50 protein-coding genes, 1 tRNA gene and 1 pseudogene are annotated in these 49,218 nt (G+C 67.7%); 23 read left to right on the forward strand and 29 right to left on the reverse strand.

All coding sequences use genetic code 11. The features are described 5' to 3' along the window. Positions 1-208, forward strand: a pseudogene (locus OMP43_RS22150) (hypothetical protein); the annotation flags it as partial. Continuing rightward, on the forward strand, positions 205-747 hold the full coding sequence (gene rsmD, locus OMP43_RS22155) for a 16S rRNA (guanine(966)-N(2))-methyltransferase RsmD (protein WP_280281736.1): 543 nt from the start codon (positions 205-207) through the stop codon (positions 745-747). The pseudogene OMP43_RS22150 and the gene rsmD, both read left to right, overlap by 4 nt. On the opposite strand, the gene OMP43_RS22160 is transcribed toward rsmD, so the two are convergent. Then, positions 744-1,886, reverse strand: a complete 1,143-nt coding sequence (locus OMP43_RS22160) for an aspartyl protease family protein (RefSeq protein ID WP_280281737.1) — start codon at positions 1,884-1,886, stop codon at positions 744-746. The two genes, rsmD and OMP43_RS22160, sit on opposite strands and share 4 nt — an antisense overlap. 53 nt (positions 1,887-1,939) lie before the next feature. Beyond that, positions 1,940-3,196, reverse strand: coding sequence for an MFS transporter (locus OMP43_RS22165; protein ID WP_280281738.1), 1,257 nt, complete (start codon positions 3,194-3,196; stop codon positions 1,940-1,942). 124 nt (positions 3,197-3,320) lie between these two features. Between OMP43_RS22165 and OMP43_RS22170 the strand changes: the two genes are divergently transcribed. The 3 genes from OMP43_RS22170 (at position 3,321) to OMP43_RS22180 (ending at position 6,512) form a co-directional block, all read left to right on the forward strand. Beyond that, positions 3,321-3,506 carry a hypothetical protein gene (locus tag OMP43_RS22170; protein WP_280281739.1) on the forward strand — a complete coding sequence of 62 codons (186 nt, stop codon included), beginning with the start codon at positions 3,321-3,323 and terminating at the stop codon, positions 3,504-3,506. A gap of 183 nt (positions 3,507-3,689) precedes the next feature. Continuing rightward, positions 3,690-4,655 carry a peptidyl-alpha-hydroxyglycine alpha-amidating lyase family protein gene (locus tag OMP43_RS22175; RefSeq protein WP_280281740.1) on the forward strand — a complete coding sequence of 322 codons (966 nt, stop codon included), beginning with the start codon at positions 3,690-3,692 and terminating at the stop codon, positions 4,653-4,655. A gap of 132 nt (positions 4,656-4,787) precedes the next feature. Beyond that, positions 4,788-6,512 (forward strand): serine hydrolase domain-containing protein, encoded by a 1,725-nt coding sequence (locus OMP43_RS22180; RefSeq protein WP_280281741.1) that lies wholly within the window; start codon positions 4,788-4,790, stop codon positions 6,510-6,512. Positions 6,513-6,559: 47 nt separating this feature from the next. Here OMP43_RS22180 and OMP43_RS22185 read toward each other — a convergent pair whose 3' ends face one another. From OMP43_RS22185 to OMP43_RS22195, 3 genes are all read right to left on the reverse strand, one after another. Continuing rightward, on the reverse strand, positions 6,560-8,203 hold the full coding sequence (locus tag OMP43_RS22185; RefSeq protein ID WP_280281742.1) for an inorganic phosphate transporter: 1,644 nt from the start codon (positions 8,201-8,203) through the stop codon (positions 6,560-6,562). A gap of 84 nt (positions 8,204-8,287) precedes the next feature. Further along, positions 8,288-8,785, reverse strand: coding sequence for a hypothetical protein (locus OMP43_RS22190; protein ID WP_280281743.1), 498 nt, complete (start codon positions 8,783-8,785; stop codon positions 8,288-8,290). A 101-nt stretch (positions 8,786-8,886) separates the two neighbouring features. Next, entirely contained in the window at positions 8,887-9,057 is a 171-nt protein-coding gene (locus tag OMP43_RS22195) for a hypothetical protein (protein WP_280281744.1), read from the reverse strand. A gap of 99 nt (positions 9,058-9,156) precedes the next feature. On the opposite strand from OMP43_RS22195, the gene OMP43_RS22200 reads away from it, so the two are divergent. The 6 genes from OMP43_RS22200 to OMP43_RS22225 all read left to right on the forward strand — a co-directional run bounded on the left by OMP43_RS22200 (position 9,157) and on the right by OMP43_RS22225 (position 15,367). Next, entirely contained in the window at positions 9,157-11,478 is a 2,322-nt protein-coding gene (locus tag OMP43_RS22200) for a UvrD-helicase domain-containing protein (protein WP_280281745.1), read from the forward strand. 21 nt (positions 11,479-11,499) lie between these two features. Then, a complete protein-coding gene (locus tag OMP43_RS22205) occupies positions 11,500-12,540 on the forward strand; it encodes a hypothetical protein (RefSeq protein WP_280281746.1) in 1,041 nt (346 codons plus the stop codon). A 68-nt stretch (positions 12,541-12,608) separates the two neighbouring features. Then, entirely contained in the window at positions 12,609-12,848 is a 240-nt protein-coding gene (locus OMP43_RS22210; RefSeq protein WP_280281747.1) for a type II toxin-antitoxin system prevent-host-death family antitoxin, read from the forward strand. Next, positions 12,848-13,270 carry a type II toxin-antitoxin system VapC family toxin gene (locus OMP43_RS22215; RefSeq protein ID WP_280281748.1) on the forward strand — a complete coding sequence of 141 codons (423 nt, stop codon included), beginning with the start codon at positions 12,848-12,850 and terminating at the stop codon, positions 13,268-13,270. Before OMP43_RS22210 ends, OMP43_RS22215 begins: the two co-directional genes overlap by 1 nt. 41 nt (positions 13,271-13,311) lie before the next feature. Then, complete coding sequence (locus OMP43_RS22220; protein WP_280281749.1) at positions 13,312-13,752, forward strand: hypothetical protein; 441 nt, start codon at positions 13,312-13,314, stop codon at positions 13,750-13,752. 133 nt (positions 13,753-13,885) lie between these two features. Next, a complete protein-coding gene (locus OMP43_RS22225) occupies positions 13,886-15,367 on the forward strand; it encodes a serine hydrolase (RefSeq protein WP_280281751.1) in 1,482 nt (493 codons plus the stop codon). A gap of 28 nt (positions 15,368-15,395) precedes the next feature. Here the strand turns inward: OMP43_RS22225 and OMP43_RS22230 are convergent, their stop codons facing one another. After that, positions 15,396-15,680, reverse strand: a complete 285-nt coding sequence (locus tag OMP43_RS22230) for a hypothetical protein (RefSeq protein ID WP_086130093.1) — start codon at positions 15,678-15,680, stop codon at positions 15,396-15,398. Positions 15,681-16,039: 359 nt separating this feature from the next. On the opposite strand from OMP43_RS22230, the gene OMP43_RS22235 reads away from it, so the two are divergent. The 7 genes from OMP43_RS22235 (at position 16,040) to OMP43_RS22265 (ending at position 23,075) form a co-directional block, all read left to right on the forward strand. After that, the gene (locus OMP43_RS22235; RefSeq protein ID WP_280281753.1) at positions 16,040-16,579 is read left to right on the forward strand and encodes a glycine zipper 2TM domain-containing protein; all 540 of its coding nucleotides are present in this window, start codon (positions 16,040-16,042) and stop codon (positions 16,577-16,579) included. 134 nt (positions 16,580-16,713) lie between these two features. Then, complete coding sequence (locus tag OMP43_RS22240; RefSeq protein ID WP_280281754.1) at positions 16,714-17,385, forward strand: hemerythrin domain-containing protein; 672 nt, start codon at positions 16,714-16,716, stop codon at positions 17,383-17,385. Positions 17,386-17,448: 63 nt separating this feature from the next. Further along, positions 17,449-18,840 carry an MFS transporter gene (locus OMP43_RS22245; RefSeq protein ID WP_280281755.1) on the forward strand — a complete coding sequence of 464 codons (1,392 nt, stop codon included), beginning with the start codon at positions 17,449-17,451 and terminating at the stop codon, positions 18,838-18,840. A 69-nt stretch (positions 18,841-18,909) separates the two neighbouring features. Next, positions 18,910-20,241 carry an MFS transporter gene (locus OMP43_RS22250; RefSeq protein WP_280281756.1) on the forward strand — a complete coding sequence of 444 codons (1,332 nt, stop codon included), beginning with the start codon at positions 18,910-18,912 and terminating at the stop codon, positions 20,239-20,241. Then, a complete protein-coding gene (cysK, locus tag OMP43_RS22255) occupies positions 20,238-21,158 on the forward strand; it encodes a cysteine synthase A (RefSeq protein ID WP_280281757.1) in 921 nt (306 codons plus the stop codon). Before OMP43_RS22250 ends, cysK begins: the two co-directional genes overlap by 4 nt. 73 nt (positions 21,159-21,231) lie before the next feature. After that, positions 21,232-21,552: a hypothetical protein gene (locus tag OMP43_RS22260; protein ID WP_280281758.1), complete on the forward strand. Its 321-nt coding sequence runs from the start codon at positions 21,232-21,234 to the stop codon at positions 21,550-21,552. Between the two features lie 92 nt (positions 21,553-21,644). Next, positions 21,645-23,075: a cell wall hydrolase gene (locus OMP43_RS22265; protein WP_280281759.1), complete on the forward strand. Its 1,431-nt coding sequence runs from the start codon at positions 21,645-21,647 to the stop codon at positions 23,073-23,075. Here OMP43_RS22265 and OMP43_RS22270 read toward each other — a convergent pair. Both OMP43_RS22270 and OMP43_RS22275 read right to left on the reverse strand, forming a co-directional pair. Next, positions 23,072-24,514 (reverse strand): PH domain-containing protein, encoded by a 1,443-nt coding sequence (locus OMP43_RS22270; protein ID WP_280281760.1) that lies wholly within the window; start codon positions 24,512-24,514, stop codon positions 23,072-23,074. The two genes, OMP43_RS22265 and OMP43_RS22270, sit on opposite strands and share 4 nt — an antisense overlap. Then, on the reverse strand, positions 24,507-24,986 hold the full coding sequence (locus OMP43_RS22275; protein ID WP_280281762.1) for a PH domain-containing protein: 480 nt from the start codon (positions 24,984-24,986) through the stop codon (positions 24,507-24,509). The genes OMP43_RS22270 and OMP43_RS22275 overlap by 8 nt, the downstream gene beginning before the upstream one ends. 414 nt (positions 24,987-25,400) lie before the next feature. On the opposite strand from OMP43_RS22275, the gene OMP43_RS22280 reads away from it, so the two are divergent. Both OMP43_RS22280 and OMP43_RS22285 read left to right on the forward strand, forming a co-directional pair. After that, positions 25,401-27,134 (forward strand): hypothetical protein, encoded by a 1,734-nt coding sequence (locus OMP43_RS22280; RefSeq protein WP_280281763.1) that lies wholly within the window; start codon positions 25,401-25,403, stop codon positions 27,132-27,134. Between the two features lie 2 nt (positions 27,135-27,136). Then, on the forward strand, positions 27,137-28,441 hold the full coding sequence (locus OMP43_RS22285) for an MBL fold metallo-hydrolase (RefSeq protein ID WP_280281764.1): 1,305 nt from the start codon (positions 27,137-27,139) through the stop codon (positions 28,439-28,441). A gap of 51 nt (positions 28,442-28,492) precedes the next feature. Here OMP43_RS22285 and OMP43_RS22290 read toward each other — a convergent pair whose 3' ends face one another. The 4 genes from OMP43_RS22290 to metG are packed head-to-tail and all read right to left on the reverse strand — an operon-like array spanning position 28,493 to position 31,699. Next, positions 28,493-28,663 carry a hypothetical protein gene (locus OMP43_RS22290; protein WP_280281765.1) on the reverse strand — a complete coding sequence of 57 codons (171 nt, stop codon included), beginning with the start codon at positions 28,661-28,663 and terminating at the stop codon, positions 28,493-28,495. Next, positions 28,660-29,427: an MBL fold metallo-hydrolase gene (locus OMP43_RS22295; RefSeq protein WP_280281766.1), complete on the reverse strand. Its 768-nt coding sequence runs from the start codon at positions 29,425-29,427 to the stop codon at positions 28,660-28,662. The genes OMP43_RS22290 and OMP43_RS22295 overlap by 4 nt, the downstream gene beginning before the upstream one ends. Further along, on the reverse strand, positions 29,424-30,203 hold the full coding sequence (locus tag OMP43_RS22300; RefSeq protein ID WP_280281767.1) for a TatD family hydrolase: 780 nt from the start codon (positions 30,201-30,203) through the stop codon (positions 29,424-29,426). The genes OMP43_RS22295 and OMP43_RS22300 overlap by 4 nt, the downstream gene beginning before the upstream one ends. Then, positions 30,200-31,699 carry a methionine--tRNA ligase gene (gene metG, locus OMP43_RS22305; protein WP_280281768.1) on the reverse strand — a complete coding sequence of 500 codons (1,500 nt, stop codon included), beginning with the start codon at positions 31,697-31,699 and terminating at the stop codon, positions 30,200-30,202. Before metG ends, OMP43_RS22300 begins: the two co-directional genes overlap by 4 nt. Positions 31,700-31,767: 68 nt before the next feature. Here metG and OMP43_RS22310 point away from each other — a divergent pair, with 68 nt between their 5' ends. Continuing rightward, positions 31,768-32,376: a hypothetical protein gene (locus OMP43_RS22310; protein ID WP_280281769.1), complete on the forward strand. Its 609-nt coding sequence runs from the start codon at positions 31,768-31,770 to the stop codon at positions 32,374-32,376. Positions 32,377-32,379: 3 nt separating this feature from the next. On the opposite strand, the gene OMP43_RS22315 is transcribed toward OMP43_RS22310, so the two are convergent. From OMP43_RS22315 to OMP43_RS22335, 5 genes are all read right to left on the reverse strand, one after another. Beyond that, on the reverse strand, positions 32,380-32,700 hold the full coding sequence (locus tag OMP43_RS22315; protein WP_280281770.1) for a hypothetical protein: 321 nt from the start codon (positions 32,698-32,700) through the stop codon (positions 32,380-32,382). A 54-nt stretch (positions 32,701-32,754) separates the two neighbouring features. Beyond that, complete coding sequence (locus OMP43_RS22320) at positions 32,755-33,729, reverse strand: AAA family ATPase (protein WP_280281771.1); 975 nt, start codon at positions 33,727-33,729, stop codon at positions 32,755-32,757. A 139-nt stretch (positions 33,730-33,868) separates the two neighbouring features. Further along, positions 33,869-35,035, reverse strand: a complete 1,167-nt coding sequence (locus OMP43_RS22325) for a D-alanyl-D-alanine carboxypeptidase family protein (protein ID WP_280281772.1) — start codon at positions 35,033-35,035, stop codon at positions 33,869-33,871. A 17-nt stretch (positions 35,036-35,052) separates the two neighbouring features. After that, on the reverse strand, positions 35,053-36,267 hold the full coding sequence (locus OMP43_RS22330) for an SPOR domain-containing protein (protein ID WP_280281773.1): 1,215 nt from the start codon (positions 36,265-36,267) through the stop codon (positions 35,053-35,055). Continuing rightward, positions 36,251-37,276: a lytic murein transglycosylase gene (locus OMP43_RS22335; RefSeq protein WP_280281774.1), complete on the reverse strand. Its 1,026-nt coding sequence runs from the start codon at positions 37,274-37,276 to the stop codon at positions 36,251-36,253. The genes OMP43_RS22330 and OMP43_RS22335 overlap by 17 nt, the downstream gene beginning before the upstream one ends. A 128-nt stretch (positions 37,277-37,404) precedes the next feature. Here OMP43_RS22335 and OMP43_RS22340 point away from each other — a divergent pair. Next, positions 37,405-37,494: transfer RNA gene (locus tag OMP43_RS22340), tRNA-Ser, on the forward strand. A 22-nt stretch (positions 37,495-37,516) separates the two neighbouring features. Beyond that, the gene (locus OMP43_RS22345) at positions 37,517-38,248 is read left to right on the forward strand and encodes a hypothetical protein (protein ID WP_280281775.1); all 732 of its coding nucleotides are present in this window, start codon (positions 37,517-37,519) and stop codon (positions 38,246-38,248) included. A 38-nt stretch (positions 38,249-38,286) separates the two neighbouring features. Here the strand turns inward: OMP43_RS22345 and OMP43_RS22350 are convergent, their stop codons facing one another. The 12 genes from OMP43_RS22350 to pyrH form a co-directional block, all read right to left on the reverse strand. After that, positions 38,287-38,808, reverse strand: coding sequence for a hypothetical protein (locus tag OMP43_RS22350; protein WP_280281776.1), 522 nt, complete (start codon positions 38,806-38,808; stop codon positions 38,287-38,289). Between the two features lie 110 nt (positions 38,809-38,918). After that, positions 38,919-39,251, reverse strand: a complete 333-nt coding sequence (locus OMP43_RS22355) for a PilZ domain-containing protein (RefSeq protein ID WP_280281777.1) — start codon at positions 39,249-39,251, stop codon at positions 38,919-38,921. Between the two features lie 67 nt (positions 39,252-39,318). After that, entirely contained in the window at positions 39,319-39,549 is a 231-nt protein-coding gene (rpmE, locus tag OMP43_RS22360; protein WP_086130097.1) for a 50S ribosomal protein L31, read from the reverse strand. 133 nt (positions 39,550-39,682) lie between these two features. Continuing rightward, positions 39,683-40,177, reverse strand: a complete 495-nt coding sequence (gene fabZ / locus OMP43_RS22365) for a 3-hydroxyacyl-ACP dehydratase FabZ (protein WP_280281778.1) — start codon at positions 40,175-40,177, stop codon at positions 39,683-39,685. Beyond that, positions 40,174-40,929: an OmpH family outer membrane protein gene (locus tag OMP43_RS22370; protein ID WP_280281779.1), complete on the reverse strand. Its 756-nt coding sequence runs from the start codon at positions 40,927-40,929 to the stop codon at positions 40,174-40,176. Before OMP43_RS22370 ends, fabZ begins: the two co-directional genes overlap by 4 nt. Beyond that, a complete protein-coding gene (gene bamA / locus OMP43_RS22375; protein WP_280281780.1) occupies positions 40,929-43,697 on the reverse strand; it encodes an outer membrane protein assembly factor BamA in 2,769 nt (922 codons plus the stop codon). Before bamA ends, OMP43_RS22370 begins: the two co-directional genes overlap by 1 nt. 69 nt (positions 43,698-43,766) lie before the next feature. Then, positions 43,767-44,900, reverse strand: a complete 1,134-nt coding sequence (locus tag OMP43_RS22380; RefSeq protein ID WP_280281781.1) for a M50 family metallopeptidase — start codon at positions 44,898-44,900, stop codon at positions 43,767-43,769. Continuing rightward, the gene (dxr, locus tag OMP43_RS22385) at positions 44,897-46,057 is read right to left on the reverse strand and encodes a 1-deoxy-D-xylulose-5-phosphate reductoisomerase (protein ID WP_280281782.1); all 1,161 of its coding nucleotides are present in this window, start codon (positions 46,055-46,057) and stop codon (positions 44,897-44,899) included. Before dxr ends, OMP43_RS22380 begins: the two co-directional genes overlap by 4 nt. Next, positions 46,054-46,830, reverse strand: a complete 777-nt coding sequence (locus tag OMP43_RS22390; RefSeq protein WP_280281783.1) for a phosphatidate cytidylyltransferase — start codon at positions 46,828-46,830, stop codon at positions 46,054-46,056. Before OMP43_RS22390 ends, dxr begins: the two co-directional genes overlap by 4 nt. Then, a complete protein-coding gene (locus OMP43_RS22395) occupies positions 46,827-47,558 on the reverse strand; it encodes an isoprenyl transferase (RefSeq protein ID WP_280281784.1) in 732 nt (243 codons plus the stop codon). The genes OMP43_RS22390 and OMP43_RS22395 overlap by 4 nt, the downstream gene beginning before the upstream one ends. A gap of 157 nt (positions 47,559-47,715) precedes the next feature. Beyond that, positions 47,716-48,273, reverse strand: coding sequence for a ribosome recycling factor (gene frr / locus OMP43_RS22400; protein WP_280281785.1), 558 nt, complete (start codon positions 48,271-48,273; stop codon positions 47,716-47,718). 14 nt (positions 48,274-48,287) lie between these two features. Continuing rightward, positions 48,288-49,019 (reverse strand): UMP kinase, encoded by a 732-nt coding sequence (pyrH, locus tag OMP43_RS22405; protein WP_280281786.1) that lies wholly within the window; start codon positions 49,017-49,019, stop codon positions 48,288-48,290. Positions 49,020-49,218 lie beyond the last annotated feature (199 nt).

A 49,218-nucleotide genomic window follows, 5' to 3' on the forward strand; every position in this document is an offset into this window, starting at 1 on the left:
GCCCCGCGAGGAAGGCGTCGCCAAGCCCGCCCGCGCCGCCCGCGCCCGCGCCCATCGCGAGGCGCAGGAGCCGCGTCCCGGCGATTTCGTCGATCGGCCCAAGGGGCCGCGCGGCCCCGGCAGGGATGCGGGCCGCCCCGGCCCCGCCGGCGGTCGGGCAAGGCCGGGCGGCGGCAAGCCGGCCCGTCCGCCAAGGACGCGCAAATGAGGATCGTCGCCGGAGAATGGCGCGGCCGTCCGCTCGTCGCGCCCAAGGGAGACACCACCCGCCCCACCGCGGATCGCACGCGCGAGGCGCTCTTCTCGATGCTCGCCAGCCGGCTCGGCAGCTTCGAGGAACTCGCGGTGGCCGATCTGTTCGCCGGCTCCGGCGCGCTGGGGCTCGAGGCCCTGTCGCGCGGCGCGGCGTCCTGCCTGTTCGTCGAGCAGGACCGCGCCGCGCTCGACGCGCTGCGCGCCAACATCGCCAAGCTGGGCGCGCGGGCGGCGGAAGTGCGCGCCGGTTCGGTGCTCTCGCTGGGCCCCGCCCGCGCGCCGCTCGACCTGATCCTAATGGATCCGCCCTATGGCACCGGCGCCGGCAGCGTCGCGCTCGACAAGCTCGGGCGGCTCGGCTGGGCGGGCCCGGGCACCTGGATCAGCATCGAGACGTCACGCGACGAAGTGCCCGATGTGGCGGGCTTCGTCGCCGATGTCAGCCGCGTGCACGGCAAGGCGCGGCTCACGCTGTTGCGGGCAGCGGCCTAGAGATAGGCCGAAAGCGTCAGCCGCACGTCACGCTTGACGCCGCCGCTCTCCACGCTGAGCGGAATTTCGCTGCCCATGGGCCGGGTGATCGCGCGCAGCAGCTCCTTGAACCTGCCATGGAGGAGGTCGCCGCGCTTGATGCCGGCCGCCGCCGCCGGGCTGCCGGTGCCGACATCGCCTACCGTCACCTTGCCGGCCTTGTCGTCAAGCCACAGTCCGGAACCATAATAGGCCGGTTCGGGCGATGGCTTGCCGTTCCAGGCTGCCCAAAGCTTATGCTCGGACACCTGGGTCGTCAGATGCAGGCGGGAAAGCGCCTCCAGGCCGATCAGGCCGTCCGTGTCGATCCATGGCGCGCTCGGATCGCAAACGCCAACGAGCGGCCGCTCGAGATCGAATGCGCCGATGGCCAGGCGCTGGCCGCGCACCAGCCGGCTCGGCACCCCCTTGGTGCCGATGCCGCGCGACTGGGTCGGCACATAGGGCTTGCCGGCATCCCATAACCCTGAGCGCGCGGCCATCTTTCCGCCCAGCAACAGCGTGCCAGGCGAGCCGGTGTCGACGATGAATTCACCCGGCACGCCGTCGATGGTGGCGGAGGCCAATATCCATTGGCCGCCATTGGGCAAGTCGAAGAAGCGGGTAGGCAATTTGGTGAATCCGTCAAAGTCCGGCCGCCCGTCCTTGTAGAGGCGCCATTCACCCTTCACGAAATCGAGGTCGCTGTCATAGGTATTGAACATGCCGACCCCAAAGGTACCCATGGCCTTTGTGCCGAAGAGGTGCGTGCCGACAAAGAGCATGTGCGGAAAGTTGACGCCACTCTCCAGCGTTACTGTTCCAGCATCGTACCAGGCGGACGGGCGACTGCCGCCGACACCCGCGGTCACCCGCCGATTGATCACTTTCATGCCGATCTTGTCGGCGAACTCCTCGTTGATGATGCTGAGCGAGCCGCCGGTATCGATCACGAAGAGATGCGGGCCGGTGTCGCCGATCTTCGCGGCGATCCAGACGCGATCGTCTTCCAGGCGGATGCGATTGACCACCGGCGCGCCCGCGGCCCGGGCGCGCCCGATCAGCCCCGCCATTGCCGCCAGCGTCACGCCGCTGCCGATAAGTCCGCGCCTGTCGATCATCTTTGGAATCCCCCTGTCCGGGGAGCCATTATGGATCGAAGATGACGAGGTGGTTACTTATCCCTTACGAGTATCAGTCCCAACAGGCTCAGCAATCCCGCCCCGGCAAGATAGCAGCCGACCCAGGCCAGCCCGCCCTGCTTGACCAGCCACTCGGCGATCAGCGGGGTGAGCCCGCCGCCCAGGATACCGCCCAGGTTGAAGGTGACGGAGACGCCGGTATAGCGCACCCGCGCCGGGAACAGGCTGGGCAGCCAGCCGCCGAGCGGGCCATAGACGAAGCCCATCACGAACAGCGCGAAGGCCAGCCACGCCGCGACGCTCGCCAGCGATCCGGGCACCAGCAACCATGCCATCGCCATGCCGACGGGGATGGTGAAGATGCAGCCGAACATCAGCACGGCATTGGCAGTGCGCTTGTCCGCGCTGATCCCCGCCATGACGATGCCCGCGGCCATGAACAGGATCGCGAGCAGCTCCACCGCCAGGAAGGTCTCGCGGTCATAGCCGAGCGTCTTGGTGCCATGGCCCATGATGAACACGGTCGAGATGTAGAACAGCGCGAAGCAGGCGATCGTGCCCATGGTGCCGGCAAAGGTGGCGAGCGCGCTGGTGCGGAACAGCTCGCCGATCGGCACGGCGGGGGGCGCCTCCTTCTCGGTCGCGGCGACGAACTCGGGCGTCTCGGTGATCTTCAGCCGCACCCAGAGCCCCAGGAACACCAGCACCGCGCTGGCGAGGAACGGCAGGCGCCAGCCCCATTCGTGGAACTGCGCATCGTCCATCACCGCGCCCAGGATCAGGAAGAAGCCGTTGGCGAAGATGAACCCCACCGGCGCGCCCATCGGCGGGAAGCTGCCATAGCGATTGGCCCAGCCCGGCGGCGCATTCTCCACCGCGAGCAGGCTCGCCCCGCCCCATTCGCCGCCCAGCCCCAGCCCCTGGCCGAAGCGGAGCAGGCAGAGCAGCAGCGGGGCGAGCCAGCCGAGCATCGCATAGCCGGGCAGGAAGCCGATCAGCACCGTCGAGACGCCCATCAGCATCAGCGAGGCGACCAGCGTGGACTTGCGCCCCATCCGGTCGCCGAAATGGCCGAACACCAGCCCGCCCAGCGGCCGGGCGAAAAAGGCGACGGAGAAGCTGGCATAGCTGGCGAGCTGGGCGATCCAGGGCTCGCTGGCGGGAAAGAACAGGTCGGGGAAGACGATCGCCGCCGCCGTGGCGTAGATGTAGAAATCATAGAATTCGACCGAGGTGCCGACCAGGCTGGCGAACAGGATGCGGCGGTGCGATGCGGCGGCTTTGGTCATGCCCTCTCCCCTTTTGTCCCCTCCTTGGATCGATCCGGCGCAAAGGAAAAGCCCGTTCATCCGCAGGACAGTTTCGCCAGCGTACCGGTGCGCCACCTCAGCGGCCGGGCCAGGGAGACGGACGATGCGCGAATCGGCGGGAAGACGGCTGGCCTATGCCGTGCTGTTCGCGGCGATCGCGGGATTCGTCGTGGCGTTCTGGAACCCGATCGATCACCTCAAGGCCGATCTGCGCGCCGATGGCCAGGGCTTCAAGTTCAGCATCGAGCTGGCCACGCATCTGTTCGAGCTGGGCCTGAAGCGGCTCTAGGCCAAATCGACATCGGGGTGCCCGGAATGCCTGAGCCGGGCGTCCCTCCAAGGCCATCCCGACGGCCGGTTCCAGGCCGGCCGGCGTCCCGCGCGCACCCGCCCCGGTGTCGCCTCCCGCGATCGCGGCTTCCGCCGGGTCGGCGATTGAGGCTAGGCTTCCGGAGAGAGTAGCGGAGGGCACATGCGCATCACCAGATTGGCGATCCTCGCCCCGCTGCTCCTGGCCGCAACCGCCGCCGCCCGCGCGCCGCGCTACGCCGTCGTCCATGGCTGGCCGATCCTTCCCCCCGGCCGCGTGCTCGGTCCCTGCTCGGGCGTGGCGGTGAGCGGCAGGGGCGAGGTGTTCGTCCTGCATCGCGGCAATCGCGGCACCGATGCCAGGGCGATGGCAGCGGTCAAGGAGCCCGTGGTCGAAGTGTTCGATGCCGCCTCCGGCAGGCTGCTGCGCGAATGGGGCGCGGGGCTGTTCGTGGTGCCGCACGGCATCAGCATCGGCCCGGACGGCCATGTCTGGATCACCGATACCGGATCGAACCAGGTCTTCGAGTTCACCCCCGACGGCACTCTGCTCCGCACGCTGGGCGAGCGCGGCGTCGCCGGCGCGGACGCCACGCATTTCGACCGGCCCACCGATGTCGCGCCGCTCGCCGATGGCAGCTTCTACGTGGCCGATGGCTATGGCAATTCGCGGGTGATGAAGTTCGCCGCCGACGGGACGCTGCTCTTCCAATGGGGCAGCCACGGCGCCGGCCCGGGCCAGTTCGACATACCGCACGCGCTCGCGATCGATGCCGGGCACCGCGTCTATGTCGCCGACCGGGCGAACGGCCGGGTCCAGCTGTTCGACGCGAAGGGCCGCTATCTCGCCCAATGGAAATCGCCCGCGATCGGCCGCCCGTTCGGCCTGGCGCTGCTGCCCGGCAAGCGCATCGCCATCCTCGACGGCGGCGCCAACCCGGACAAGGTACCCGATCATGACGGCGTGACGATCGCCGGGCTCGACGGCCGCGAGATCGCGCATTTCGGCCGCATCGGCAACCAGGACGGCCAGTTCTGGATCGCCCATGACATCGCCGCCGACCGCGCCGGCAATCTCTACATCGTCGATATCGCCGGCCAGCGCGTGCAGAAGTTCGTGCGGCGATAACCTGTCGATATGCGGGCCTTCCCGAAGACGCCGGCCGTCGTCGTTCACCGCTCGCACGCGACGTTCACCGATTAGACGTTGGTCCGCCATCGGAACCCGGCTTGATCGGTCGCGCGTTCACCGGAGAGTTCAATGCGCCCTGCCCGATTCGTCACCTTCACCGCCTTCTCGTGCCTTCTCGCGAGCATCGTCGCGCCCGCGCACAGCGCCGCTGGGGAGGATATGGGCCTTCCGGCCAGGGCGCCGGGGCAGGATCGGCCGGCTATCGACCTCGATGCGGATTTTGCCTCGATCGCTCCGGCCGGGCCAGGATGCGCGGCGGGCGTAGCGATCGCCGGAGCGCTCCCGCTGATACGAAGCCATGGCCTGGCCGATCTGGAACATCCGGTGCCGATCACCGCGGACAGCGTTTTCGAGACCGGTTCGCTCGCCAAGCAGTTCACCGCCGCCGCGATGCTGCTGCTCGTCCAGGACGGGAAGCTGACGCTCGATGACGACATCAGGCGCTACCTGCCTGAAATGCCCGACTATGGGACGGCGATCACAGTCCGGCATCTGCTCAACCACACCAGTGGGCTGCGTGAACAATGGAGCCTGCTGGCCCTGGCCGGCAGGTCGCCCGGAACCCAGGTGCACACGCTGGGCACGATCCTCGACCTGGCCGTGCGCCAGAAGGCGCTGAACTTCCTGCCCGGCGCGGAATTCCTCTACACCAACACCAATTATGTCCTGGCGGCGATCATCGTCGAGCGGGTCAGCGGCAAGAGCCTGCAGCGCTTCACCAGCGATCGGCTTTTCCAACCCCTCGGCATGACCCATAGCCGGTGGCGGGAAGATTTCCGCACGGTGGTTCCGGGGCGGGCAATGGCCTATACCGGGAGCGATGACGGCTTCATCGCCAGCATGCCCTTCACCAATGTCTACGGAAATGGCGGGCTGCTCACCACGATCGGGGATTTGCTGCGCTGGAACGCGTTCCTCGACGATCCGTCCCGCCTCCCCGGCGGCCAGGCCCTGGCGGCTGCCCTGCAATCGCCGGGAAGCCTGCGGAACGGCACTCCGCTCGAATATGCCGCGGGCCTCGAGATCACGCGCGCGCAGGGGCTGCGCCTTGTCTCCCATAGCGGCTCGACGGGCGGCTACCGGGCCTGGCTGGGCCGCTATCCCGAAAAACGCATCTCGGTCGCGCTGCTCTGCAACAATGGCGATATCGATCCGGTCAGCCTGGGGGAGAAGGTGGCGATGCGCGCGCTCGAGGCCACCGGGTATCGCGGCGGCGTCCCAGCCACCGCATCGCAGGCGACCGCCCCGGTCGCCGAGGTCCCTCGTCGCAACCTGGCGCCGTACCAGGGCCTGTTTCGGAACCCCGTCACCGGCGAACTGGTCGAGACCAGGATCGTCGACGCGGAACTCAGGCTGCGGCAGGGAGCATCCCAGATACTGATCCCCGGCGATGGCGATCATTTTCGGCGCGCCGATGGCGATCGCGTCCACATCTTCAGGCACAAGGGGAAACCGGCCGCGCTCACGATCGAGCGAGGATCCATGCGACAGCGCTTCGATGCCGTCGCACCCGCCAAGACCGGTGACGACGTGCTGGCTGCCTATGTCGGCACCTATTACAGCACCGAACTGGACACGCGCATCTCGGTCGTACGGCAGGGGCATGGCCTGATCATGCGCCAGCCTTTCGGGACCGAATGGCCGCTGACGCCGATTTTCGCCGACGGGTTCAGCACCCGGCTGCGCGGCACCACCAGTTTCGTCTTCACCCGCGCGCCGGACGGCAAGGTCGATGGCGTTGCCGCCTGGGCGACCGGTGCCCGCAATATACGGTTCGTGCGACAGCCTCGCTGAAGCCGCCATCGGTCAGGAAGCGGCAGGCACCGAATGGAGCGCGCCGCCTACAGCCCCAGCGCCCGCACCGCGCTGAGCATCAGCCAGTAGAGCCCGCCCGAGAGCAGCATCGCCGCCGGCAGGGTGAGCAGCCAGGCCAGCGCCAGGTTGCGCACCGTGCGCGCCTGCAGGCCCGCGCCGCTCGCCACCGAGGCACCCGCCACGCCGGAGGACAGGATGTGCGTGGTCGATACCGGCAGGCCGAAGCGATCGGCCGCCAGGATGGTACCCGCCGCCACCAGCTCGGCCGAGGCGCCCATGGCATAGGTCATGTGCTGCTTGCCGATCTTCTCGCCGACGGTGACGACGATTCGCTTCCACCCGATCATGGTGCCAAGGCCGAGCGCCAGCGCGACGACGATCTTCACCCAGAGCGGAATGAAGCGCGTGCCGGCCTCCAGGCTCTTCTGATACTCGGTCAGCGCCTTGAGCTCGGCGGGCTGATAGCCATCGGGCTTCTTGGTGGCGAGCTTGGTCGTGTCGAGCACCAGATACATGTCGTTGCGGACATTGCCGGTGGCCTCCGCCGGCACCTTGCTCAGCGATCCGAAGCCCTGGACGCGCGCGGTAAGGTCCTTCGACAGGCTCTCGAGCGCGGCGAACACCTGCGGGCTCTCCGCCTTGCGCTGCTGGAGCGCAGTGGTGAGCACGGCGCGGGCCTGGACCGGCGCCATGTCGGGCAGCCCGCGGCTATGCGCGTCGAACGCGGCCGAAGCGGTGTTGGCGGTCTGGACGAAGGCCGGAGTCGCGCTCGCCGGCAGGGTGCGGTTGAGCGCATAGGCGGTCGGGGCGCAGCCGATCAGGATCAGCATGATCAGGCCCATGCCCTTCTGCCCGTCGTTCGAGCCATGGCTGAACGAGACCGCGGTACAGGTGAAGATCAGCGCGCTGCGGATGCCGAGCGGCGGCGCGGTGTGCGGCATCGGCGAGGTGTAGAGCTTCGGGTTGCGCAGCACCGCGCGCATGACGAGCAGCAGCAGCACGGCCGCGAAGAAGCCGATCAGCGGCGCCATCCACAGGCCGGTGAGCACCTTCTGCGCCTGGCTCCAGTCGACGCCGGCGGTGCCGCCGCGCGAGCCGGCCTGGATCAGCTGGTTGGCCAGGCCCACGCCCAGCACCGAGCCGATCAGCGTGTGCGACGAGGAATTGGGCAGGCCGACATACCAGGTGCCGAGGTTCCACAGCACCGCCGCGAGCAGCAGCGCAAAGATCATCGCGAAGCCGGACGCCGAGCCGACGTTGAGGATCAGGTCCACCGGCAGCAGCGTGATGATCGAATAGGCGACCGCGCCGCTCGACAGCATCACGCCCAGGAAATTCCAGAATCCCGACCAGATCACCGCGAAATGGGCGGGCATCGAATTGGTGTAGATCACCGTCGCCACGGCGTTGGCGGTATCGTGGAAGCCGTTCACGAACTCGAAGCCCAGCGCGATCAGCAGCGCCAGCGCGAGGAACAGGAACACGCCGGTGGCGAGCTCCTCCCCCACGCCGCGCGTGTCGGTCAGCACGCTCCAGCCGGCAAAGGCCAGTCCGCCCACCAGGATCGCCGCGAAGAGCAGCTTGGCGAGGGGATGGGTCTTATAGTCGAATCGGGGGCCCGGCTGCGGTTCGTCGACCGCCTGGGCTTGGTCCAGAGCGAGTGATGCCATGATGTGCGCGCCTCTGGCCGGAGGGTGTGACAGCCATATGACAAACGCATGACATGGCGAAGGATCGCGTCGAAATGAAGCGTCTCAGAAATGGACCTGCATATAGGCCTTGGGCCCGGGCTTGATGCCGCGATTGCCGCCGGGCAGGCTCATGAACCCGCGCCCGCGCAGCCGCCGCAGCCAGGCGAAGCCCAGCTCGACATGGTCCGACGCCTCGAAGCTCAACCGCGCGCCGGCATAATGCCGCGCATCGCGCACCACGCCGCGATCGGCATCGAAACGCGGTGCCTGGGCATAGGCGCTCAGGCCCAGCCAGGCATGCTCGACCACTTCCTTCTGGAGCGAGAAGCCGTAAGTGGAGCGCGTCTCGTCGGCCCGCCAGCTCTCGTTGCTGCCGCGCACGGTCGCCGAGGTGCGCAGCCACAGGCCCGATGCCCGTTCCTCGGTCTTCACGCGGATCTCGGGCTGCAGCACCAGATAGGCGGCCTGGGCCGCGGCGACGGTCTGCGCCCCCGCCGGCATCGCGGCAAGGATCATCCCCACCGCCAGTCCGGTCGCGCCGGTTCGAACGATCATCCCCATGCCAAGCCCCCACGACAGGCATTGCCGTCGCCGAATCCTCCCGGCGACGCGAGGATATTATTGCTGAAATGTTTCCATTGCCAGCGATATTGTTTCCAGGCTCAGCCCTGCTCCCGCATCAGCTCCTCGAGCACCTGGATCGCCCCGGCGATGCGCAGCTGCGTCCGCTTCAGCTCGGCGATCTGCGAGTCGAGCGTCTTCAGCCGCTCTTCGCCCGCGACATGTTCCCGCTTGAGCAGCGCGAGCCGTTCCTCGAGCAGCTTCCAGTCCATCCGTCTCTCCCCGATCGTCCGGAGGCGACGATCACAGGATCGCGCACCGCTGGCAATCCACCATTGCCTCGCCTGCCCGCGTTCCCTACCTGTTCGCGGATGACCGTGCCCGTCGAGACCGATGCCAACGCCCCCTATCTCCAGGGCCTGAACCCGCCCCAGCGCGAGGCGGTGCTGACGGCCGAGGGGCCGGTGCTCGTCCTGGCCGGCGCGGGCACGGGCAAGACCGCGGCGCTCACCGCCCGCCTCGCCCATCTACTGTGGACGCGCCGCGCCTATCCCAGCGAGATCCTGGCGGTGACCTTCACCAACAAGGCGGCGCGCGAGATGAAGGAGCGCGTCGGCCGGCTGGTCGGCGCCGCGGTGGAGGGCATGCCCTGGCTCGGCACCTTCCACGCAATCGGCGCCAAGATGCTGCGCCGCCATGCCGAGCTGGTCGGCCTGCAATCCAACTTCACCATCCTCGACACCGACGACCAGCTCCGCCTGATCAAGCAGCTGATCCTGGCGGCGGACCTCGACGAGAAGCGCTGGCCCGCGCGCCAGCTCGCCGGGCTGATCGACGAATGGAAGAACAAGGGCCTGACTCCCGCCGAGATCGGCGCGGGCGAGTCCGAGCGCTATGCGAACGGCCGCGGCGCCGCGCTCTACCACCTCTACCAGGAGCGGCTGAAGGCGCTGAACGCCTGCGACTTCGGCGACCTGCTCCTTCACATGCTGGTGATCCTCAAGACCCACCGCGACGTGCTGGAGAGCTATCAGCAGCGCTTCCGCTATATCCTGGTCGACGAGTATCAGGATACCAACGCCGTCCAGTATCTCTGGCTCCGCCTGCTCGCCCAGGAGCGCAAGAACATCTGCTGCGTCGGCGACGACGACCAGTCGATCTACAGCTGGCGCGGCGCGCTGGTGGAGAACATCCTGAAGTTCGAGAAGGACTTCCCCGGCGCCAAGGTGATCCGGCTCGAGCAGAATTACCGCTCGACGCCGCACATCCTCGCCGCAGCCTCGGGCGTGATCGCCAACAATAGCGGCCGCCTCGGCAAGACGCTGTGGACCGACAAGGCCGAGGGCGAGAAGGTCAAGGTGCTCGGCGTGTGGGACGGGCCCGAGGAGGCGCGCCGCGTCGGCGAGGAGATCGAGGGCGCCCAGCGCGGCGGCATGAGCCTGGACGACATGGCGATCCTGGTCCGCGCCCAGCACCAGACGCGCGAGTTCGAGGACCGGTTCATCGCGATCGGCCTGCCCTATCGCATCATCGGCGGCTTCCGCTTCTACGAGCGCCAGGAGATCCGCGACGCGCTCGCCTATCTCCGCGTCGTGGCGCAGCCGGCGGACGACCTCGCCTTCGAGCGCATCGTCAACGTTCCCAAGCGCGGCCTGGGCGACAAGGCGCTGGCGAAGGTCCACCAATATGCGCGGGCGGAGGGCATCCCGCTCACCGTGGCGGCGGCGCGCATCCTCGACACCGACGAGCTGACGCCCCAGGCCCGCCGCGCGCTGGGCAACCTGGTCGGCGACATGGCGCGCTGGCGCGGCATGGGCAACGACCTCCAGCACCCGGACCTTGCCCGCATCATCCTCGACGAGAGCGGCTATACCGCGATGTGGCAGGCCGACCGCACCGCCGAGGCTGCGGGGCGGCTCGAGAACCTCAACGAGCTCGTCCGCGCGATGGAGGAATATGAGACGCTCGGCGCGTTCCTCGAGCATGTCAGCCTCGTCATGGACAATGAGGGGCAGCGCGACGAGCCCAAGGTGACGATCATGACGATCCATGCCGCCAAGGGGCTGGAGTTCGACACGGTGTTCCTGGCGGGCTGGGAGGAAGGCATATTTCCCTCGCAGCGGGCGCTGGACGAGGGCGGGCTGGCCTCGCTCGAGGAGGAGCGCCGCCTGGCCTATGTCGCGATCACCCGCGCCCGGCGCCGCGCGACCATCCTCCACGCCGCCAATCGCCGCATCTATGGCCAGTGGAACTCGAGCATCCCGAGCCGCTTCGTCGCCGAGCTGCCCGAGGCGCATGTCGAGAGCGAGAGCACGATGACCGGCGGGGCATCGCTATGGCAGGCGAACTGGAGCGAGCGCAGCGATCCCTTCGCCGATGTGTCGCGGGGGACCGGGCGAGGCCCGGGCTGGCAGCGTGCCGCCGGGGTTTCGGGGGGCGTGGACGTGAAGAATCCGGGCGGCGGCTTCACTTCGCGGACGTTCAGCCGCGAGCCGGCCCGCGTGGTGGAAAGCCGCGCCTCGGCGGTGAGCTTCGGCGCCAAGCCGCGCGACGACCTGTCGCTGGGGATGCGCGTGTTCCACCAGAAGTTCGGCTATGGCGTGATCGCCGAGATCGAAGGGAACAAGCTCGAGATCGACTTCGAACAGGCCGGGCGGAAGCGGGTTATGGATTCGTTTGTTACGGTGGGGTGAGAAATATCGGGGGGAGGGCGAATGGAGAATACGAATCAGCGCTGGGTCGGCTATCTCAGAGGATCTCGTACGGCCACTTTGTTTCTTAGTTCGAGCGGTGGTGATCAGGCCATTCTCGCGTTGGGATTCACAGGCGGCGGAGACTTAAGGCTGATTTTATCAAAAGAGACTGAGTCTTCTAACGTTTTACTATCCCTAGAAGATACCAAAGCTCCTTTTGGCACCGCTATCGTCGAGCAGGAAACTGAAGACCAGATCAAAGGCGTCTGGCGATTTTTGTCCGGAGCCGAAGGGATCTTCGAACTAAATCGCGAGAAAAGCGATGTTTCAAATGCTCCACCAGCAACCGCTCTGGATCGACTCCGGAACCGTGAAATACCGCTTGGAGCGATAACGCTCTACCGAGCAGATTTGGACCGGCTCATTGCCGAGCTCGAGACACTTGTTCCAGCTCCAAATATAACGACAATACGAGCCGTTGAGAACGAGCAGATTGCCATCGAGCAAGCCGCGCAATTTTTGGCACGAAGGGACTACGTAGATGTAGTTCGCTCAATGACCATATCTACCGCCGAGGTAACTTCGGCCCCACTAAAGAAAATTGCAAATGTGATACTCAATGACGACGGATCGAGTCTTATTTCGGTTAGCTCCACTGATGAGCTTTGGACCGAAGCAGCGGCTCTCAGACTTAATAAGTACGTCAATCAGTTTTCTAGCAGATTTACCGGAATTCTGAGAAAGCATGGCCTTAATGTAAATTCATTCATATTAATTGCCATAATTATATGGATGCCCGATAGACCACTTATTGAAAGAATTATCGTTTTTGCGATTGGAATGGTGATTATTTTTGGAATCGCCAAGTCACATAGCTTGCTTCCATATAATAGAGTTTATCTAGACCCTGAACGACAGAAGAAGCCATTCTCCAAGGAGATTCCTGGAGCAACCATGGCTGCATTTGCTGGCATCGTGACTGCCGGTTTGTCTGCTGCTCCGCAACTCTTTCAGGTTGCTCGGCGCGCCATAGAGAGCATTATGGCTTGGTTGGGTTCGTGATCCAACCTGCTTCCAAGCGAGCGCTACCACTGATATAGTCACCAACCTAGTCAGGAGCCCTTGCCGCCATGGAACGCATTAACCTAGCCGACGCCAAGGCGCGCCTCAGCGAGATCGTGGATCGGGTCGAGGCAGGCGAGAGCATCGAGATCGTCCGGCGCGGCAAGCCCGCTGCGCGGCTCGTGCCGCCCCTGCCGGAGAAGAAGCCCGTCGATGTAGCGGCGCTGCGTCTGGCCGCCAGCAAGACCCCCTATCAGCATGAGAGTGGCGCCGAGGTGATCCGCAAGATGCGCGACAGCGGGTATTGATGTTCTACCTCGACGCTTCCGCCGCCGTCGCCGCGATAGCGCAAGAAGTGCATAGCGAGGCGATGTGGCAATGGCTCGACGAGCATGCCGTCGATCCGATCCTGTGCAGCGGCTGGACCGGTACCGAAGTCGCCAGCGCGCTTTCAATCAAGGTACGCACCGGCGCCTATTCGATGGAAGACCGCGTCGTCGCCTGGAACAACTGGCGCCGACTTCGGGATGCCAGCCTCGCCGATATCGCCATCATTCCCGAACATTTCGAAACCGCCACGCGCTTTCTCGATCGGCCCGATCTGGGCCTGCGCGCCGGAGATGCGCTCCATATAGCCATTGCCGAAAGCGGTGGCCTGCGCCTCGTCACCTTCGACACCCAGATGGCCGACGCCGCGCTCCAGCTCGGCGTGCCGGTCGAGGCGCTCTGAGCCCCTTCCAATGTAGGATTTCACCTGATCTACCCTGGTGGATGCCCATATTCCCCATCCCCGATCCGCCCGAAGCCGAGGAGCCCGGCGCCCTGGCCTTTACGCCCGTTCCCTTCGAACGGCGCCGCGCCGATGGATGGACCGAGCGCCGCCAGCGCGATTTCGTCACTGCGCTCGCGGCAATGGGCTCCGTGCTCCACGCCGCCCGAGCCGTCGGAATGACCAAGCGCTCGGCCTATCAACTCCGCGATCGCCCCGGCGCGGAGAGCTTCGCTGCCGCCTGGGATCTCGCGCTCGCGATCGGCTATGCCGACGTCTTCGATAAAGCGCTGGAGCGCGCCACCGGTGGCATCACCACGCCACGCTACTATAAGGGCAAGCAGGTCGGCACGCATCATCGCCTCGATTTTCGCCTGGCCATGGCCGCGCTCAACGGCGGGCCGCCCTCCTCCGCGCCACCGCGCAAGAAAATTGCGGATTGAAGCGCGTTTCCCGGAAAATAGGGAAAATAGCGCGGCCAAGCGCACGTCCAGGCCCTCCGTGTATTACACGCACATAACACCCTTGACACCCGCCACGCTACATCTGTAGCCCTTGCCGCGAAGGGATGATCACATGCAGCACTCGAACCAGCCCGCCGATCTCAACCGCCGCCGGCTCCTCGCGCTGGTGCCGGCCGCCACGGGCGTGGCGCTGCTCCCCGGCATCGCCCGCGCCGCCGCGGCCGATCCGGTCCAGGCGCTGGTCGACGATTTCGTGCGGAGCGGCAAGGCGCCCGGCGTCTCGGTCGCGGTGATCCGCGACGGCAGCACCCGCTTCTACAATGCCGGCGTGCTCTCGCGCGCCACCAACGCCCCCGTCACCGAGCATTCCGTCCATGAGATCGGCTCGATCTCCAAGACCTTCACCAGCCTGCTCCTCGCCCATGCGATCGGCGAGGGCCGCGCGCGGATCGACGACGATGTCCGCAAGCACCTGCCGCCGGGCTATGACAATCTCGTCCGCGACGGCCGCCCGATCCGCATCGCCGACCTCGTCACCACCACTTCGGCGCTGCAGGACAATCTGCCCGACTGGAGCGGCTTCCTCAGCAAGGTGCCGCCCGAACAACTCTTCGCCGAAGTGTCGAAGCTGCTCAGGGGCTATGACCCGGCGCGCTTCCTTCCCGATCTCAAGACGGTGACGCTGCTCGACGTGCCCGGCCGCGTGCCGCGCCACAGCAACACCGCCTCCCAGCTCCAGGGCGTGCTGGCCGAGCGCCTCTACGGCCAGCCCTATGACGCGCTGCTCGCCCGCTTCGTCGAGAAGCCGCTGGGCATGCGCGCCGGCGGCGGCCCCGTCCCGCCCGCCCTGCTCGCCACCGGCTACAACAGCAAGGGTGCCGAAGCACCGCCGCTCGACACGCCGGCGATCCGCGCCGCGGGCGGCCTGCGCTATTCGGCGGTGGACATGGCGCGCTATGTCGCGGCGCAGATCGCCGCGCGCGACCCCGCCATCGCCCGCACCCACCAGCCGCTGTTCGGCACGCCCGAGACGAGCGCGATCGGCTTCCACTGGGTGATCGCCAGGACCGCCGACAGCCAGACCTATCTGCACCATTCGGGCGGCACCTTCGGCCAGTCGAGCTATTGCGACTTCTATCCGGCACGGCGCTACGGCGCGGTCGTCCTCGCCAACAGCGCCAGCGCGCAGAATACCGGCCAGGCGCTCGCCGATGCGATCCACGCGGCCCTGTTCGGTCCGCCACGCGGCCTGAAGGCGCTCGAGGCGGCGCTGGAGCAAAGCGGCTATGCCGATGTCGCCGGCACGATCGCGGCGACCAGGGCGCGCTTCCCGGATCTGCACCTGACCGAGGATCGCATGATCGCCTGGGGCTATCGCCTGCTCGCCGCGTCCCCCAAGGCCGCGCGCGGCATCTTCGCCTGGGCCGCGGCGCAGTTTCCAGACAGCTGGAACGCGCATGACAGCCTGGCCGAGGCGATCGCCGCCACCGGCGACAAGCCCGGCGCCATCGCCGAATATCAGCGCTCGCTCGTGCTCAACCCGGCCAACGACAATGCGACGCGGATGATCGAGAAGCTGGAGAAGGCGCCCTAGAGATGGGACTTCGGCACGCCTTCGCGGCTCAGGCCACCGCCATCAGCGTCTCGCCGCGATATTTCTCAAGGCCAGGATCGAACAGCGCGCTCGGCACGAAGGTCTGCTCCAGCACCGCCACGTCCTTCAGCCCATCGAGCTTGAACGTGCCGATCTTCTCCTCGCGCGGCGGCAGACCTTCCTTCGAGACGACGACGGCATCGACATGGAGCGCATCGTGGCGCGTGTAGAGGATGTGCGGGGCAAGGATCATCGCGGTGCGGTTATAGGTCGCGGCCAGGCATTTCTGGCGCACGATCCCCTCCAGGACCATCGGCGTGATCGGCGCGGGAGCGGCAGGCGGATCGACTTCGTGACTCAAGAACATGCGCCCTTATGGCAATTCCTGCTGCGGTGCAGCAAGACCCTGGTTTCGGATATGGCATTCGCATTGCCAACGGATTGCCGCATCGCCCCTCTCCTCTCCTGCGGACCGCGCGCGGCCTGCCAACCCTCCAGGGGCCGACAAGTTGCATCCCCCGGCACGGCCCGCCATGCTCGCGCCGGAACGATCCGCCTCGGTTCCTTGCGGTTCCGCCGCATCGGCACCGTCCGTTCAGCACGGCTTCACGCGCATGTCCGGAACGTTTCAGCGTCCCTGGTCGTATGGGCCTTCGGGAAGGAGAATACACAATGAAGCATCTGGTAACCCTCGCCGCGGTCGCTGCGGCCAGCCTGGCGGTCGCCACGCCGGCCATGGCGCAGCGCGGCCCCGTCTACGGGCAGGACGAGGAGGCCCGTTTCGACGCCGCGCAGCAGCGCTTCGATCGGGAATATGGTCAGTTCCAGCAGGCGCTCGAGCGCTACCGCGCCTACAAGTCCCGCCCGATCGCGCCGCCGCCTCCCCCGCCCCCGCCGCGCGGCGGCTATTCGGGCTATGACCCGCGCGACGAGGAATATTATGATGCTTCCCGCGACTATCGCGCGCCGCCCCCGGGCTATCAGGAGCGCGTGCTGACCCAGGACGACCGCATCTATCGCGGCCAGGACGGCAAATATTATTGCAAGCGCTCCGACGGCACGACCGGCCTGATCGTCGGCGCGGCGGCGGGCGGCCTGTTCGGCAACGTCATTGCCGGCGGGCGCTCCAAGACGGTGGGCACGCTGCTCGGCGCGATCGCCGGCGGCGCGCTCGGCAGCTCGGTGGACCGCGACCAGGTCCGCTGCCGCTGACCCGAGCGGAGGGGCCCCGTCGCCACGGCGGCGGGGCCCCTCCGTAGCTTCCCCGATGGGGACAGCTCCTGAGCCGCGGCTTCACGCCCATGCAGGCATGATGCGCCGATATGGGGGATATGAGGAGTCGCGCCATGCCCGTGGACCGCGTGCTGCGGCAGCACGGCCATATTCTGGCCAATGCCGATGCGCTCGAGGCGCTCGTCTCGGGGCCGCGGCCGGCGAGCGTCGAGGGGCTGGGCTTCCGGCGCTGGCTGTTCACGCGCGACCTGCTGATGCATTTCGCCAGGATGGAGGGCCAGGTCTATGGCCCGCTGATGGACGAGCTGGGCGGCGAGGTGGCGCATGTGGCGAGCCAGGCGAGCGCCGAGACCGCCGCCCTGGTCGCCGATTTCCGCGAGCATGTCACCCGCTGGCACGGCTTTCCGAGCGAGGCGCAGTGGGACATCTATGCCCGCGCGACGCACTGGCTGACGGCGCGCATCCGCGAGCGGCTCGAGAGCGAGGCGACCGCCATCCTGCCGCTGCTCTCCCGGCTGCCCGTCGACGAGCACGGCGCCTGCCCCGGCAAGCCGGACCATCGCTATGTCGCCGATGCATGGGAGATACGCGAGCTGATCTTCGGCGCCGCGAAGCCGGCCGATGCGGCGGGCACCCGATCGGGCGGCGCCGCACCGGCCCGAGTCGCCTCAGTGCCAGAAGATCAGGATCAGAAGGATGATCGGAATCGGGATGCCAAGCAGCCACAACAGGATACCCTTGCCCATCTGATCTCTCCAACTATCTGGTTTCGATTGCGAAAATAACCATCGGGGCACGATGCGGGTTCCGCTGGAACCTGGCGGCGGGTTGAGGCACTGAGCATGCGGATGACCGACGGCCTTCCCTTGCCGCGCCGCACGCTTGCCATCGCCGCCGTCTCCTTCGGGACCGCGCTGGTGGTGATCGACGGCGCGATCGCCACGGTGGCGCTGCCCACCATCGCCCGGGACCTGCACGTCGACAGCTCGGCGGCGGTTTCGGTCGTCACCGTCTACCAGCTGACGCTGGTGATGCTGCTCCTGCCCCTTGCCGGACTGGGCGAGCGGATCGGCCTCAAGCGGATGTACCAGACCGGGCAGCTGGTCTTCACCGTGGCGACGATATTGTGCTTCTTCGCCGAGAGCCTGCCCTTCCTGCTCATCGTCCGGGCGGCGCAGGCGGCGGGCGCGGCGGCGGCGCTCAGCGTTTCCTCGGCGCTGATCCGCCAGATCTATCCGGCAAAGCATCTCGGCCGCGGCCTGGGCATCAACTCGGTGGTGGTGTCGAGCTCCGCCGCGCTGGCGCCCACCATCGGCGGCCTGGTGCTCGCGGTGGGCCCCTGGCCCTGGGTGTTCGCCTCGGCGGTGCCCTTCGCGATCGCCAGCCTGTTGTTCGGCCGCGCCCTGCCCGACACGCCCGCGCGCGACGAGCCGTTCGACGTGCTGGGGGCGCTGCTGTGCGCCGGCATGTTCGGGCTGGTGATCGGCGGGCTGGAGAGCAGCGTGCACGGCGACAGCCCCGTGGTCTCGGCGGCGGTGGTGGTCGCCGGCGCGGTGATCGGCCTGTTCTTCGTCCGCCGCGAGATGCGCGAGCCCAAGCCGATCCTGCCGATCGACCTGCTCACCCGGCCGGTGCTCGCCCTGTCGGTGATCGGCGCCTACACTGCCTTTATCGGCACGATGACGCTGCTGCTGTCGCTGCCCTTCCGGCTGCAGCACGGCTATGGCTTCGCCCCGTCCGAAGTGGGCGCGGTGATCGCGCCCTGGCCGCTCACCACGATGATCGTCGCGCCGCTCGCCGGCTCGCTGTCGGACCGTTACCCCGCCGGGGCGCTGGGCGGGATCGGCATGGTCGTCGCGGTGACCGGGCTGATCTTCCTCGCCTTTCTGCCCGCGCACCCGAGCTGGTTCGACATCGCCTGGCGCATGTCGCTCACCGGGGCCGGCTTCGGCATGTTCCTGTCGCCCAATGCCCGGCTGATCATCGGCTCGGCCCCGATCGATCGCGCGGCCGCGGCGGGCGGGCTCATTTCCACCACCCGGATGGTCGGGCAGACGACCGGCGCCACGCTGGTGGCCGCGCTGCTCGCGATCGGCATCGGCGGCGGCACGGTGCCGCCGCTGGTGGCGGCCGGCCTTGCCGCCATTGCCGGCCTGTGCAGCCTGGCGCGCCTGCGCCCCGCCATCCGCAACCCGCGCTTCGCCGAGACCGAGGATGTCCAGCCCGCCAAGCTGCGCTGACGGATATCTCTTCGCCCGGCTAGCAATCCTTCGTTGCGGTCACGTCGCGGAAGCGCCTAGAGGCCTTGCATGGTCGCCGAAGCAAAGCATCCATTCGCCGTTCCCAATTTCCGCCTTTATTTCCTGGCCCGGCTCTCGACGACGCTCGGGCAGATGGCGATGGTGATCGTGATCGGCTGGCAGGTGTACGACATCGCCCGCCGGACGATGACGGTGAAGGAAGCCGCCTTTCAGCTCGGGCTGATCGGCGTCGCCCAGTTCCTGCCGCTGCTGTTCCTCTCGCTGTTCGCCGGCTGGGTGGCGGACCGGCTCGACCGGCGCTGGATCGCCCGCGCCGCGGTGGCGCTCGAGGCATTCTGCGCGATCAGCCTGGGCGTGCTGACCTATACCGGCACGATCAGCCTGCCCGCGCTGTTCGGCATCGCCGCGCTGCTCGGCGTGGCGCGCGCCTTTGCCAGCCCGGCGCTGAGCGCGCTCTCGCCCAATCTGGTGCCCAAGGCGATCCTGCCCACCGCGATCGCGCTGAGCTCGCTCTCCTGGCAGATCGGCACGGTGATCGGCCCGGCGATGGGCGGCTATCTCTATGCCGCGGCCGACTGGCTCTCCTATGCCGTGGCGGGCGGGCTGTTCCTCGTCTCCTTCGTGCTGCTCATGCTGATCGGCGACGTGCCGCGGAGCGTGCGCAAGTTCAGCGGCAGCCCCTGGGCGCAGATGATCGACGGGCTCCATTATGTCCGGCGCAACCGCCTGGTGCTGGGCGCGATCTCGCTCGACCTGTTCGCCGTGCTGCTCGGCGGCGCGACCGCGATGCTGCCCGTCTATGCCCGCGACATCCTGCATGTGGGTTCGGAAGGGCTCGGCCATCTGCGCGCCGCGCCCGCGATGGGCGCCGTCGCCACGGCGGTGTTCTTCTCCTGGCGGCCGCTGAAGAGCGACGTGGGCGTGAAGATGCTCCTCGCCGTCGGCCTGTTCGGCGTGGCGACGGTGATCTTCGGCCTGTCCGCGCCGCTGCTGGTGCCGGTGCTCGGCCCGGCGGCGGTGGGGCACGACACGGCGCCGGCGGTGCTGATCGCGCTGTTCGCGCTGTTCGTGCTCGGCGCGGCGGACATGGTCTCGGTCTATGTCCGCCAGTCGCTGATCCAGCTCTACACGCCCGACGAGATGCGCGGCCGCGTCGGCGCGGTCTCCACGCTGTTCATCTCGGGCTCGAACGAGCTGGGCGAGGCCGAATCGGGCTTCCTCGCCGCGCTGATCGGTCCGGTCGCCGCAGTGGTGGGCGGCGGCATCGGCGCGATCCTTGTCACACTGGCATGGGCCAAGCTATTTCCGGAGCTCAGGCGGGCTCGCACCTTCGATCCTCCGGCCAATCTCGAGATTCCTCCCAAGGAGATGATGACATGAAGGCCAATACGATCCTCGAGACCATCGGCAACACGCCCCATGTCCGCGCGGGCAAGCTGTTCCCGGACGCCGAAGTCTGGATCAAGTCCGAGCGGACCAATCCCGGCGGCTCGATCAAGGACCGCATCGCGCTGGCGATGATCGAGGCGGCGGAGAAGGACGGCAGCCTGCAGCCGGGCGGCACGATCGTCGAGCCGACCAGCGGCAATACCGGCGTGGGCCTCGCGATGGTCGCCGCGGTGAAGGGCTACCGGCTCATCCTGGTCATGCCGGAGAGCATGAGCATCGAGCGCCGCCGCCTGATGCTCGCCTATGGCGCGACCTTCGACCTCACGCCGCGCGAGAAGGGGATGAAGGGCGCGATCGAGCGGGCGATGGAGATCGTCGAGACGACGCCGGGCGCCTGGATGCCGCAGCAGTTCGAGAATCCGGCGAACATCGACGTGCACGTGCGCACCACCGCGCAGGAGATCCTCAACGACTTCGCCGATTCGCCGATCGACGTGGTCATCACCGGCGTGGGCACCGGCGGCCACATCACCGGCGTCGCCGAGACGCTGAAGAAGCGCTGGCCGAACCTCAAGGTCTATGCGGTCGAGCCGGAGCTCTCGCCGGTCATCTGGGGCGGCCAGCCGGGCCCGCATCCGATCCAGGGCATCGGCGCCGGCTTCGTCCCGCGCAACCTGCATACCGACGCGATCGACGGCGTGATCAAGGTCGATGCGGGAGTCGCCAAGGACATGGCCCGCCGCGCCGCGCGCGAGGAAGGCATGCTCGTCGGCATTTCCTCGGGCGCGACTCTGGCCGCGATTCTGCAGAAATTGCCGGACCTGCCGGAGGGCGTCCGTATCCTGGGGTTCAATTATGATACAGGTGAGCGCTATCTGAGCGTCCCGGATTTTCTTCCGGAGAGCTGAGGCACTGGAATTAACGCCGGATTAACGCTAGGTTTCCCGAGTCGGGGAAAACGTCGTTTCCGGGGGGAACTTCGTGCGCAATGCAATGATCCTGGTGAGCGTCATGCTCGCCATTTATCTGGGGTGGCCGCTCGCTTTCGGGGGGAAGCAGCGCGGGCTGGAAACACCGGCCGAGGCGCGCAGTGTGGCGGCCACCCCAGTTTTCGCTTCGAAACCCGTGCGAACGGCCGCGCTGGCCGCCAGGCCGCCGGCACCACCCAGCCGTCCGGAGAGCTGCTACAAGCGCTATCAGCGCGAAGTGAAGCTCTGCACGGGGGCCACCGCCGCGGCCTGCAAGCTCGGCGCGGCCGATCATTGGGACATGTGCGAGGCGACCGGATTCTGGCCGAACTGAGCGCGCGCCGGATGCGCTGATCCGAGCCGTGCGGCGTTTCGGCGCCGCAATGGTTCCAACCGCGCGTCTTCTGCGTTATGGGCGGCGACCCCATGGCGACCGTCCCTTCCCTTCCCACCGCCGGAGCATTCTCCGTCCGCGTGCCGCCCATGCTGGTGGCATTGCTCGGTCTCGTCACGCTTACGGCGATCGCGCTGCCCCTGTGGCTGGTGACGCACACCCCGCGCGCGGTGGTGCACAAGCGCGCGCCGGTGAAGGTGTCGCACCGGGTGGTGCCCAAGACCGAGCTGCCGGAAGTGGAGCCGGTCGAGCTCCAGGTCGTCACCCCCGACGACGCGCGCGCCTGGAATGCGTCCATCCCCTTCTCGAACCTGCCCAATCCGGCGGCGCGGCCGTTCAGCATCTATGGCCCCGAGGACAGCCGCGCGCGCGCCGTCGATTGCCTTGCCGCGGCGGTCTATTACGAGGCGGGCGACGATGCCGTGGGCGAGCGCGCGGTCGCGCAGGTGATCATCAACCGCGCGCGCCACCCCGCTTTCCCCAAGACGATCTGCGGCGTCGTGTTCCAGGGCTCGGAGCGCTCGACCGGCTGCCAGTTCACCTTCGCCTGCGACGGCGCGATGCTGCGCTACTCGCCCAGCGCCGCCGCCTGGGAGCGGGCGCGCTACATCGCCCGCACCGCCTTGAACGGCTCGGTCTACAAGCCGGTGGGCCATGCGACGCATTATCACACCGACTGGGTCGTGCCCTATTGGAGCGCCAGCCTCGAGAAGATCACCGAGGTGCACACGCATCTCTTCTTCCGCTGGACCGGCTGGTGGGGCACGCCGCCGGCGTTCAACCGCACCTATGCCGGGATCGAGCCCAACATCGCGCTGATGGCGCGCCTGTCGCCCGGCGCCTTCCAGAACGATCCCGCGCTCGAAGCGCTGCTGCCCGGCGCGGTCGGGACCGACGGTGCCTTTGTCGATCCCGCGTCGATCCCGCAGAGCGCCGTGCCCGCGCCGATGGCGGCCGAGGGCGGCGACTCGAACAACTTCATGCTCACCTTGCCCAAGACGATGAACCCGGACGCGTTCGCGGCGCTGGCCATCCGCACCTGTGGCGAGCGGCCCTATTGCAAGTTCATGGCCTGGGCGGATGCGAAGCAGACTCCGGCCAGGCTGCCGCTGTCCAGTGCCCAGGTCTCCACCATGTCGTTCAGCTATCTGCGCGACGAGACGCAAGGCTTTGCCAAGGCGCTGTGGAATTGCGGCCAGTTCCGCCGCCCGAGCCCGGTCCAGTGCATGCGCACGCAGGTCCCGGCCCAGGCGACGCCCGCGCCGGCGACCGCCGCCGTCGCCGCGCCGCTCCCCGGCGCCACGCCCCCGGTTGTGCCCGCGCCGCTCGCCGGCGTCCGCCGCAAGATCGACGCGGTGCCGCCGCCGGCCGGCACTCCCGCCGAGGGCAAGGGCGCGGTGAGCTTCACCCTGCCCGCGCCCAAGCCTTCGCCGACGCCGCGGCCGACGCCCGAGCCGCGTTAATCGACCCGAGTGACGAGCGCCCGGGCCAGCGCCAGGGCGGAATCGAGAGGAACGTCACTCACATCGGGGCGATGCCAGCCGCTCGCGCCGGCCGTGTCCACCCGCACCGTCGCGACGCCCAGCCGGCGCTGCAGCCAGCTGCGCCGCACGGTCAGCGTCTGGATCGACTCGATGGGCACGATCCAGTCGCGCTGCGAAAGCACGCCGCGCATCACCTGCAGGCTGGTCTCGCGCAGCGCATAGCGGTGCCGGGTGCGCTGGAAGAACGCGACGATCACCGGCGCGGGCGCGAGCAGCAGCCCCCACCAGAGCGGCGACAGGAAGAAGCCGCCAATGCCCAGGACCAGCAGGATCGGCAGCCCGTCGCGGAGCGCGGAGCGCAGGATATGGGCCGGCGCCACCGGCTGCAAACCCGGGCGCTGGAAGGGGGGAAGCGGCGTGGCGGCGATCACCCGCTCCGCCTCCTCGGCTGTGGCGAACGGCGCCATTTCCTCACGGCCCGACCGATCGACGCTTCCGCCAAGCGTCTGAACTTCCACGATATTCCATCCCATCCGCCCGCTGATCGCGCCCCGGCGGATCAGGCCCAGCTGGATGCGGCGAACGGCGATGACAGTCTCGGAGCGCGTGAGCAGCCCCCGGACGCGGCGGAAACGGCCCGGCTCATGCGTCAGCGTGAAGCCATAGTCCTTGAGCAGCGTGCGCACCACGCCCGCGACCACGCACAGCATCAGGGCCGCCGCCAGCACCAGCAGCAGCGCGAAGATGCTGAACCGGGCGAAGGCAAAGCGCTCGGCCTCGCCGAACAGCCTTTCCCAGTCGAGCTGCAGCACCCGGTCGAGCGAATGGATCACGCCCAGGATCGCCGCGATCCAGATCATCGAGAAGCCGAACACGCCGCCCAGCAGCACCCGGCCGAGCGACATGGCGAAGACGATGCGGCGCTCGGGCTCCGCCGGCGCCGCGACGTCGGCGCGCGTTTCGAGGACCGGCGCATGGCCGCGCAGCAGCGCGCGCAGGCGCTCCGCCTCGGCCATGGAGACGCTGTCGAGCCTGGCTTCCTCGGCTTCCCCGCCACCGGTCTCGAGCCTGACCACCGCCAGCCCGAAGATGCGGGCAAAGGGGCTGCGCTCGATCGACACGTCCTGGATCCGGCCGCGCGGTATCGAACGGCGCCGGCGCTGGAGAATGCCGTGCTGGATCAGCACTTCCTCCGCTCCGATCCGATAGGTGAAGCTCCACCAGCCCAGCCAGGTATAGAGCATCACCGCCGCGGCGATCGCCGCAAAGGCGGCCAGCGCCAGCGCCGGATGGAACGTGCGCCCCGCAAATCCGAGAATCAGCGGCGGAACGATGACCGTGGAAGGCGCGCGCTTCACGAAGCGCATGATCACGGTGAGGATGTGGAGCCGGCGGGGCGCGGCACCGGGATCAGTCATGCCGCGCGCTGCCGATGCGCTCGCGGATCGCGTCGCGGATTTCCTCGGCGGTCGCGCGGGCGATACCGGGCAGGATTACGACATTGGCATCGGTGCCCGCCGTGTGCAGAACGAGCGTTGCCACCCCGAACAGCCGCTCGAGCACATCCTGCGCCACGTCGATATGCTGGACGCGCAGCGTCGGGACGATCGTGTGCACGCGCGTCCACAAGCCATGCGCGACATGGAGTTCGCCGCCCGTGAAGGCATAGCCCCAGCGCCGCCAGCGCCGTCCCGGCGCGAAGCCCGCGATCCACAGGGTGACCAGCAGCACGGGCGCGAGGATCGCTCCCGGCATCGGCAGCTCCGGCACGAAGAACTCGCCCGCGACCGCCGCCGCGAGCAGGAACAGCGCAGTGCGGACGGCACGCAGGCGGATCACGTGAAGCTGCCCGCGCTCGAGCGGCAGGAGCGGAACGATGGCCAAGGTCATGGAAGGACTATCACCGAGTGTCTTACTTCACTCAAGCACTAGCTGCACCGGGACGGGCAAGGTTTCCGAGATTCGCGCAAATGCGCCAGGCGGCCTTTCCCGCCGGCAGGTCGCTTGCCTTCCACAGGGCGACACTGTCGCTCCGGGGACGAATTTCGAGAGCACCCACCACATAATCGGATGCAAATGAAGTATAGATCGAAGAATCTTCACACATATGTGCAGCAATTTGCGATACCGTCCATGGTTTTACAACGACTATCGCAGAAAAAACCGGAATAATTTCCACATCGTGGAACAATCCGATACGGATGTTTTCCAGATACAGGCAATTGTATCGCTTCGCTGCCTCGCTTGGCTTTCGCCGTCGAAACGATTACCTTGCGGCATCGGGATGTCGAGGGGGAGAATCGCGTGTCCGAGCCGCCGCCAACACGCAAGCTTACCATCATCGCCAAGGATCCCGGGCTGCGCCTGGGGCCCGACGGGCCGATGGCCTTCGTGGAAGTCAGCGTCCCGGCGGAGATCCTCGCCAAGGGGCCGACCGGCTACCGGATCAAGGTCGTCGACTATAACGCGACCGAGCGCCGCACCTATCTGGACGAGCAGGAATATCAGACGCGCGACGGCACGCTGGTCGACCCGTTCGCGCCGCTCCCCGGCGAGACGCGCGAGGATCCGGCCTATCAGCGCCGCCTGCTGGCCGATCCGAATTTCCATGCGCAGAACGCCTATGCGATCGCGATGCGCACGCTGGGCGCCTTCGAGCGCGCTCTGGGGCGCCGGGTGAGCTGGAGCTCCGGCGGCCACCAGCTCCACATCGCGCCGCACGCCTTCGCCCAGGCCAATGCCTTCTATTCCGAGCCCGATCGCGCGCTGATGTTCGGCTATTTCTTCCGCCGCGACGGACAGCCGGTCTTCACCTGCCTCAGCCACGACATCGTTGCGCACGAGACCGCGCATGCCCTGCTCGACGGGCTGCGCTCGCGCTTCACCGAGCCTTCCGGCCCGGACCAGGCGGCCTTCCACGAGGGTTTCGCCGATATCGTCGCCCTGCTCTCGATCTTCTCGCTCAAGCCCGTCGTCGCCGCGGCGATCGGAGAGGACGGGCGCTTCGCCGACACCGATCGCACCATCCGGCTGGTTTCGGTCAGCAAGCTGACCGCCGAGGCGATCCGCGAATCGATCCTGCTCGGCGTGGCCCGCGAAGTTGGCGAGGCGCTCGAGACCGGCCAGCGCGGCGCGCTTCGCCGCTCGGTCGGGCTCACGCCCGAGGCTGTCCATCTGCTTCAGGGCGAAGTGGAGGAGCATGCGCGCGGCGAGATCCTCGTCGCGGCGATGATAAACGCCTTTGTCGCCTTGTGGAGCGATCGGATCGCCCAGCTCGGGCGCTTCGCGGGCGACAGCTACAATCTGGATGCGGTCGTCGAGGAGGGCGCGAAGCTGGCGGGGCACCTGCTCAACATGGCGATCCGCGCCCTTGATTACTGCCCGCCGACCGATCTCGATTTCGGCCAGTATCTCAGCGCGTTGCTCACCGCAGACCGCGAGCTCGTCCCCGAGGACGAATGGGGATATCGCGCGGCGATCCGCACCATGTTCGAGCGCTACGGCATCCACCCGCAAGGCGCCGCCTGCGATGCGGAAGGGTGCTGGCAGCGCTATCCCGCCGACGGCGCGCTGACCTATGCCCGTTCGAACTACCAGGCGATGACGCGAAGCCGCGACGAGCTGTTCCGCTTCCTGTGGGAGAATCGCGAGACGCTGGACCTGAGCGCCCGCGCCTATTCCGAAGTGATCTCGATCGACCCGGCAAGCCGGATCGGCCCCGACGGCATCGCCCTGCACGAGACGGTCTGCCAATATGTGCAGCGCGCCGACCTGTTCGGCGCCGAGTTCAAGGCCGTGCTCGGCGCCGAGCGCCCGGAGGGGATGCGGAGCAGCGATCGCTACACCGCCTATGGCGGCGGCGTGCTGATCCTCGATCAATATGGCCGGGTGAAATATCACATCGCCAACCGGCTGGAGGATGCGGAGCGCCAGCTGAGCCGCGCGCAATATATGGTCGATGCCGGGCAGATCGGCGCGCCGGCGGCGCCCGACCGGCTCCGCTTCGCGGTCCTTCACCAGCAGCGCATGGGAGCCTGAACATGTCCGCAGCTCCGGAAACCGCGACGATCTATGCCTATCAGGTCGGCTTTGGCGACTGTATCCTGGTGCGCTTCACCTATCCCGGCGGCAGCCTCCGCCACATGTTGATCGACTTCGGCACGACCGGCCTGCCCGAGCATGCCGAGAAGACGCAGATGCTCGAGATCGCCCGGGACATCGAGGCGAAGGTCCGCGAAGGCGACTCCGGCCGGCGCCTCGACGTGCTGGTCGCCACGCATCGCCATGCCGACCATATCAGCGGCTTCGCGACCAATAATGGCGCGGGATCGGGCGACGTGATCCGCGCGCTCGATCCGCGCTTCATCGTCCAGCCCTGGACCGAGGCGCCCGAAGCGCCCATCGATTGGGAGGGCCCCGAAGCCGACGTCACCGGGCAGGCATTGCGGCAGCGCCGCGCGTCGCTCCAGGCCATGGAGGATGCGGCCGGCGCGCTGGTCGCCTTTGCCGACGCCCAGGCGGGTCAGCTTCCCAAGGCACTGGCGGAGCAGCTCCGCTTCATCGGGCAGGACAATCTCTCGAACCGATCGGCGATCGACAATCTGCAGGCGATGCCCGGCGAGAAACGCTATGCCTATCATGGCTGCGACCTGGGGCTCGCCTCGGTACTGCCGGGGCTGGACGTGCACGTCCTGGGCCCGCCCACGCTGCGGCAGACGGACACGATCCGGAAGCAGCGCTCGAGCGATCCCGACGAGTTCTGGCAGCTCGCGCCGAAGCGCCTGGGCGACGCGCTGGCCCTTGGCGGCGAGGACAGGCTGCTTTTCCCCAACGCCAAGCACCGGCTTCGTTCGAAGCCGCTTCTCGAGCATCGCTGGCTTCAGGAGCGGATCGATACCGCCAATACGGAGATGCTGGTCGGGCTGGTGCGGGCGCTCGACGCGCAGATGAACAACACCAGCGTCATCCTGCTGCTCAAGGCGGGCTCCAAGACCTTGTTGTTCCCCGGCGATGCGCAGATCGAGAACTGGGCCTATGCGCTGCAATCGGACATGGCGTCGCTGCTCGACGACGTCGATCTGTACAAGGTCGGCCACCATGGCAGCCGCAACGCCACCCCGCGCAGCATGTGGCGCCGCTTCGCCAAGAAGTCGGACAGGCGCGGCCCGGGCCGGCTGACTTCAGTGCTGTCGACCAAGCACGGCAAGCATGGCAGCGAGGATCGCAAGACCGAAGTGCCGCGCCGCACCTTGGTCACCGAACTCGATTCGCAGTCGAATCTCTATTCGACCGAGGCGCTCGCGCCGGAGAAGCTCTATCAACAGGTCGTGCTGGACCTGCGCTAGGATCACGACTCAATCAGCAGAGCCCGTCATCCCGCGCCGGCGGGGCGGCTCCTAGCGCTGATACATCAGGATCGCGACCACGATCGCCACGCCGATGATCGCCCAGAGCGCCAGCGCCTGCAGGATGCCGCGCAGGTCGATGCGCTGGGCCGACAATGCCCTGAAGGCGAGGATCAGCGCCCCGAGCAACAGCAGCAGCTGGAGGATGCGCCCGTCGCTCATATCGCGATCTCCATGCCGTCGAAACCCGGCTCGACTCCGGCGGGAAGTGTCGCGACGAGCGTCGCATAGTCCATCGAATTGTCCATATGGGCTAGCAAGGTGCGCCGCGGCGCCAGCTCCTGTACCCAGCCCAGCACGGCATCGAGATGCGCATGCGTGGGATGCGGCGACCGGTGGAGGCAATCGGCCACCCAAAGGTCCAGATCCTGATACAGAAAACGCATATCCTGCGTCATCTCATTGAAATCTATGGCATATGCCATGGATTTTCCATTGCTGTCGAAGCGCAGCCCCGCGGAGCTTATCCCGCCATGCGGCTGGTCCACGACCCGGATATGGATATCGCCGATCCGGATCGCGTCGGGCAGCGGCTCCATCGCCACGGTCGGCCGGTAGAGGCTGCTGCCCCGGAAGGCATAGGAGAAGCGCTTCTCGAGCTGCGCCAGGGTGAAGGGCCGGGCCAGGCCGCGCACCGGCTCGCCCCGCCGCGCGTGCATGATCTGGCGCAGGTCGTCGATGCCATGGCAATGATCGGCATGATCGTGCGTCCAGATCACGGCGTCGAGATCGCTGAGGCCGGCCGCCAGCGCCTGCTCACGAAAATCCGGGCTGGTGTCGATCAATATCCGGGTCGTCCCGGTCCACACCAGCGCCGAGGCGCGGGTGCGCCGGTTGCGGGGCTCGGCCGGATCGCAGCTGCCCCAGTCGTTCCCGATCCGCGGCACGCCGGACGAGGTGCCGGAGCCGAGGATGCGCAGCTTCATGCCAGCGTCTTGGCGAACAGCTTGTGGAAGTTCGCGCGGGTAGCCTCGGCCAGCGCCGCGGCATCCTCGCCGCGCAGGCCGGCGAGGAAGCGGCAGGTGTCGGCGACAAAGGCCGGCTCCCCCGTCTTCCCCCGGTGCGGCACCGGGGCCAGGAACGGCGCGTCGGTCTCGATCAGCAGGCGATCCAGGGGCAGCCGCGCCGCGGTCGCCTGCAGGTCATGCGCGTTCTTGAAGGTCACGATGCCCGAGATCGAGATGTAGAAGCCCAGCTCGAGCGCGATATCGGCGAATTCCCGGCTCGCGGTGAAGCAGTGGATCACGCCGGGGAACGCTCCCTTCGCCATCTCGTCGCGCAGGATCTCGGCGGTATCCGCCTCGGCATCGCGGGTATGGACGATCAGCGGCAGCTGGGTCTCGCGGCAGGCGGCAATGTGCGCGCGGAAGCTCGCGCGCTGGCGATCGCGGTCGCTATGGTCGTAATAATAATCGAGCCCGGTCTCGCCGATGCCGACAACGCGCGGGTGGCGCGCCTTCTCGACCAGTTTCGACGCGTCGATCTCGGGATGCGCGTCCGCCTCGTGCGGATGGATGCCGACCGAGGCCCAGACGTCAGGCTCGCGCTCGGCGACGCCGATCACTTCATCCCATTCGCGCTCGCGGGTCGAGATGTTGAGCATCGCGACCACGCCGGCCGCGCGGGCGCGCGCCAGCACCTCGGGCTGCTGCTCGCCCAGGCCCTTGTAGATCAGGTGGCAATGGCTGTCGGCAAGGTTCACGCGTCTTCCTTCAGCTCCAGGCGCGGGAAGATGGGCGTCGGCGCGGCGATGCGGAAGTCCGGATCGCCCTCCGGCCCCAGCTGCGCGAGCAGCTTCGCCGCCGAACCCGGCACCACCGGCGCGATCGTGACGGCAAGACGCCGGATCGCGCGCAGCAGCGTGCCGAGCACGGCGTGCATCCGCTCCGGATCGGTCTTGCGCAGCCCCCAGGGCGCCTGGGCGTCGATATACTGGTTGCAGGCGAACACGCCGGTCATCCACAGTTCGACGCCCTGGCTGAGCGCCAGATCCTCGAAGGCGCGGGTGAAGCCGGCACAGGCGGTGTCGACCTCGGCGAGCAGCACCGCATCCGCTTCCTCGGCCCGCCCGGCCTCGACCTGCCCTTCGCAATTCTTGGCGATGAAGGCGAGCGTGCGCTGGGCCAGGTTGCCGAAGCTGTTCGACAGATCGGCATTGGCGCGCGTGACGATCGCTTCGTCGCTGAACGTGCCGTCATTGCCGAAGCTCACGTCGCGCAGCAGGAAATAGCGCAGCGCGTCGACGCCATAATATTCGGCCAGCGCCATCGGATCGACGACATTGCCGACCGACTTGGACATCTTCTCCCCGCGATTGAGCAGGAAGCCGTGCCCGAACACCTGCTTCGGGAGCGCGATCTTCGCCGACATCAGGAAGGCGGGCCAATAGACGGTGTGGAAGCGGACAATGTCCTTGCCGATCAGATGGATATCTGCCGGCCAGTAGCGCGCCAGCCGCGTGTCGTCGTCGGGATAGCCCGCGCCGGTCAGGTAATTGGTCAGCGCATCGACCCAGACGTACATGACGTGCCCGGGCGAGCCCGGCACCGGCACGCCCCAGTCGAAGCTGGTCCGCGAGACCGACAGGTCTGCCAGCCCGCCCTCGACGAAGCGGAGGATCTCGTTGCGGCGCGATTCCGGGCGGATGAAGTCGGGGTTGGCGGCATAGAGGTCGAGCAGCGGCTGCTGGTATTTGGACAGGCGGAAGAACCAGGTCTCCTCCGCGGTCCACTCCACCGGCGTGCCCTGGGGCGAGAGCTTCACGCCCCCTTCCCTCGCGACCAGCTCCTTCTCCTCGTAGAACGCCTCGTCGCGCACCGAGTACCAGCCTTCGTAGCGATCGAGATACAGGTCGCCAGCATCGGCCATCGCCTGCCAGATCGCCTGGCTCGCCTTGTAGTGATCGGCCTCGGCGGTGCGGATGAAGCGATCGCACGAGATATCAAGCTTCTCGGCCATCTCGCTGAAATATCCGGACATCTCGTCCGCCAGCTCGCGCGCGGTCATGTCGCGCTCGCGCGCCGTCTTGACCATCTTGAGGCCATGCTCGTCGGTGCCGGTCTGGAAAAAGACGTCGCGGCCCTGCTGGCGCTGGAAACGGGCGATCGCGTCGGCCGCGATCATCTCATAGGCATGCCCGATATGCGGGCGGCCATTGGGATAGTGGATCGCGGTGGTGATGTAGAAGGGCTCGGCCATCCGGCGCATCTAGAGGCTGGGCGCCGCACATGCTAGTCTCGGGTTGCACCATGCGGCGGAGGAACCCCATGCGGATCGCGGCGCTCGCGGCACTATGGATCGCCATGCCGGCCATGGCCCAGCAGGTCTCGCCGGAGATCAAGGCCCAGCTCGCACGGGGCGAGGAAGTCGAAAGCGTCACCGAGGGCGACCTGAACGGCGACGGCCGGCCCGACACCGTGCTGATCGGCCGCGGCGAGGAGACGCGGACGGCAAAGGCGATGCTGCGCGCCGGCGGCAGGCTGGTAACGGTCGGAACGCTAAAGCTAGACACCGATCCGCTCGGCGGGGCCGAAGTGAGCATTGCCAGGGGCGTGCTCAAGATCACTGACCTGGTCGGCGGCACGACCGCGGTGAACATCATCTATCGCTATCGGCTGGAGCCCGGCCCCAGCCCCCGCATGCGGCTGATCGGCCTGGACGCCACGCTCTACAGCCGCACCTATGCGCATGACGGCCATGCGATCAGCTGGAACCTGCTCACCGGCGACTATCTCACCCGCGACATGAAGCTCAGCAGGAAGGGCGGCGATGCCGCCTATGACCCGATCCTCGAGAAGAAGAGCAAAAGGCCCAGCAAGCCGCTCTACATGGAGGACACGCCCGATCCCAACGAGCTGCTGGGCTGGGGCGGCTAGGACTCAGCCCAACAGCTTCTCGGTCGACACCGGCGCATCGCCGATCGCCACGCCGGTCCGGCGTTCGTGCACCTTGCGCACCGCCGCGGCGATCTCCTTGTCGATCGCTTCCTTTTCCCTGGGCGGCAGCTTCTTGTAATCTTCCTCGGAGAGATCGTGCTTCTTGAGCACAGCGTCGCGGGCGCGCTGCTCGGGCGTCTCGCTCGCAGCCTTCTTGAAGGCCTCCAATATCGCATCGAAGCTGGTGCCGCCCGACCCGTTGGTAGCGGCCGGCTGCGCGGTCGCATTGCCGCCGATGCCCGAAATGCCCGTGATCGCGCTCATCGATATCCCCCTCTCGCTCAGGGGCGGAAATAGGGCGATCTGCCTAAGACGGCGTTAAGTGCGCCCGAGCCGCGCAAGGATGCCGCCCATCTCGAACACCGTGGCCGAGGCATCGAGCGACAACCCGGTCGCCGCGCCTCCCAGCTCGCGCGCGGCGGCATAGGCATCGAGCGCCGTGCGCAGCGCATCTCCGGAAAGGGCCTTTGCCCGCTCGGCGATGAAGCTCGGCGCACGTTCGAGAAACGCCTCGTAGCGCGGTTGCGCGGCCTTTGCGCCGAGCTGCTTGGCGAGGCGCGCGCGGATCAGGTTGGAGGGATCCCCGGTATCCGCCAGCGCCGCCATCTCGGTCTCGATCGATGCGATGTCGAGCCCCGCAAAGCCGAGCGCCCGGCCCGGCGAGCCTTCGCCCGCCCTGACCAGCGCGGCGATCTCGCCCGCGGTGGCATCGGGCAGCTGCGCGCGCAGGATCTCCGCCACGTCCCCGTCGCCCAGCGCCTCGAAGCGCAGCAGCCGGCAGCGCGAGCGAATCGTCGGCAGCAACCGGCCGGGCGCATGGCTGACCAGCAGGAAGATCGTCCCCGCCGGCGGCTCCTCCAGATTCTTGAGCAGCGCGTTAGCGCCGCCACGCTCGAGATCGTCGATCGCGTCGATCACGATGACGCGGCGGGAGGAGAAGCTCGGCTTGGTCGCGAACAGCGCCTGGAGCGAGCGGACCTGCGCGATCGTGATCGAGCGGGCCAGCGCTTCGTCGGGCTTGTCCGGATCCTTGGGCAGGCGGACGAGCTCGCGATAGTCCGGATGCGCGCCCGCCTCGATCAGATGGGCGGTCTGGCTCTCGGGCGGCACGGCCCAGCCGGGCGCGAGCGAGTCGCGCGCCGCTGCCTCCGCGAGCATGCGCAGCGCCGCCGCCCTGGCGAACATGCCCTTCCCCACCCCCTCCGGCCCGGCGATCAGCCAGGCATGATGAAGGTTGCCGTTCCGCATCGCGGCGGCCAGCGCCTCGCGGGCGGGTTCGTTGCCGATCAGCATAAGTCCCGCTCCCTTTGGGAGAGGGAGGGAGGCGCGCAGCGCCGGAAGGGTGAGGGCGGCCGGATGAAATTCACCCGCGCCCTTCCCGCTCGGCTGCGCCGGGCGGGCCCCTTCCCTCTCCCAAGGGGAGAGGGAGCGATCACATCCCGAACAGCGACCAGAAGCCGCGCCAGGCACGGCCGAAGAACCCCGCCTCGCTCACATCCTTCTCCGCCACCAGCGGCACGGTCTGCGACGGCAGGCCGGGCGAATCGACCACCAGGTCGGCGATATGGTCGCCCGCCTTGAAGCCGGCCTGGACCGGGCCGTTATAGACGATGCGCGCCTGCATCTCGGGCGCGGTGCCGGCGGGGACCGTGGCGGTCAGGTCGCGCGGGGCGACCACGCCGACGCTGCCCGACGTGCCGCCCTGCACCTGCACCTCGCCCACCTTGCGGCCCTTCTTGACCAGCGGGCGGGCCTGCCAGGCGCGGAAGCCCCAGTTCATGAACTTCACCGATTCATCGGCGCGGCCGTTATAGGTGGTGAGCCCGGCCACCACCATCACCAGGCGGCGGCCATTCTGCTCGGCCGAGCCGGTGAAGCCATAGCCGGCCTCGTCGGTATGGCCGGTCTTGAGGCCATCGGCGCCCTGCACCCGGCCGAGCAGCGGGTCGCGGTTCGCCTGGGTGATGTCGGCGCCGGCGCCCAGCGTCTTGCCCCAGGTGAAGCTCGTGAGCGAATAGAATTGCTTGTAGAGGTCCGGATGATCCTGGATCGTCGCCTTGGCGAGATGCGCCAGGTCGCGCGCGGTGACATAGGTCACGCCATTGTCGGGCCAGCCGTTCGAAGTGCCGAAATGGCTGTTGGTCAGGCCCAGGCGCTTGCCCGCCTCGTTCATGCGCTGGACAAAGGCTTCCTCGGTGCCGGAAATGCCTTCGGCGAGCACGACGCAGGCATCATTGCCCGACAGGGTGACGATGCCCTTGAGCAGATCGGAGACGGTCGGCTTCTGGCCGACGCTGAGGAACATGGTCGAGCCCTGGCTGTGCCATTTCTTCCAGGTCTCGGGCGTCACCTCGATCTGCTTGTCGAGCTTCAGCTCGCCCTTCTTGATCAGGTCGAAGGCGACATAGACCGTCATCATCTTCGCCATCGAGGCCGGCGGCATCCGCCGGTCGGCATCCTTGGCGTAGAGTACCGCGCCGGAGGACATGTCCTCCATATAGGCGATCGGCGCCGGCGTCTCGAACGGCGGCGGGCCTGCGGCATTCGTGGACTGGGCGGCGGCAAGCGCCAGGAACGATGCGGCAAGCAACTTCTTCATGTGATTCGTCCGGCCTTTCAGTTGGCTTGGACGCGCGCATCTCCATAGCCCGCGCCCGCGGCGCGCCGCCGTGCCGCTTCGGCCTCACTCGCCGTGGCGAAGGGACCGAGCTGGACGCGATGGAGCCCGCCACCCGGCTTTACGAAGCCTCCTAGGCTTTGGGCAAGCGCCTGTGCACGGCTGGCGTTAGAAAGTGCGGCGACCTGCACGATATATCTGCCGCCGGCGGCCGGGCGCGCGGGCGCCGGTGCCGGGCGCACGGGCACCGGGCGCGGCGCTGCGGTGGGTCGCGGCGGGCTATAGGCCGGCGCGGCGACGCTCGGCGCGCGCGGAACGGCGCCGGCATGGCCGGGGGCGCCGGGAAGCCGCTTGCGCAGCGCGGTGAGCAGCACCTGGGGCGCGTCGGCCCGATCGCCGGCCGGCCGGCCGGCCTGGAGCGCGGCCTTGTCCATCGCCGGCGGGTTCACCGTGCGGATTCGCACGCCGATCGAGTCGCCGCTCGCGCCGAGCAGCCGCGCCGCGCCCGCCGACAGGTCGATGGGATGATCGGCGCCGGGATCGGTGCCGGTGACCAGCACCAGGATCGTCCTGCCGGTGTCGAGCGATGTAACCTCGACATAGCTATTGGCCGGCAGCGAGCGATGCACCGCCACCACCGACTGGTCCATCGCGCCGCCGCCGCTCACCGGGCGGACGCCGGCATAGCCGATCTCGTCATAGCGCGGCGTCTCGCCCGGCGCGGGCTGGGACGAGCCGCTGGGACCCGTCACGCCGGCTGCGGGGTCGGTAAAGCCGTCGGGCATCACCGTCGCGACCTGCGGCGGGGGCGCCTGGCGCGGCCGGGGCTGCTCCTGCCGCGGCATGGGCGCGGCCTGGGTCTTGCGGACGGGCGCGCTGCCCGGAACGGCATAGGATGCGCCCGGGGTGCCCGATTGCGGCGCGGCGGGCGCGGGATCGGCCCATTGCGGCTGCGGCTCGGGCTGGGGATCGGGTTGCGCTGCCACCGGCTCGGAAGCCGGCTGCGGTTGCGGCTGCACGCGCGCGGGCCGCGTCCGAATCGTGCCGTCGGCGGCGCGCCAGGTCTCGGCGGACAGGTCGTCCGGCTGGGACTGCGGCCCGCCATAGGCCTGCGCGCCGACGGAGCCCTGCCGCTGCACGGGTTGGGCATGGCTCGGAGCTCCCCCGCCAAGGGCCAGGAGCGAGAGCGCGAAAATGCTAGCGTTCGACCTCATCGGCGAGCAGGCCTACCGACAAAGCGTAAAAATTCGAGCAATTATAGTCGAGGATCACGCGATAATTGCCGGTGAGCAGATAGCCGGTCTTGCCGGGCCCGTCGGGCTCGAGCAGCGTCGCCTGGATATTGTCGCCCGGCCAGGCGCGGGTCTGCGGCACCAGGCCGAGCGCCCGCCACTCCGCCATCGTCTTCCAGCGGCTATGCCGCTCGAACACGCGCGGGCAGCGCGGGGACCTGGTCTTGTTGACCAGCGCGGCGCGGTTCAGATTGGCCGGCACGCTCACCGCGAAGCCCCAGGGCTGGCCCTTGCGCCAGCCGGCGTTGACGAAATAATTGGCGATCGAGGCCAGCGTATCGGGCTCGCTCGTCCAGATATCGGCCATGCCGTCGCCATCGCCGTCGCGGGCGAGGCGGAGATAGACCGAGGGCAGGAATTGCGGCCCGCCGAACGCTCCTGCCCAGCTGCCGACCAGCTTCTCGCGCGGCACGCCGCGATCGATCATCTTGAGCGTGGCGATGAACTCGCCGGCGAACAGCTCGCGGCGGCGTCCCTCATAGGCCAGGCTGGCGAGCGCGCGGGGCAGGTCGAAATTGCCCATCACCCGGCCGTAATTGGTCTCATGCCCCCAGATCGCGACCATGATCGATTCGGGCACGCCGGTCTCGGCCTCGATCCGGCGCAGGCGGGGCCGCTGGCGTTGATAGGCGGCGCGACCCTGGCTGATCCGCGCCGCATCGACATGCGCGCGGCGATAGGGCTCGAAATTGGAGATGGGCGCGTTGGGCGCGGTCTCGGGCTGCTGCCGGTCCAGCTGCACCACGCGCGCATTGTAGGTGAGCGTCGGGATCACCGAATCGATCGTCCGCCGGCTCACGCCCTCGGCCGCGGCCTGGCGCGAAAGCTCGCCCAGATAGGCCTGGAACCCGCTCTCATCCTGCGCGATCGCGGGTGCGCCCACCGGCGCCGCCGCGATCACGGCCACGCCAAGCGCCAACAGGCTACGCATTACGCCACTCGATCCCCGCATGCGCTTTTTGTGCCACAGGGCAGCCGGATGCAGAACCCCCCGCCATCCGCTTTCGTCAACAAATTGTAGCGGATCGTCGCGGATCGCATTAGCGCAGGCGGCGACGCGGAGAGGTGGCCGAGTGGTTTAAGGCAGCGGTCTTGAAAACCGCCGTGCGCGCAAGCGTACCGTGGGTTCGAATCCCACCCTCTCCGCCAAGCAACCCAGGGGGACATGGGCATGCACGGAAACTGGCTCGCAACCATCGCCGCCCTCGCGCTGCTCGTGCCGGGCACCGCCCTTGCCGGCCCGTGCGAGGACAAGGCCGCCTGGGCCGCCGCCGCCCAGCCCGAGATCGAACAGGCCTTTGCGCTGATAAAGGCCCAGGACAAGCCCGGCTTCGCCGCGCTGCTCCCGGTTCTTCAGAAGCGCTACGCGTCCCTCCCCGCCGCCATGCCCGCGCCCGAGCGCTGCGGCGGCGAGGTGCGCGTCTATGACGAGCATCAGTATCTGGCCTATGCCGACGCCAGCAAGGCCGGCCGCGCGATCGACGGCTTCCCCGCCGGCGCTAATTTCGTGCTGACCAACCTCCATCATGCCGATCTCGCCTATGCCGTCGGCTGGATCCAGTATGAGATGGAGGACTTCGCGGGCGCCAAGACCAGCTACGCCAAGGGGCTGGCGATCGCGCCGAACCAGCACGACCTGATCAAGGAATATGTCGCGACGCTGCTCAGCCTCTCGGCCTATGGCGAAATACCGCCGTTCATCGACCGGTTCCTGGCCAGCGATCGCGACATGGACGGCCCCGGCCGCGCCAATCTGATCGCGGTGAAGGGCATCGCCTTCATCGCGCTGGGCGACCTGCCCGGCGCCGCCAATGCCGCGAACCAGGCCAAGGCGCTCGATCCGGGCAACGAATATGCCGCCCAGGTGCTCAATCTCGTCGCGCAGAAGCAGAAGGCCAACTGAACGCCCAGCCCCCTCGCCGGGGCGGCGCGCGCCGGGCCTCAGTTCCCCGGCATCACCTGCCACAGCGCGGAGGCGACCCCGCCGCCGCCCACGCTGAGCGGCGCGCTTCCCTCCTCGCCGTCGATGCGCAGCACCAGCATCGTGCTCAGCGCCGAGCGGCGGAAGCGCGGCTTCCGGTGATCGGAAAGTATGTCGTACACGGCCCAGCTGCCGCCCCGCGCGCTGGTCGCGTCGGCGCCGGTATCCAGCGTGGCGAAAGTCCGGAAGGGCCGGGCGCGCAGCTCGGCGATCGAGAAGGTGCTGGTGAGCCGAATCGGCTCCTGCGGCAGCAGGGTCGCGGTCGGGGCACGAATCTCGCCGCGCTCCAGCCCATGATAGGCGATCGGCACATAGGTGGTCGGCCGTGGCCGGGCCAGCCTGCGGCCGGGAGGCGTGCGCGCGGCACCATCAGAGGCGAGCAAGGCCTTGAGATTGGGAACGATCGGCAGGTCCCGATCGCCCGCCATCGCCGTCAGGGGCGCGGCACATGCCGCCGCGCAAAGCAGCAGACCCTTGATCATCACCAGTTTCCCCAGCAGGTGAATTAGGGCAAGAATGTCCTATCTCGCGGGCAAGCGCAATCCGCCCGCGCCGCCTTTCGACGCGCAACGCCATCGCTGCGTCGTGAACGCTATCGCTGCGTCGTAAGTGTCTCGAAGGCTTCGGGAGTCAGCGCGGCCTGAAATTCGAGGCCCGCCTCGAAATCGCTGGACCAGACGACGCGCGCCGCGACATGCCCGATCCCGGGCAGCGCCAGCCAGATCATCGAACCGGCCTTGATCAGCGAATAGGTCTGGATGCGAGCGCCGTGCAGCGACACGTCGACCACCTTGCACAGCGCGCGATCAAGGCCGCCCCGGCCGATCTTCGCGTCGAGCGACACCGGCGCGCGCATCGAACGCCGGCGGCCAAGCTCCTCGGCCGGTTCGAATTCCGCTGCGAATGCTCGTGCTGCGCTTGCCATGACGGGCAAGCTAGCCCCGGCTGGCTAACGGCGCGTTAACGTCGTAACGCGCCGAAAGCCCGGGAAATTACTTCTTGCCGAGGTTGAGGCCGCCGAAGCGCTTGTTGAAGCGCGCGACCTGGCCACCCTGATCGAGCAGGCGCTGCGAGCCACCGGTCCAGGCCGGGTGGGCCAGCGGATCGATGTCGAGGGTCATCGTGTCGCCTTCCTTGCCCCAGGTGGAGCGGGTCTCGTACACGGTGCCGTCGGTCATCTGCACCTTGATCATGTGATAGTCGGGGTGAGTGTCTTTCTTCACGTCGAATTCCTTGGAAAGCCGCCGGTTTCCGACCGGCAGCGGAGGCGCGCGCCTAGCAGAGACGCGAGCGCCGCGCAACCTGGGGCTGCGCGGCGCCGGCAATCGGCTGCGGGGCCCGCCCCGCGGCCATGGATCACGCCGAAGGCGGATCCGCGATCATCGCGGTGAACTCGCACTCGGTGGCGACTTCGCCATCGAGCATCGCGCGACCGGCGAACTTGCAGACGCGCGAGCGCTTCTGGACGAATTCGACCTCGAGGCGAAGCAGGCAGCCGGGTTCGACCGGCTTGCGGAACTTCACGCCGTCGATCGTCATGAAATAGACGAGCTTGCCCGAACCGGCGAGGCCGAGGCTCTCCACCGCCAGCACGCCCGCCGCCTGCGCCAGCGCCTCCACCTGGAGGACGCCGGGCATGATCGGCCTTCCCGGGAAGTGCCCCTGGAAGAACTCCTCGTTCATGCTGACCGCCTTGATCGCGACGATCCGCTGGTCGAGGACCAGTTCCTCGACGCGATCGACGAGCAGCATCGGGTAGCGATGCGGCAGCGCCGCCATCACCCGCTGAATGTTCAGCGGGCCCCCGGACTTCTCCGGAGCGGCGGCGGCTGCCGAAACGTCCTCGCTCACCGCGGCTCGGCGGGCTTGTTGCCGGCCGGCTTGGCACCCGCGGGCGCCGCCGGCGCCGGAGCGGCACCCGCCGCGCGCTGCTGCTGCGCAGCCGCCTGATAGGCGCGGATCTGCTCGATCTGGGCCAGCTGCTGCTGCATCGCCAGCGTCTCGCGCGCCGGCTGCCAATCGGCCGGCGGCTGGATGCTCACGGTCGGCACCGACTTGTCGAGCTCGGCGGTGATCGCGTCGCTGATGTCGGCCGAATCGGGCGCGTACATGAAGACTTCCGGCGAAAGCACGACGCTGATCTTGCGCGCGGTGACGACGCGCAGCTGCGCCGGCTCATACTGGCGCAGGATCGATTCGATCGCGAACAGCTCGGCGCGGGCGGCCGGGTTGCTCAGCTTCTGGACGTCGGTGTTCGCCGCATTCTGGATCGCGGCGATCTTGTCGAGCACCGGGTTCTTGGCGGCCTGGGCCGCCTTGAGCTCGGCGTCGTCGACCTTCTTGTCCTTGTTGGTGTCGAGCTGCGCGAGGAGCGGCTCGGCTTCCTTCTGCGCGGCCTGGCGGCGGGCGTTGATCTGGTCGAACGCCGCCTTGTAGGTGGTCTGGATCTGCTGCTGGGCAGCCGTGAACGCCTTGCTCGAGTCGATCACGCGGACCGGGCTGGCGGTGGCGATGCCGTTGACCTGTGCGTGCGCGGGAGCCGCGACGACAAGCGCGGCGGGCGCCGCGAGCAGCGCGGCGAGAATGCGCTTCTTGGTAATCATCAGAATTGAGTCCCCACATTGAAGGTTACAAGCTTGGTGTCGTCGCCCTTTGCATGGAGCAACGTCTTGGCCACATCGATACGCAGCGGGCCGAAGGGCGAATTCCAGTTCACGCCGAAGCCGATCGACAGACGCGGCGAAGCGGTGTCGCCGACATAGCGCTCGAAGAAGGGCGCGATCGGCTGATTGGCGATGGCATTGATCGAGGTACCGACGCACGGCGCGGTCGCGCTCGCCGCGTAACCGACCTTGCAGGTCGTGTAATAGCCCGAATAGGTCGGGTCGGACCCGCTCACGATGTAGAGCTGATTGCCCGCCGAATCCTTGATGAAGTTGTCCTTGGGCAGCAGCGTCGGCGAACCGTCCTTGTTGTACAGCAGGTTGCCGTTGGTATCCGTCGCCTGAGCGAACTCGATCGTCTTGCCCGGGCGAGTGATGTTGAACAGGCTGCCCGCCATGATGAAGATCGACGGGCGCAGGCCCATCTCGGCGGCGCCGGCGCCCAGCGGAATCTCCAGCTCGGCCTTGGTGAGGTAATAGGCCTTGCCGCCGATCGCGTCGTCGACGATCTGGTCGCGATCGGTGACCAGCAGCTGCGTGCCCGTGGTCGGATCGCCGGTATAGTTGATGCGCTGGACGCGCGGGCCGACGCCGCGGATGTCGAAGCCGCGGAACTGCGGCTCGCCCAGATAGAAGCGATCGGTGATGCGCACCGGATCGATGCCCGGGCCGCTCGCCTTCTCCAGGCTGTGGATGAGGCCGCCCTCGGCCGAAACCGATGCGATGAAGCCGCCGCCGACGTTCCAATATTTGTCGGCATTGGCGCGCGCGCGCAGATAGCGCACGTCGCCGGCCAGGCCGGCAAAGTCGCCGCTCACCGACAGGCGCTGGCCGCGGGTCGGGCGGATGCGGCTGTTCAGGCTGTCATAGGTCAGCGTCAGGCCGACCAGCGACGTGATGCGATTGCCCACCGCCTCGCAATAATAGCGGCCGGCCTTGAGCGGATCGCAGACGCCGTTCGTGTAGAAGCTCGCCTTGTCGAGCGTCACATTGTCCTGGGCGAGATAATAGCGGCCCGACAGCGTCCAATATTCGGTCAGCGGCACGCCGGCGACGATCTGGAAGCCGGTCGAGACCTGGCTGTAGGTCGTCGAGCGGTCCGAGCCGATATAGTTGAACGCGTTATAGTCGCGACGGAAGATCGTGCCGCCCAGCGCGATGTTCTTGTCGAACAGATAGGGCTCGGTGAAGCCCAGCTCGACCGACTTGGAATAGGTCGAATAGTCGACCGAGGCCGACACGGTCTGGCCCATGCCGCGGAAGTTGCGCTGGCGGATCGAGGCCTGGAGGATGAACTGCTCGAGGCTCGAGAAGCCGGCCGACAGCGTCAGCTCGCCATTGGCGCGCTCTTCCACATTGGCCTTGAGCACGATGCGGTCCGGCGCCGAGCCCTCGACGCGCTCGATCTCGAACTTGTCCTGGAAATAGCCGAGCGAGTTGATGCGGTCCTGCGAACGCTTGACCAGGAAGGTGTTGAAGGCGTCGCCCTCGGCCACGCGGAACTCGCGGCGGATCACCTTGTCCTGGGTCTGGCGGTTGCCGGTGATCTCGATGCGCTCGATATAGGTGCGATTGGCTTCCGCGATGTGGAAGTTCATCGCCATGGTCAGCGTGTCCTTGTCACGCTGGAACTCGGGGCGCACATCGGCAAAGGCATAGCCCGCGATGCCGGCGGTCTCGCTCAGCTGCTCGACCGTGTCTTCGACGGCCTTGGCGTTATACCATTGGCCTTCCTTGATGCTGAGCGCCGCGGCGAGCCGCTTGTCGTCAAAGTCGCGGATCGCGCTGTCGACGCTCACCGGGCCGAATTTGTAGCGCGGGCCTTCCTCCACCACATAGGTGATGATGAAGTCCTTCTTGTCCGGCGTCAGCTCGGCCACGGCCGAGATCACGCGGAAATCGGCATAGCCGTTGGTCAGGTAGAACTGGCGCAGCTTCTGCTGGTCATAGGCCAGGCGATCCTGGTCGTAGCTCGTGTTCGAGCTCATCAGGTGCGTGAGGCTCGCCACCTTGGTGGCCATCTCGCCGCGCAGCTTGCTGTCGGAGAACACGGTGTTGCCGATGATGTTGATCTGGCGGACCTTGGACTTGGGGCCCTCGTGCACCTCGAAGATCACGTCGACGCGGTTCTGGTCGAGGCTGACCATCTTCGGCTCGACCACGGCGGCGAAGCGGCCCTGGCGGCGATAGAGCTCGACGATGCGCGCCACGTCGGCGCGGACCGCGGTACGCGTGAAGATCTGGCGCGGGGCCAGCTTCACTTCCTTCTTGATCTTGTCTTCCTTGAGCCGCTTGTTGCCCTCGTAGATCACGCGGTTGATCACCGGGTTCTCGCGGATGCGGATCACCAGGTCGCCGGTCTCGACGCCTTCGATCGTCACGTCGGCGAGCAGTTCCGAGGCGAGCAGGTCCTTGATCGCCTGGTCGATCGTCTCGTTGGTATAGGCGTCGCCCACGCGCAGGCGCGTGTAGCTCATCACCGTCTCGGGCTCGATGCGCTGCGAGCCCTGGACGCGGATCGACTTGATCGTGCGCGTCACCGGAGCGGGAACGGCGGGAGCAGGAGCGGCCTGCGCTGCCGGGGGCGTGCCGGCCGGAGCCGTCTGGGGCGCAGTCTGTGCGGCCGCCATGCCCGAGAGCATGGTGCCCGCGAGGAGGGTCGCCGTGGCGCGCGCGCCGATTTTCGTTGCCTTGATCGCAGTCACCATCCCACCCCAGTCGGAATCAAAATACCCGGCCGTCAGCCACGCGGCTTGCACCGCCCTGCACGAACCACATCAGCCGATCAACCCGGCCAGACTTCTCCACACGCCGAACGCGCCGAGATCGTTGAACGTAACGAACAGCATGAGCGCGAGAATTGCGACCAAACCGCCACGATACGCCCATTCCATCACCCGCGGCTCCACCGGGCGGCGGCGAACGGCTTCCACTGCGTAGAACAGAAGATGGCCGCCATCCAGCACCGGGACTGGCAACAGGTTGATGAATCCCAGATTAATCGAAATCAGCGCGATCAGATACACGAACTCGACCGGTCCCATCGCGAGAAACTCGCCGGAGATTTTCGCGATCTTGATGGGGCCGCCCAGCTCCGTCACCGGGATTCGTCCCAGGATGATGCGCTGCAGGCCCTCGATCATGTTCCGCATGGTCCGCACGGTCTCGGACAGGCCGACGCCTGGCGCTTCCCAGAGCGCCACCGGCTTCAGTACGGTATCGCTCCGCCCGATTCCCAGCACGCCGCGGTGCGTGAGGTTGCCGAAGCGATCCTTCAGGGTCTGCGATCCGATCGTGGCGCTGATGCGCCGGGTCTGCCCGCCGCGCTGATATTCGATGCTCACCGTCTCGCCCGCGCGGATCATGGTGAACTCGGCGATGTCGAAGAAATCGCTGATCCGGCGCCCGTCTATCGCGGTTATCCGGTCGCCCACCTGGAGCCCGGCCTTCGCCGCGACGCCATCCTCCAGGACGCTGCCGATCACCGGCGGGGTCACGGGCCGGCCGTTGACATAGGCAAAGCCGCCCAGGATCGCGATCGCGATGAGGAAGTTCATGATCGGCCCCGCGGCGACGATGATCGCGCGCTGCCATAGCGGCTTGGCCTGGAAGGTCCGCGCCCGCTCCTGCGCCGGCAGCGAGAGCCATTCGGGCGAAGGCTGGCTGGCCGGGTTCATGTCGCCGGCGAAGCGGACATAGCCGCCCAGCGGCAGCCAGCCGAATTTCCAGCGCGTCCCGCGCCGGTCGGTGAAGCCCGCCACCTCGCGACCGAAGCCGATCGAGAACTCCTCGGCCTTCACGCCGAACCAGCGGCCCGCGAGATAATGGCCCAGCTCGTGCAGGAACACGAGCGGCCCCAGCACCAGCATGAATGCGAATATGGTGACCAGGATGCCGGGATTTTGAATCAAGCGACGCCGTCCTTCACACGCTCGCCCGCGATCCGCCTAGCCTCGGCGTCGATTGCCCAAACGGCTTCGAGGCTTTCCGGAGCGACCGGGTCATAGCGCTCAAGCGTATCGGCAGAGATTGCGGCAATTTCAAGAAAGTTGAGACAGCCCGCAAGGAAGGCCGCCACCGCCACTTCATTGGCCGCGTTCAGGATCGCCGGGCGGGCTCCCCCCGCCTCCAGCGCGGCGCGCGCCAGCCGCAATGCCGGGAAGCGCACCGGATCGGGCGCCGCGAAGTCCAGCCTTGCCATTGCCACAAAGTCGAGCGGCGGCATCGGCGTTGCCATCCGGTCGGGCCAGGCCAGCGTGTGCGCGATCGGCACGCGCATGTCCGACGGGCCCATCTGGGCGAGCACCGAACCGTCGACATATTCCACCATCGAGTGGATAACCGACTGGCGATGCACGAGAATCTCCAGCGCTTCGTTCGCCACGGGAAAGAGCCGCGCAGCCTCGATCAGCTCGAGCCCCTTGTTCATCATCGTCGCCGAATCGACCGAGATCTTCGCGCCCATCGACCAGTTGGGATGGGCGCAGGCCTGGGCCGGAGAGACGCCGCGCATCGCTTCCAGGTCCCAATCGCGGAACGGGCCGCCGCTTGCGGTCAGGATGATCCGCCGTACCCGCTCGGGCCGGGCGAAATCGAAGCATTGGTAGATCGCATTATGCTCCGAATCGGCGGGCAGGATCGTGGCGCCGTGGCGTCGTGCCGCCGCGGTCACCAGGTCGCCGGCCGAGACCAGAGGCTCCTTGTTGGCGAGCACCACCGTGCCGCCGCCCTCGATCGCCGCCATCGCGGAGCCCAGGCCGGCGAGCCCGACGATCGCCGCCATCGTCCAGTCGGCGCCCATCCGGGCAGCCTCGCAGACCGCCTGCGCGCCTCCCGCGGCGGCGATCCCCGTCCCCGCCAGCCGCTCCCGAAGCGCCGGCAGGCAGCTTTCATCGGCGACCACGGCGTGGCGCGCGCCGGTGCGAATCGCGGCGGCGGCCAGCTTCTCGACGTCACAATTGGCGGTGAGCGCGATCACTTCGAATCGCTCGGGCGCGCGCTCGATCAGGTCGAGCGTCGAGCTGCCCACCGATCCGGTGGCGCCCAGGATCGTGACGCTGCGCCTCATCGGACCAGCCAGAGCACCAGCAGCGCCGCCACCGGAGCCGCCGCGACCAGCCCGTCCAGCCGATCGAGCACGCCGCCATGGCCGGGCAGCAGGTTGCCCGAATCCTTCACCCCCGCCACGCGCTTCAAATGGCTCTCGAACAGGTCGCCGATCTGGGCGAGTACCGCGAGCACCGGCGTCGCCCAGGCGAGCGCGGCCGGCAGCGCGCACAGCCAGACCAGCGCGAAGGCGAACAGAGTCGCGCCCGCCATCCCGCCCAGGAACCCGGCCCAGGTCTTGTTCGGGCTGATCGCCGGGGCGAGCCTGGGCCCGCCGATCGCGCGGCCGGCGAAATAGGCGGCGCTGTCGCACGCCCAGACCAGCGCCATCGCCCAGAAGGTGAGCAACAGGCCATGCTCCGGCTGTTCGCGCAGCAGCACCAGCGCCAGGATCGGCAGGCCGACATAAAAGGCCCCGAATGCCAGCTGCGCGCGCCTGGTGACGATCATGAGGAAGAAGAAGGCGCCGATGATCAGGCCCAGCGCGAGGAATCCCGGGCCCGCCGCCAGGTCCGGCGCCATCGCGGCGAGCGGCACCGAGACCGCATATTGGGCGAGCCGCTTGCCCCGGAAATTCGCGCCCGCGAGCAGCGCCCACTCGCCCATCATCAGCACGCCGGCGACGCTGACGACCAGCCAGAAGCCGAGCCCCCCCGCATAAAGCGCGGCGAAGGCCAGGCCGATCAGCACGAAGGCGACCACCAGCCGCTTCGGAAGGTCCGCGTTCTTGCTCACAGGCCCCCGAAGCGCCGCTGGCGCCGGCCATATTCGCCCAGCGCGTCCGCCAGCGCCTTCTCGTCGAAATCCGGCCACAGCGTATCGACGAACAGGAACTCGGCATAGGCCGCCTGCCAGAGCAGGAAGTTCGACAGGCGCTGCTCGCCGGAGGTGCGGATCAGCAGGTCGAGCGGCGGCAGGTCGCCGGTGTCGAGCGCCGCCTCGAACGCCCTCTCGTCGATCGCCGCCGGATCGATCTCGCCCGACTTCGCCTTATCGGCGAGCAGCCGCGCCGCCTCGGCCAGCTCGGCCTGGGCGCCATAGTTGAGCGCGATCACCAGCGTCGGCCCCGGATTGCCCGCGGTCCGGGCGATCGCCCCGTCGATCATCGCGACCAGATCGGGCGACAGCTTGCGCCACGCGCCGATGACGCGGAGCTTCACGCCCTCGGAGACCAGCTCGTCCAGCTCGCTCGCCAGGAAATGGCGGAGCAGGCCCATCAGGTCGCGAACCTCTTCCTCCGGCCGCCGCCAATTCTCCGAGGAGAAGGCATAGAGCGTCAGCACCTCGATGCCGAGCTTGCGCGCGGCACGGCTGATCCGCCGCACGGCCTCGACGCCCTGCTTGTGCCCGGCGATGCGCGGCAGCAGGCGCTTCTTCGCCCAGCGCCCGTTGCCGTCCATGATGATGGCGACATGGCGCGGCGGCGCGGCGCCTTCCGACGCGGGAGCAGGCTTGGCAGCCATGATGCGAACCACCCCCGTCACCCTCGCGAAAGCGGCGCCCCATCTCCTGCCGGTGCCGCGCCGCACAACCGCCGTTGTGTGACAGGCCCGCCGGAGAGATGGCGCCCCGCTTTCGCGGAGGTGACGGGAAAATACGAGGAAAAGGCGGAATCCAGGCTCACTTGCCGAGGATTTCCTTTTCCTTGGCGCTCGCCGCCGCGTCGATGTCGGCGATGGTGCTGTCGGTCAGCTTCTGCACCTCGGTCTCGTGGCGCTTGCGGTCGTCCTCGCCGAACAGCCCCTTCTTCTCGTCGGCCTTCAGGCTGTCATTGCCGTCGCGGCGCACGTTGCGCACCGCGATCCGGGCCTTTTCGGCATATTGGCTGGCGAGCTTGGCGAGCTCCTTGCGGCGCTCCTCGGTCAGATCGGGGATCGGCAGGCGCAGCGTCTGGCCGTCGACGATCGGGTTGAGCCCGAGGCCCGCCGAGCGGATCGCCTTGTCCACCGGGCCGACATTGGTCTTGTCCCATACCTGCACCGAGAGCAGGCGCGGCTCGGGGGCCGAGACGGTCGCCACCTGGGTGATCGGCATGTGCGCGCCATATACCTCGACCGTCACCGGATCGAGCAGCGTCGCGCTCGCGCGGCCGGTGCGCAGGCCCGCCAGGTCATGCTTCAGCGACTCCACCGCGCCGTGCATGCGGCGCTCGAGGTCGGCCTTGTCGTATGCGGCCATTATCGGCTCCTTTATTATGCGTATTGGGGTTCGTTCTGAACGATGGTCGAAGTGCCTTCGCCGCGCAGCACGCGGGTGAGGTTGCCGGCATCGCGGATGTTGAACACCACGATCGGAATGTCGTTGTCGCGGCACAGGGCGACCGCGGAGGCGTCCATCACCTTCAGATTGTCCGCGAGGACACGGTCGTAACTCAGCGTATCGTAACGCTTTGCGGTCTTCACCTTCTTGGGATCGGCATCATAGACGCCATCCACCGAAGTGCCCTTGAACAGCGCGTCGCACTGCATCTCGGCCGCGCGCAGCGCCGCGGTGGTGTCGGTAGTGAAGAAGGGCAGCCCGGTGCCCGCGGCGAACAGGACCACGCGCCCCTTTTCCATGTGCCGCTCGGCGCGGCGGCGGATATAGGGCTCGCAGACCGAGGCCATCGGGATCGCCGACTGGACGCGCGTGTCCACGCCGATCTTCTCGAGCGCGTTCTGCATCGCCAGCGCGTTCATCACCGTGGCGAGCATGCCCATGTAATCGGCGGAAGCGCGGTCGAAGCCCTGGGCCGCGCCGGCGAGCCCGCGAAAGATGTTGCCGCCGCCGACGACCATGCAGATCTCGAGGCCGCTCTCCTTGGCGTCCTTCACTTCGAGCGCCACGCGCTCGCAGGTGTCCGGATCGATGCCGAACTGTCCCTGCCCCATCAGGACCTCGCCCGAGAGTTTGAGGAGGATGCGTTTGAATCGGGGAGCGGTCATCGGAGCCTTTGGTTACGACGGATACTGGGAGCGGCGCGGACCCTAGAGGAGCGACCCCTATATGCCAAGCCGGAGTTGCGTGGATTTACCGTGCAAAACCGGGCCGGGCGGCGCACCCGGCCCGCGCCTCCCCGGCCTGCCCCTTGCGGGAGGAGAGCGAAAATGCAGCGCCCGCCCCACCGTCGACACGGCCCCGAGG

This window comes from Sphingomonas sp. CBMAI 2297 (assembly GCF_029870595.1).
In the GTDB taxonomy this organism is placed as follows: Bacteria; Pseudomonadota; Alphaproteobacteria; order Sphingomonadales; family Sphingomonadaceae; genus Sphingomonas.

Excerpts from the sequence above, each read along its gene's own strand:
- rsmD (WP_280281736.1), top strand. The coding sequence starts at position 205 with ATGAGGATCGTCGCCGGAGAATGGCGCGGCCGTCCGCTCGTCGCGCCC.
- OMP43_RS22160 (WP_280281737.1), bottom strand. The coding sequence starts at position 1,886 with ATGATCGACAGGCGCGGACTTATCGGCAGCGGCGTGACGCTGGCGGCA.
- OMP43_RS22165 (WP_280281738.1), bottom strand. The coding sequence starts at position 3,196 with ATGACCAAAGCCGCCGCATCGCACCGCCGCATCCTGTTCGCCAGCCTG.
- OMP43_RS22170 (WP_280281739.1), top strand. The coding sequence starts at position 3,321 with ATGCGCGAATCGGCGGGAAGACGGCTGGCCTATGCCGTGCTGTTCGCG.
- OMP43_RS22175 (WP_280281740.1), top strand. The coding sequence starts at position 3,690 with ATGCGCATCACCAGATTGGCGATCCTCGCCCCGCTGCTCCTGGCCGCA.
- OMP43_RS22180 (WP_280281741.1), top strand. The coding sequence starts at position 4,788 with ATGCGCCCTGCCCGATTCGTCACCTTCACCGCCTTCTCGTGCCTTCTC.
- OMP43_RS22185 (WP_280281742.1), bottom strand. The coding sequence starts at position 8,203 with ATGGCATCACTCGCTCTGGACCAAGCCCAGGCGGTCGACGAACCGCAG.
- OMP43_RS22190 (WP_280281743.1), bottom strand. The coding sequence starts at position 8,785 with ATGGGGATGATCGTTCGAACCGGCGCGACCGGACTGGCGGTGGGGATG.
- OMP43_RS22195 (WP_280281744.1), bottom strand. The coding sequence starts at position 9,057 with ATGGACTGGAAGCTGCTCGAGGAACGGCTCGCGCTGCTCAAGCGGGAA.
- OMP43_RS22200 (WP_280281745.1), top strand. The coding sequence starts at position 9,157 with ATGACCGTGCCCGTCGAGACCGATGCCAACGCCCCCTATCTCCAGGGC.
- OMP43_RS22205 (WP_280281746.1), top strand. The coding sequence starts at position 11,500 with ATGGAGAATACGAATCAGCGCTGGGTCGGCTATCTCAGAGGATCTCGT.
- OMP43_RS22210 (WP_280281747.1), top strand. The coding sequence starts at position 12,609 with ATGGAACGCATTAACCTAGCCGACGCCAAGGCGCGCCTCAGCGAGATC.
- OMP43_RS22215 (WP_280281748.1), top strand. The coding sequence starts at position 12,848 with ATGTTCTACCTCGACGCTTCCGCCGCCGTCGCCGCGATAGCGCAAGAA.
- OMP43_RS22220 (WP_280281749.1), top strand. The coding sequence starts at position 13,312 with ATGCCCATATTCCCCATCCCCGATCCGCCCGAAGCCGAGGAGCCCGGC.
- OMP43_RS22225 (WP_280281751.1), top strand. The coding sequence starts at position 13,886 with ATGCAGCACTCGAACCAGCCCGCCGATCTCAACCGCCGCCGGCTCCTC.
- OMP43_RS22230 (WP_086130093.1), bottom strand. The coding sequence starts at position 15,680 with ATGGTCCTGGAGGGGATCGTGCGCCAGAAATGCCTGGCCGCGACCTAT.
- OMP43_RS22235 (WP_280281753.1), top strand. The coding sequence starts at position 16,040 with ATGAAGCATCTGGTAACCCTCGCCGCGGTCGCTGCGGCCAGCCTGGCG.
- OMP43_RS22240 (WP_280281754.1), top strand. The coding sequence starts at position 16,714 with ATGCCCGTGGACCGCGTGCTGCGGCAGCACGGCCATATTCTGGCCAAT.
- OMP43_RS22245 (WP_280281755.1), top strand. The coding sequence starts at position 17,449 with ATGACCGACGGCCTTCCCTTGCCGCGCCGCACGCTTGCCATCGCCGCC.
- OMP43_RS22250 (WP_280281756.1), top strand. The coding sequence starts at position 18,910 with ATGGTCGCCGAAGCAAAGCATCCATTCGCCGTTCCCAATTTCCGCCTT.
- cysK (WP_280281757.1), top strand. The coding sequence starts at position 20,238 with ATGAAGGCCAATACGATCCTCGAGACCATCGGCAACACGCCCCATGTC.
- OMP43_RS22265 (WP_280281759.1), top strand. The coding sequence starts at position 21,645 with ATGGCGACCGTCCCTTCCCTTCCCACCGCCGGAGCATTCTCCGTCCGC.
- OMP43_RS22270 (WP_280281760.1), bottom strand. The coding sequence starts at position 24,514 with ATGACTGATCCCGGTGCCGCGCCCCGCCGGCTCCACATCCTCACCGTG.
- OMP43_RS22275 (WP_280281762.1), bottom strand. The coding sequence starts at position 24,986 with ATGACCTTGGCCATCGTTCCGCTCCTGCCGCTCGAGCGCGGGCAGCTT.
- OMP43_RS22285 (WP_280281764.1), top strand. The coding sequence starts at position 27,137 with ATGTCCGCAGCTCCGGAAACCGCGACGATCTATGCCTATCAGGTCGGC.
- OMP43_RS22290 (WP_280281765.1), bottom strand. The coding sequence starts at position 28,663 with ATGAGCGACGGGCGCATCCTCCAGCTGCTGCTGTTGCTCGGGGCGCTG.
- OMP43_RS22295 (WP_280281766.1), bottom strand. The coding sequence starts at position 29,427 with ATGAAGCTGCGCATCCTCGGCTCCGGCACCTCGTCCGGCGTGCCGCGG.
- metG (WP_280281768.1), bottom strand. The coding sequence starts at position 31,699 with ATGGCCGAGCCCTTCTACATCACCACCGCGATCCACTATCCCAATGGC.
- OMP43_RS22310 (WP_280281769.1), top strand. The coding sequence starts at position 31,768 with ATGCGGATCGCGGCGCTCGCGGCACTATGGATCGCCATGCCGGCCATG.
- OMP43_RS22315 (WP_280281770.1), bottom strand. The coding sequence starts at position 32,700 with ATGAGCGCGATCACGGGCATTTCGGGCATCGGCGGCAATGCGACCGCG.
- OMP43_RS22320 (WP_280281771.1), bottom strand. The coding sequence starts at position 33,729 with ATGCTGATCGGCAACGAACCCGCCCGCGAGGCGCTGGCCGCCGCGATG.
- OMP43_RS22325 (WP_280281772.1), bottom strand. The coding sequence starts at position 35,035 with ATGAAGAAGTTGCTTGCCGCATCGTTCCTGGCGCTTGCCGCCGCCCAG.
- OMP43_RS22330 (WP_280281773.1), bottom strand. The coding sequence starts at position 36,267 with ATGAGGTCGAACGCTAGCATTTTCGCGCTCTCGCTCCTGGCCCTTGGC.
- OMP43_RS22335 (WP_280281774.1), bottom strand. The coding sequence starts at position 37,276 with ATGCGTAGCCTGTTGGCGCTTGGCGTGGCCGTGATCGCGGCGGCGCCG.
- OMP43_RS22345 (WP_280281775.1), top strand. The coding sequence starts at position 37,517 with ATGCACGGAAACTGGCTCGCAACCATCGCCGCCCTCGCGCTGCTCGTG.
- OMP43_RS22350 (WP_280281776.1), bottom strand. The coding sequence starts at position 38,808 with ATGATCAAGGGTCTGCTGCTTTGCGCGGCGGCATGTGCCGCGCCCCTG.
- OMP43_RS22355 (WP_280281777.1), bottom strand. The coding sequence starts at position 39,251 with ATGGCAAGCGCAGCACGAGCATTCGCAGCGGAATTCGAACCGGCCGAG.
- OMP43_RS22370 (WP_280281779.1), bottom strand. The coding sequence starts at position 40,929 with ATGATTACCAAGAAGCGCATTCTCGCCGCGCTGCTCGCGGCGCCCGCC.
- bamA (WP_280281780.1), bottom strand. The coding sequence starts at position 43,697 with ATGGTGACTGCGATCAAGGCAACGAAAATCGGCGCGCGCGCCACGGCG.
- dxr (WP_280281782.1), bottom strand. The coding sequence starts at position 46,057 with ATGAGGCGCAGCGTCACGATCCTGGGCGCCACCGGATCGGTGGGCAGC.
- OMP43_RS22395 (WP_280281784.1), bottom strand. The coding sequence starts at position 47,558 with ATGGCTGCCAAGCCTGCTCCCGCGTCGGAAGGCGCCGCGCCGCCGCGC.
- frr (WP_280281785.1), bottom strand. The coding sequence starts at position 48,273 with ATGGCCGCATACGACAAGGCCGACCTCGAGCGCCGCATGCACGGCGCG.
- pyrH (WP_280281786.1), bottom strand. The coding sequence starts at position 49,019 with ATGACCGCTCCCCGATTCAAACGCATCCTCCTCAAACTCTCGGGCGAG.